Genomic DNA, 57,671 nt, shown 5'->3' on the forward strand with positions numbered 1-57,671 from the left:
AAACGTTTATACATCGATAAACTTCTTCGTTTATACATCGATAAACTTCTTTACCTACATTGTTTTTCAAAATCCTAAATCGATACTTTGGTGTCCACACTATGTGATATTGACATCTCCAAAATACGTGGGAAGCTTGATTATATCTGCTCATGTTATTTGTCCTCTTTGACTTCGCTAAAAATCAAGGGAGCATTTAACATGGGTAGAACTACAGGCAAAGCCAAACTGAATGATAACCACCTACTGAAGTAGGTGGTTTAGGGCTAAAAACAAAAAAAGCGCCCATCAAGGCGCTCTTTTTTATGCTCTTCAAACTACGATTACTACTGTTTTTCGGGTTTGTTGTTTCGCCCTAGCATCAACAAACAAGGAGTCAGCACCAAAGTCAGTACAGTGGCAAACGCCAAACCACCGGCTATAGCGGTCGCGAGCTGTGACCACCATTGGGTGCTCGGCGCACCGAATTCTATCTTTTGATTAATCAGATCGATGTTCATCTCTAACACCATAGGCATTAAACCTAAGATAGTCGTAACCGTCGTCAGCATTACAGGCCTTAAACGCTGAACACCCGTTCTTAGAATCGCATCTCGTTTATCTAAGCCTCTTTTGATGAGCTGGTTATAAGTATCAATCAGCACGATATTGTTGTTCACCACTATGCCGGCGAGTGCTATTACTCCAATACCCGACATCACAATGCCAAACGGGCGTTGGAAGATCAGTAAACCAACGAACACGCCAACCGTAGAGAACAAGACGGCACTTAGAATTAAGAAGGCTTGATAGAAGCTGTTGAACTGAGTGATAAGAATCAAAGCCATAACCGCTAGTGCTACTAAGAATGCAGTTTGCAAAAAGGCTGACGAGTTCTCTTGCTCTTCATTTTGACCGCGAATACGAAAGTCTACGCTATCCGGAAGCCCTAGCTCGCTTAACGCCAGCTCGATCTTTGGTAGCTCGAGAGCAAGGTTATACCCTTCTTCCATATCTGCCATGATGTTGACGACTCGCTTACCATCAAGGCGCTTAATGGTGTCTTGCTTGTGGTCTGGAACGATCTGAGCAAAATTAGTTATCGGAACCAAGCCTGCCGGCGTTTTGACTCTTAGCTGGTCGAAACGTCCGATATCCCTTTTATCATTCGGATAACGCACCAAGATATCGACTTCTTCTGCTGAGTCATCAGGAAGATAATCACCGATCTTTAATCCATTAGTGACGAATTGAACGGTATTACCCACCAAGGTAGCGTCAGCGGCAAAACGCGCGGCATCGTCGCGGCGAATATCCACTTTCCAGTCGATACCATCTTTACTTGCTGTATCGCTGATATTGGTCAGTGTTTGATTACCATCCGCCCAACTTCTTACGATTTTTGCTGCCTGATTGAGCTGCTCTGGTGTTTTAGCGGATAGCTCGATAACCAAGTCATTTTCAACTGGTGGACCTGCATCTGGGAACTTGTATTCGATCTCAACGCCAGCGTACTGGTCGGTTTGTTGCTTTAACTCTTCAATGATCGCTTTCACGCTACGGCGATATTGCCAGTCGACAGGCGTAATCGAGATCAAACCAATCTGGTCGTCACCTCCGGTACGCGTATAAACGCTATCGAATTCTTCATGATTCAACATCACTTGCTCAAGATCACGCATGATGTCATCTTTCTCTTGAATAGAGAGATCACCATGAGAGCGCACTTTAACGTTAAAGAATGGCGGATCGACCTCTGGGAAAAACTCGGCACCTAAGCCAGCTTTGGAGTAAGTAAATCCGACTGCAACCGCAAGCAATATCGCGCTAAAGAGAATTTTAAACGGATGTTTAATCGCTAAAGAAAGTGTGTGGTAATACGCCTTAGTTAAGCCTGTCGCTTGAGAAAAGTCGCCGTTATGCAGGGCGACCATTCGAGCTTGATTCTGAGGCGAAACGTACTGAGGCTTACCAATCAAGCCACCTAAAACGGGCACAAATAACAGCGCCATAATCAATGAAGCCGTCAAAGTCGCGATCAGGGTTAGTGGTAAGAACTTCATAAATTCGCCCGTCACGTCAGGCCAGAACAACAGCGGAGCAAACGCCGCTAAAGTCGTTGCGGTAGAGGCGGTAATCGGCCATGCCATCCGCTTGGCTGCATCTCGGTAGGCATCTTTACGCCCTTCTCCCTCTTGCATCCGCCTATCTGCAAATTCAGTCACCACAATAGCGCCGTCCACCAGCATTCCGACTGCCATAATCAGCGAAAACAGCACTACGATGTTAACGGTCAAACCGAATACCGAGAGGACGAGTAATCCTGTCAGGAATGAACCGGGAATAGAAATACCCACTAGCAAAGCAGTACGCACACCAAGAATAGCTATGATAACGATCACCACCAGAATAATGGCGGATAAGATATTGTTTTGCAGATCATTGAGCATGATCTTCACATCTTTAGATTCATCCTTGGTGTACTTAACGAGTAAATTATTTGGCCATTCAGCTTGCTGCTGAGCGCTAGCCATTACCGCTTTCACCAGCTCTACCGTTTCAATGATGTTCTCACCAGCACGCTTCTTGATATCCAAGACCACGGCAGACTTACCATCTAAGCGAGCGAAGCTCTCTGGATCTCTAAACGCTCGGCGTACTGTCGCCACATCACCAAAAGTAACGACCTGTTTACCATCCACTTTGATCGGTAACTCAAGCACATCTTTTAAAGAGTTAAACACCGAAGGCACTTTGACTGAGAAACGGCCATAACCCGTATCAACAAAACCGGCGGCAACCACCCGATTATTCAATGCAATCAGGTTATAGATATCCGCTTGGTCTAGGCTGTAACTTTCCATAAGCAGAGGATCAACGATGATTTCAACGATGTCTTCTCGATCACCTGCAATATCGACCTCTAGTATTTGGCGATAGCTCTCTAGTTTATCTCCTAGCTCTCGGGCAATTTGTACAATGGTGCGTTCAGGAACGGTGCCGAATAACACGACAGATAGCACTGGGTCCTCAGAAGCGAGGGTTACTTCATTAACGGTCGGCTCATCACTGTCTTCTGGAAGTTTTGGTTTGGCAAGATCAACGGCGTCACGTACATCTGCCATCGCTTTGGTAAGATCAACCCCAACATTAAATTCCAACACCACAGAAGCATGCCCTTCTGCGGCAGTTGAATTCATCTCTTTTACGCCTTCAATGGATCTAAGCTCTTGCTCGATAGGTCGCACCAACAAGCGTTCAGCATCGGTTGGCGATATCCCTTGGTGCCCAACGGAAACGTAGATAATCGGGATAGTGATATCTGGACTCGATTCTTTGGGGATCGTGATATAGGTAATAACACCAGAGACCAAAATGAGTGCCAACAGAGAAAGCATGGTGCGAGCACGAGACAAGGCTGCATCAATAATTGAATACATCGATTACCTCCTACTCAGCCGCTGAACTTGAGAGATCAGCACCTTGCCCAACTGCAATCACCGAATCACCATCACGAACAAAGCCTTGTCCAACTGTGATAATGTCAACCTGTTGCCCTAAGCCAGTGAGCCACACGCCATCTTGCTCTGCCTTAACGAGCTGTATACCGACAAATTTCACGCTTGGTGTATCACCGACTGACACCAATGTTTTAACCCCGAGATTTCCGGCTTCATCCAATGCCAGCATCGCTGGTGTCACCTTAATAGCATCTCGTGTTTCTAGATTGAGCTTCACTTCAGCGCTCACACCTGCGGGCAGTAGGCCTTTAGAGTTATCGATTTCAATTTCGATTGGGAAAGTATTGGTAGAAGCTGAAGAGATTCGAGACACATAACGCAATCGCCCTTCCACTTCATCTCTGCCAAGTAGACGAACTAATGCGTCTTGATTAACTAACAGATGCTGAATATGACGCTCACTGACGTCCGCTTCAATCACCAGAGGGTCGAGGTCAATCACACTAGCAACGGGGTCACCGACTCCAACGAAATCACCGAGCTCGACCATTAAATCTTGAACCACACCCGAGAAAGGCGAAGTAATCACAGTATTCTTTAAAGCCAACTCCGCATTGCGCATCATAGCTTTCGCTTCTGTTAACGAAGCCTCTGCAGTGGTGTAAGCAATTTCCCCTTGCAGCCCTCTTTTCTTAAGTGACTGCGCCGCTTTAAATTCTTTCTGCTTTAGGCGATATAGAGCCGATGCCCGTTCTAGCTGTATTTCCAAGTCGCCTTTATCGATCTGAGCAATGGCTTGGCCTGCTTTAACGGTATCACCCTTGGCAACGTTCAGCCTGACGACCTTTCCTGCAACTTCTGCGCCTAGGCGTGCGTGTCGATCTGGTGCTGTTCGACCGTATAAATCAATGGTTCTAAATGTGGGTAATGACGTAAATGTTTGGTAAGAAACCTTGGCTAATGGAATCTCTGTCGCTTTTCGCTCAGGCGACTCTTCGGCTTGTCCCACACCTAAACCCAGCCAGATAGAAAGCAGTATGACCAAAGTAAGAGAGACCAACCACGGCTGCTTAAGTTTCTGAAAAATTGGCGAATTAGAAAATAGAGTGGGCATAGCAAATCCTTTTCTGGCGCATTAGGCGCGTAAATTAGCTCAGTCGCATCGTGTGCAACTTCCTGATGCACATGAGTAACCTTAACAGACCAAGGACAAATGAAGTTGGACACTATCGACAGTTTGAAAAATATGCCGTGTACTAAATGGGAAGTGAAAATGTAGGGTGTAAAAAACAAAAACGCCGAACATAAGTCCGGCGTTTACGATGCTTCGAATATGGCTTTCAATTAAGCGACGTTAATCTCGGCCTATACGCTGAATGATGCACCACAACCACATGTAGTTGTTGCATTTGGGTTGTTCACAAAGAAACGTGCGCCTTCTAGGCCTTCTGTGTAATCAACCACACCACCCATTAGGTATTGTAGGCTCATTGGATCGACAACCAGTGTTACACCACTGTTTACAATAGTAGTGTCGCCATCATTTACTTTTTCATCGAATGTGAAGCCGTATTGGAAACCACTACAACCACCACCTGTAATGTATACACGCAGTTTTAGCTCTGGGTTTTCTTCTTCAGCAATCAGCGTTTGTACGCGGGTAGCTGCTGCATCAGAAAAAGACAATGGGATATTTGCTTCGCTCACGACAACCTCTCTTACCTGTGTCAAAAACAACATGATACAAATCTAATTCGAGACCATAGTTGTTGAGTATTTTCTTATATTCTGCTGATTATCCAATACCTGACTGAAACGTTCAAGTATTCACCACCTGATCGCCGTTTTTCCTGCTAAAAACTCATCAAATAAAAACAAAATGAATGTGCAACCACACAAAATAATCAGATTCGGGCGATTATATCAGCTAAACCATTCCTAGTTGGATTATGGATAGGTACAATGCCTGCCAATTGGTCCGACAGTCAAAAGAGGATATATCAATGACCAAATCAGCAGAGCTGTACGAAAAAGCACAGCAAACTATTCCTGGTGGCGTAAACTCTCCAGTTCGTGCATTCAATGGCGTAGGTGGTTCTCCAATCTTCGTTGAACGCGCTGATGGCCCACTTATTTTTGATGCTGATGGTAAAGCATATATCGACTACGTTGGCTCTTGGGGTCCAATGATCCTTGGTCACAACCACGCTGTTATCCGTGATGCTGTAATTGAAGCAGCTCAACGCGGTCTTAGCTTCGGTGCTCCAACTGAAACTGAAATCAAAATGGCTGAGCTTGTGTCTGAAATGGTTCCTTCAATGGAACAGCTACGTATGGTTAGCTCAGGTACTGAAGCAACGATGAGTGCTATTCGCCTTGCTCGTGGCTTTACTGGTCGTGACAAAATTCTTAAGTTTGAAGGCTGCTACCACGGCCACGCAGACAGCCTACTTGTAAAAGCAGGTTCTGGCGCTCTGACTCTTGGTCAGCCAAGCTCTCCAGGCGTACCAGCAGACTTCGCTAAGCACACACTAACGGCAACATTCAACAACCTAGACTCTGTACGTGAGCTGTTTGAAGCCAACAAAGGTGAGATCGCTTGTATCATCGTTGAGCCAGTAGCGGGTAACATGAACTGTATCCCACCAGTAGAAGGCTTCCACGAAGGTCTACGTGAGATCTGTGACCAAGAAGGCGCGCTACTGATCTTTGATGAAGTGATGACAGGTTTCCGTGTTGCTGAAGGCTGTGCGCAGGCTTACTACAACATCAAGCCAGACCTAACGTGTCTTGGTAAAGTTATCGGTGGCGGTATGCCAGTGGGTGCTTTTGGTGGTCGTAAAGACGTAATGCAGTACATCGCACCAACGGGCCCAGTTTACCAAGCTGGTACTCTTTCAGGTAACCCAGTAGCAATGGCTGCGGGCTATGCATGTCTGAACCTTCTTCGTGAAGAAGGCAACGAGAAGCGTCTAGCATCAAAAACTAAGCAGCTAGCGAATGGCTTCAAGCAACTTGCTGACAAGCACGGCATTCCAATGCTAGTTCACCAAGTTGGTGGCATGTTTGGTTTCTTCTTCACAGAACAAGAAGCTGTAACTTGCTACGAAGATGTAACTAAGTGTGATGTAGAACGCTTCAAGCGCTTCTTCCACCTAATGCTAGATCACGGCGTATACCTTGCACCTTCTGCATTCGAAGCAAGCTTCACATCTCTTGCTCATGGTTCAAAAGAGATTGAAGCGACACTAGAAGCCGCTGACCGTTCTCTTGCTATTATTGCTGCAGAAAGCAAATAATCAAAAGCGCGAATAAGTCGCTAACTGATTGAATTTAGGGCTGCATTAACGCAGCCCTTTTTAATGGATAGCACTAAGCTTGCAAGGGAAACTCCCTCTATCACATCCGTCGACCTATGTCGGCAAAGTGCTTAACGTTCCCAGAACAAGAAAACCAACAGCATCAGCGTACCAAGGAACATTCTGAACCAAGGGAGCTCTTTTTTCGTTTGCTGCTCTTCATCTTGGCATTTCTTATCTTTATTACAGCATCCCATTATCAAAACTCCTCATTGCTAACTCTCTGTTTTGCAGCCATTATAAACTCAGAACGCAAATATAGAGACCATTACCGTGTCAGAAAAAATTAAAATCAATTCCAGTCACTGGGTAATCATCATTGCGCTGCTCGCCGCGGCTTATGCTTGTTACCTACTTATAGAACCTTACGTTAATTCAATCGTGATGGCCTTCATCATTTCATTGTTAATGTTTCCGATCCATGAGTGGCTTGAAAAGAAGATCCCAAATAAAGCAAACCTCGTCTCATTGCTATCTTGTGTGATCTTAACCTTTATTATTGTTATCCCTTTACTGGCAGTATTTGCAGCGATCGTGCAGCAAGGCTCTCTATTTTCTCAGAACACCTATCAATGGGTCACCCATGGCGGGATTCAAACCCTATTTGAGCACCCTATCGTAGTTAAAGCGCTATCTTTCATTAATAACTACCTGCCTTTCGATAACATTGAACCGAAAGCTATTGCACAAAAAGTTGGCGAGTTCGCGACGAGCTTTGGCTCTAAGCTTGTCGGCATTAGTGCGAAGATCCTTGGTGATGCGACCAATTTCTTGATGGACTTCTTCTTGATGCTGTTCGTTCTGTTCTTCCTACTAAGAGATCATGACAAAATCATCAGTGTGGTTCGCCACATTCTTCCTCTGTCTCGCAGCCAAGAAGACAAGCTTCTCGCTGAGATTGAGCAAGTATCAAAATCAGCAGTGATGGGATCATTCCTAACTGCAATCGCACAAGGTATAGCTGGTGGTTTCGGTATGTGGATTGCTGGCTTCCCAGGACTGTTCTGGGGCACCATGATGGGCTTTGCCTCTTTCATCCCGGTGGTCGGTACTGCGCTAATCTGGATCCCAGCGGCGGCTTACTTGTTCTTAACCGGTGACTCGACTTGGGCTATCTTCCTAACGGTTTACTGCGTGGCAATTGTTGGTTCGATAGATAACCTACTACGACCGCTGTTAATGCAAGGCAGTGCGGGTATGAACACCCTGATGATTTTCTTCTCGCTACTGGGTGGTATCCAACTATTCGGACTGATTGGTCTTATCTACGGCCCGCTGATTTTTGCGATTACCATTGTTCTATTTAACATCTACGATGAAGAGTTTAAGGACTTTTTAAATCAGCAAGACAAGAGTTAAACCGCTCTTCAATCACTTACTTGCCGAACGAGTATTAAACACTTCAAGCTTTGGGCGGATTATGCGAAAATCCGCCCTCATTTTTTGCTAACAATTCAATAGAGTGTCCTATGTCAGCTTATATTGCCCCAAGCCAGATTGCTGAGCGCCAACTTGCCTACTTTGAAGGCAAACATGTTTTAGTTGCCGGTGAGGCTGAAGACTTATTTCCTGTTGAGTTAGCAAAACACTGTGAGTCTGTTTCTGTATTTACTTCAAACTACAGCTACTACCGTCAGCTTGAAGTCTACAGCGCTATTCAACGTTTTTACGGTGCTGAGTTTACCGAAGAGACCAAAGCTGACTTAGTGATGCTGTACTGGCCAAAAGCAAAAGCTGAAGCTGAGTTTTTGCTGGCGATGCTGTTTGCCAAACTAGGCAAAGATACTGAGATTGTTGTGGTTGGTGAGAACCGCTCTGGTGTGAAAAGCATCGAGAAAATGTTTGCCGCTTACGGTAAGGTCGCAAAATACGATTCAGCGCGTCGTTGCTCTTTCTACTGGGGTCAATGCTTTGAGCAACCAGCCGCATTTGACTTGCAAGACTGGTTTAAAACCTACACGGTGAACATTGGTGAGCAATCTCTTACAGTTAAAAGCCTACCAGGTGTCTTTAGCCATGGTGAATTCGATGTCGGTAGCCAGCTTCTGCTCGATACTTTGCCAACCTTGAAGGGTAAAGTGCTGGACTTCGGTTGTGGTGCCGGCGTACTCGGTGCAGTGATGGCCTCTCGTAATCCTAATATTGAGCTTGAGATGTGTGACATCAGTGCATTTGCAGTGGCGTCTAGCCAAGCAACACTGGAAGCGAACGGATTAACGGGCAAAGTTTTCGCTTCTGATGTCTACTCTGATACAGCGCAAGACTATCAATTCATTATCAGCAACCCACCATTCCACTCAGGCTTGGATACGAGCTACAGTGCAACAGAAACCCTTCTGGCACAGGCTCCACAGTATTTAAACCGTTCTGGTGAGCTGATCATTGTTGCCAACAGCTTTTTAAAATACATCCCGATTATTGAGCAAGCATTTGGAAAATGCGCGACTCTAAATAAGACCACTAAATTCGCGATCTACCACGCAAACAAGTAGCCTCTCTAGCACAGCGCAGGGTCATTATCTGCGCTTTCTGTTCATATTTTTATCAAAAGTCTATAAAAGTGAGCTTTTGCACACGCTTTAAATACCACTTACTTGTCAAAGTAAAAAAACTCGTTAATTTCGTTAAATTGGAAACCATTAATTCTATTCTCTGTACTTGTTTTCGCCCCTTTTAGCAGTACATCAAAGGAAAGTAGTACCCAATTTATGTTTAGATTTTATCGTAAGCAGAAGTTTAAGCGCCTTCAAAACACCCTAATGCTGGCATTTCTTGTCCTTAGTATTACTCCAGTGACACTTATCGCGATATTCTTCCTTCAATCGCACAGTCAGGATCTTCAGGAACAAAGCACTTCGCACCTTGTTTCTGTTCGTGATACTAAGCAACAACAGATTGTCGACTATCTACAGGCTCAAGAATCCCAGGTGATGGGCTTTGTGCGCTCAGAACTAGCCAATGCCAGTGGTGGACGCTTCTATGGCTTGATCAATGCTTTCCAGCGTTTGGGGTTGGATATTGACGAAGCTCGCAGCAATGCTCAGCAACGTTACATTCAAGGTTCTGGTGATCAGATCAAAACATCCATTCTTCCAGAGTCGAGCAGCTATATTGGCAGTGAACGCTATCGCTTGCTGCATAAGCGCTACCATAACGCGTATCTAGAGCTGCTTAAACGCTCTGATTTTGACGACATTTTATTGGTTGATATCAACGGTAACGTGGCTTACTCCGTCTTTAAGAATGACGATTACGGCACTAACTTGCTAACCGGTAAATACAAGGACTCAAACCTAGGTATTACCTTCAAGCGACTAGCCAAAGACGTCACTGACCGACGTAAATCCAACGAAGATTACACGCCAGTTATTGTCTCTGACTTTAAGGGTGAGAACGGTAAACAAACTGCATGGCTAGGTGCACCTATTGTGCAGCAAGGCTATTTACACAGTTACGCAATGTTCAGACTGCCAATCAACGGCATCACTAAGCTGATTGCAGATCTAAACAAGAGCTCTAACATTCAGACTCTGCTCGTTGGTAGTGACCACTTACCTCGTAGCCTTGCTCACACGCAAGAATCTATCAATCTAAGCCTAGATGTGGTGGACAAAGCACTGGCAGGCCAAACCGATGTTGGCACATTCGATAACACCCAGAATCAAGCTATCATCGCAGCTTATACACCTATTGAACTCAAGTATGCCACTTGGGCTTTGATCGTTGAGCTTCCAGAAAAAGAAGCCTTCGCACGTATTCACCAGCTAGAAAAGATCTTCGTTATCGTGATGCTCACGGCCATCATTCTGGTAGTGGTTGCATCGCACTATTTATCAAACTTCATCACCTCACCGCTGCTTAAACTGACCTGGGCAGCTGAGAAAGTCTCTGCTGGCGATCTTGATGAAACCATGATCAATACCGAGCGCAAAGACGAAATTGGTCGCTTGGCTGTCAGCTTTGAGCGAATGCAGCGCTCGATTCGTGACAAGATGCAGCTGATCAAGAGTCAAAATGATGAACTTGAGGACAACCTTAAGACCATCCAGAAACAAAATGATGAGTTACAGCTAGCCAACAAACTCAAAGATGAATTCTTAGCAACCACCTCACACGAGTTGAGAACACCTCTGCACGGTATGGTTGGTATTGCTGAAGCATTGATATCAGGCGCGAATGGCCCTATCCCGGCCAACCAGAAATACCAGTTGGATATCATTATCAATAGTGGTCAGCGACTAGCAACCTTGGTTGATGACCTGCTTGATTATCACAAGATGCGTTACGGCAGTTTGGACATTAAGAAATCTGCCGTTGATCTGTCTGCAGCCACTAGCTTGGTGCTCGAGCTATCTCACCATCTATTGGGCAATAAACCGATTCGTATCATTAACCAAGTACCAAGCGATTTAGGGCTAGTGTCATCCGATCCTCAGCGCCTTGAGCAGGTAATGTATAATTTGGTCGGCAACGCCATCAAATACACATCAGAAGGTAAAATCGTTATCTCTGCGAGTGTCATCGACGACAACATTCGTGTGCAAGTGGTCGATACAGGTCAAGGCATACCAGCAGAGTACCTTGAGCATATCTTCGAACCTCTGATTCAAGCAGGCCAAGACGCCAGTAACTATCGCCAAGGTGCAGGCCTTGGTTTATCGATCAGTCGTCAGTTAATTGAATTAATGGGTGGTTCATTGTACGTAAGTAGTCAGCCAATGCTTGGCACTACGTTCAGCTTCACTCTGCCTTTAGCGACAGAAGAAGAACTTAAAAACTACAACGAATCAGGTAGCTACTCACACTTCAAGGCGCCTGATTTGATTGATAACACGCAGCAGGAAAACAGCGTCATCAATGAAAACCCTGATGGTCCGCTACTGGTTATCGCGGATGATGAACCCGTTAACCTTCGTGTACTAGACAGCTTCTTGAAACTAGAAGGTTATCGAGTACGTACAGCCTGTGATGGCCCTGAAACCATCGAGTTGATTGAAAAAGAGAAGCCAGAGCTATTGCTGCTAGACATCATGATGCCGGGCATGAGCGGCTATCAAGTGTGTGAAACACTGCGTAAGCAATATGACCATGCGCAACTACCGATCATAATGCTGACCGCGCTCAACCAAGCAGAAGACCGAGTACGTGGCTTCGAAGCTGGCGCTAATGACTATTTATCTAAGCCGTTCAACAAGCAAGAACTAGCCGCTCGAATCACAGCGCATCTATCAGCAAGTAAAGCTGAGCAGAGACGCCTTGAGAACGACCAACTACAACTCGAACTCAAGCACAGAGCGATGGTTGAAGCTAACTTGCTAGAAACTCAAGGACGCTTACTCGAGCAGCTAGAATCAGCGCCAGAGGCCATCATCTGCATTCGTGATGACCAACGCATTCGCTTTGCCAACGAAGCCGCAGCCAAACTGTTTAGACGTGGCCAAGAGCAACTCAAGCGCTCAATGGCCGACGAAATCATCGCACCTAAATACCTTAAGGTGGAACAAGCACACTACTGTGGCGATATCGACATCTATATAGATGACACACGTCAGCGCATACCAAGTGACATCCTCAAGTTACCTGAAGGCTCTGGGCTAGACACCATGTACATCTTCAATGTTGGCGGTGGTGTTAACTCAAACCGTATTAATAACCTTGAGACGGCTGTTGAAGCGCTTTCTAGCTATGCTTTTGAAGGTGATAAGGACAAACTGCAACAATTGAAAGAACTCGGTGGTGAATTTACTCGTCTTGCTGATAAAGCCACTGGGGAAGGTAAAAACAAACAAGAGTTAATGCGTGAAGTCTTAGTCGACGCGATGACCAACGCCATCCTTTACTGGGAATCGGTTACCGGAGAAACCAAGTTTGCGTTCGCAGAGAAGAGTGGCTTATGGCGCGTTTATCTCGACAGAAGCACGCTACAAACGCGAACGTTAGACAAATATCTACGTGTAGAAACGCTGCCTAAAACACCTCGCTGGCGAACAGTTCTAAGCTCTATCGAGTTCATTCTCGAACACTGTAAAGAGCAGACACCAGAGAGAACGCACATTGAGATGCTCAGAGACAAACTACAGAAATTACTGACCAGTTAATCCTGAACTAACATCACTCTATTAGCCCACCTTACGTGGGCTTTTTTGTGCATATAAGAGTCGTAAAAAGCACAATTAGAGCCATTCACACCCACTTCTTTTACAGCTTTAAACAAGAGAAACATCACGCTATTTCGACGTTATGAGTATCCGCATCAGCTACCAATTTTCGCTCTATTCTCCACCGATTCTAACCGTAGCCTGACTATTTGTTGCAGTTTGAGAAGCGAGTCACAACAGAACGGCAGATTTAATTTTCTCGGAAAATTTAACGTGAAATTAGTAAGTGACCAAGATCTACAATTAGATTAAATTAGAAACAACCGCCATCTTTAAAAACACCTGATGTAAGTAACCACTCACATACAATATTCAACACTCAACTAGTTGCGAGTCACATCACCCTAACAATTACGAACAAAAAACCACCAAAGCGCCCTATTTTGACGTTAATGACGTGAGGTTATCTGTTTTTAACGTTTTTGACGGGAAACGAGTTTGATTAATTCATCGATAAGGTGTTTTCTTACTCCTGCCAAAGGCCTACAGGCCACTCTTACCACTTCTCAGAAACAGCGATGAATCTGGAGCAACGAAGAAGAGGTAGGCCTTTAACCAGAGTGTGTATCTACTAACCAATTAGCGATAGATAACATTCAATCCATTAGTGAAATGAAAGCAAATAGTAAGGAACAGCTATGCTTGCCAATATAAAAAAAACAGCACTAGCAACAGCAATTATTGCAACTGCTACGACAGGTTTTGCATCAGTAGCAACAGCTGCAGAACGCAGCGAACTGACTATTCACCCGAAAGAGTACACAACATTCGTACGTAACTTTAACCCGTACCTTGGTGCTACTAACCTTCATACTACAACTGACTTCCTATACGAGCCGCTAGTAGTATTTAACGAAATGCACGGTAACACTCCTGTGTTCCGTCTAGCTGAAAACTTCAAAATGTCAGATGATCTGATGAGCGTTGTTTTCGACATTCGTAAGGGTGTTAAATGGTCTGATGGAGAAACTTTCTCTGCTGATGACGTTGTTTTTTCTTTCAACCTTGTAAAAGAGAAGCCAGAGCTTGACCAATCTGGTATCAACTCTTGGGTAACTTCTGTAGAAAAACTAAACGACAACCAAGTTAAGTTCAACCTAACAGAAGCAAACTCAAACGTACCTTACGAGATTGCTAAAGTACCTGTAGTACCTAAGCACATCTGGAAAGACGTTAAAGATCCATCAACGTTTACCAATGAAAACCCGGTAGGTTCTGGTCCATTTACAGAAATCGATACGTTTACAGCGCAACTATACATCCAGTGTGCAAACCCGAACTACTGGGATGCAGACAACCTAGATGTTGACTGTCTACGTGTTCCACAAATTGCGAACAACGACCAATTCCTAGGTAAAGTTGTAAACAGTGAAATGGACTGGACGTCTTCTTTCGTTCCAGATATCGACCGTACGTACGCGGCAGCTAGCCCTAAACACCACTACTGGTACCCGCCAGCAGGTACACAAGCATTCGTTGTTAACTTCAAGCACCCAGATGCTGCGAAGCATGAAGCATTAAGCAACGTTGAATTCCGTCGTGCCTTCTCAATGGCTCTTGACCGTCAAACTATCATCGACATCGCATTCTACGGTGGCGGTACAGTGAACGACTTCGCATCTGGCCTTGGCTACGCATTCGAAGCTTGGTCTGATGAAAAGACTCACAACAAGTACAAAGGCTTTAATACTTACAACGCTGAAGGCGCGAAGAAGCTTCTTGCTGACGCTGGCTTCAAAGATGTAAACAACGATGGTTTTGTTGATACTCCATCTGGTAAGTCTTTCGAACTAATGATTCAATCGCCAAACGGCTGGACTGACTTCAACAACACAGTTCAACTAGCGGTAGAACAGCTAAACGAAGTTGGCATCAAAGCGAAAGCTCGTACGCCAGACTTCTCTGTATACAACCAAGCAATGCTTGAAGGTACATACGACGTAGCATACACAAACTACTTCCACGGTGCGGATCCATACACGTACTGGAACAGTGCTTACAACTCATCACTACAATCTGGTGACGGTATGCCTCGTTTCGCTATGCACTTCTACAAAAACGAGAAACTAGATGGTCTTCTAAACAGCTTCTACAAAACAGCTGATAAGAACGAACAGCTAGACATTGCACACGGTATCCAGCAAATCATCGCTGCAGACCAAGTGACAATCCCTGTGATGTCTGGTGCTTACATGTACCAATACAACACAACTCGCTTCACTGGTTGGTGGAACGAAGAAAATCCAAAAGGCCGTCCAAACATTTGGGCTGGTATTCCAGAGCGTCTACTTCATGTACTGGACCTAAAACCAGTTAAATAAGTAATCGTTCAATCCTTGCGGCGTAATCTCTTACGCCGCTTATAAAAATCCCCACACTCTCAATTGAAAGTATGGCGCTCGTCGTCAGGGGATTTTTCGTTCCAAATTTCGCTAGGAGCGACCTGAATCCAGAAACAGGGAAACAATCTGGGTGAGTAAGGTGTGAGTTATGGGTTATTTTTTAAGACGTTTGTCATTTTATTTTGTCGCGCTATTAGTTGCAGCGACGTTAAACTTTATTATTCCAAGAGCAATGCCTGGTGACCCAGTTACCATGATGTTTGCGAACGCTTCTGTACAAGTTACTCCAGAACGTATTGCGGCAATGAAAGAGCTATTAGGCTTCGTTGATGGCGGCTTACTAGTTCAATACGCAGCGTACATGAAGAACATTCTTAGCTGGGAACTTGGTACATCAATTCAATTCTACCCTCTTTCTGTAAACTCATTGTTGGGTGGAGCATTCGGCTGGTCGCTGTTCTTAGCAGGTACCGCTGTAATTCTTTCTTTCTCTATCGGTTCAATCCTAGGTATCTTCGCGGCATGGAAACGTGGCAGCAAATACGATGCCTTTGTAACGCCAGGAATGCTGATTCTACAAGCCGTTCCTCAAGTCGTTATCGCGATGATTGCACTGTTTACCTTTGCCATCGGCTTGAAGTGGTTCCCTACGGGTTACGCTTACACCGCTGGTACTGTGCCTGATTGGACAAGCTGGGCATTCATCAAAGATGTTGCTTACCACGCTTTCTTACCACTGTTCTGTGCTTCAGTTGTTCAAATTGGTGGCTTCCTAGTCAACATGCGTAACAACATGATCAACCTACTTGCTGAAGACTATATCACTATGGCGAAAGGCAAAGGCCTGAGCGAAAACCGAGTGGTATTCAACTACGCAGCACGTAACGCAATGCTACCAAGTGTGACCGCACTTTCTATGTCGCTAGGTATGGCAATCGGTGGTCAGCTAATTATCGAAATCATCTTCAACTACCCAGGTCTTGGCAGCGTACTTTTCAACGCAATTAACGCTCGTGACTACCAAGTACTGCAAGGTCAGCTACTTATCATGACGCTATTCATGCTGTTCTTTAACTTGGTTGCAGACATGCTTTACGTAGTTCTTGACCCTCGTCTTCGTAAGGGTGGTAAATAATCATGAAAGACTTTCTAAAACTCATTTGGCGTAACCCGATGGCCCTAACAGGCGTCATCATCCTAAGCATCTTTGTTCTTGGCGCTCTTGCAGCTCCATTGATCACCAAACATGCACCAGACAAGCGTACAGGTAACCCACACGAATACCCTGGCTTTGTTGTTAAGTCTGCACAAACTAGCCCTAACGGCTGGGTAGCACAAAACCTTGCTGACGACCGTCGCACACTGATTATGTCTAAAAAGGCTGACCACGTATTAGGTACGACTCGTATGGGCCGTGATGTTTGGTCACAAGTGGTATACGGCGCACGTGTATCGCTAGCTGTAGGCTTCGGTGCTGGTCTAACAGTATGTTTACTAGCAACCGTTATCGGTGTTTCTGCAGGTTACTTCGGTGGTCGTGTCGATGACGTACTAACCGCTGCAATGAACATCATGCTGGTTATCCCTCAATACCCATTACTGTTCGTGGTAGCAGCTTTCATCGGTGAGGCAGGGCCACTTACAATAACCTTGGTTATCGGCTTTATGTCCTGGGCTTGGGGCGCCCGTGTTGTTCGCTCTCAAACTCTTGCACTGCGTGAAAAAGAGTTTGTTAAAGCAGCAGAAGTACTTGGTGAGTCTCCAATTCGCATCATCTTCGTTGAGATTCTGCCAAACCTTATCTCTATCGTAGGTGCAAGCTTCATCGGCTCAGTAATGTACGCAATCATGATGGAAGCAACGATCTCGTTCCTAGGTCTTGGTGACCCGAACACAATCAGCTGGGGCATCATGCTTTACAACGTTCAAACCTCTTCATCAATGCTGATTGGCGCTTGGTGGGAATTGCTAGCTCCTTGTATCGCACTAACAATGCTAGTAACAGGCCTTGCCCTGCTTAACTTCGCTGTCGATGAGATTGCTAACCCGCAACTACGTTCTCACAAAGGTATGAAGCGTTGGAAGAAGCTTGCAGCTCAAGACAAACAAGAACGCGAACCAGAACTACCACCACAAAATGCACTTTGGAGCGGAGATAAATAATCATGTCTGAACCACTAATTTCTATCCGCAACTTATGCGTGGATTACATCACAGAGTCAGGCGATGTGCGTGCGTGTAACAACGTTAGCTTCGATATCGCACCTGGTGAAGTCTTTGGTCTAGCCGGTGAATCAGGTTGTGGTAAATCAACCGTTGCTTTCTCGCTAATGCGCCTTCATAAGCCGCCAGCTTACATCAGCGGTGGTGAGGTTATCTTCAATGGTGAAAACATCCTTGAATACAGTGATGACCGTATGCAAGCGTTCCGTTGGAGTGAGATGTCGATGGTATTCCAGAGTGCGATGAACGCACTCAACCCAGTATTACCAATGGAAGAGCAGTTCTGTGACGTAATCATGCGTCACACGAACATGACTCGTGAGCAAGCTAAAAAACGCGCTGAGGGCCTGCTGGAAATCGTAGATATTCACCCGAGCCGTTTGAGTGACTACCCTCACCAATTCTCTGGTGGTATGCGTCAACGCCTGGTTATTGCTATCGCGTTAGCACTGAATCCAAAACTGATCATCATGGATGAGCCAACAACAGCACTCGATGTGGTTGTACAACGCGAAATCCTACAGAAGATCTACGCGCTAAAAGAAGAGTTTGGTTTCTCGATTCTGTTCATCACCCACGATTTGTCGTTGATGGTCGAGTTCTCTGACCGCATCGGCATCATGTACTCAGGTGAACTTATCGAAGTCGCTAACTCACAAGATATTCTAGAAAACCCTTACCACCCTTACACCAAAGGGCTGGGTAGTTCTTTCCCTCCACTAACAGGGCCAAAGACAAAACTAACCGGTATTCCAGGCAACCCTCTGAACTTATTAGAGATCCCTGAAGGATGTCGCTTCCAAGCTCGTTGTGACCGTGTACATGAAACCTGTACTAAGGTGCCAACCAAGCTGCGCTCAATCGAGCCGGGACACTTGTCGAACTGCCACCTGTACGGTGACCCAATAGTACAAAGGAAGCTATAGCTTGCACGCTGATTCAGCGTGAATAACGAATAAGGCGGCTTCGTCCGCCAAAAAGCAAGCAAAGCGAATAAGGATTCTGGAGACAATTATGAGCAAAGATTTCGGTCAATTATTGGTAGAAGGTAAGAACGTCGTAAAAGACTTCCCAATAAGCAGTACCACCATTCAAACCCCAATGATGCGTGCGATTAACGACGTGTCATTCAAGATGTACAAAAGCCGCGGCCTAGCCGTCGTTGGTGAGTCAGGTTCAGGCAAATCAACCACAGCAAAAATGATCGCAAAAATGTACGCACCTTCGGGCGGTACCATTGAGTACAAAGGCCGTGATATTCAAGATATCTCAAGCCGTAAAGATCTGATGCAGTACCGTGAAGGTGTGCAAATGGTATGGCAAGACCCGTTTGGTTCTCTAAACCCAACACACAACATCTTCCACCATATCGCTCGACCACTGTTGATCCACAAGAAGGTAACTCCAGGCAACAAGAGAGAGCTAGAAGAGCGTGTATACGATCTTTTAGAACAAGTTGGCCTTATCCCACCAAAAGAGACAGCGAAAAAGTATCCACACCAACTGTCTGGTGGCCAACGTCAGCGTGTCAACCTTGCACGTAACATCGCGGTAGGTGCAGAAGTCGTTCTTGCCGATGAGCCAACATCAATGCTCGACGTTTCGATTCGTGCCGGCGTTCTGAACTTGATGGAAGAGATGAAGTTTGAGAAGCAAATGTCTCTGCTTTACATCACCCACGATATCGCAACCGCGCGTTACATCGCTGAAGACCTATCAGTAATGTACGTGGGTCACATGGTTGAATGGGGCGATACCGATGACGTTATCGCTAACCCTCAACACCCTTACACCCAACTATTGGTTTCAGCGGTTCCAGATCCAAAGAAATCAATCCATGACCAATTGGCCGGCAACAAAGGTGAAATCCCACTTTGGACGCCAGCATCTGTCGGCTGTCCATTCGCTGGCCGTTGCACTCACGCCATGGACAAGTGTAAAGAGCAACTTCCTGGTGTGACTCAATTAGCAGAGAACCACTTCGTTCGCTGTTACCTACACGAAAGCTAAACATTAAGACTGAGTTAGGGTCTGCGGGCCCTAACTACTTATATCCAAAACAATTCAGGTACCTAGCCACAAGAAACTAGGACCTTTGGAGAATATTGATGCTGTTATTGACCAACCATATTGGCTACGAATCTTCGGCTCCTAAGCAAGCTATTCTACAGACAAAAAAAGCGCGTTTATCAAGCTCCACTGTATTGCTAGTGTGTGCCGACAACCATATTACCGTGGGTAACTTCGACGTTGTAAAACAGGGTCGCGTAGCAAACTGGCATCAAGGGCAATTCTTCACGATCGACTTCAGCTCATTCACAGAGAGCGGCCGTTACTACCTACGCTTTGACAACCTTCGTTCAGAAGTGTTTGAGATTGGTCATAACCTACTAATGAACCACACATTTTCTGATGTGCTTCACTACTTTAAGTCACAACGTTGTGGTGGCATTTTTGATAAGAAAGATCGTCAAGCCCAAATTCTTGGCACCGATCGATACGTTGATGTACATGGTGGGTGGTACGACGCATCAGGCGATGTGAGTAAGTATTTTAGCCACTTGTCTTATGGCAATTACCTAAACCCACAACAGATTCCAATGGTAGTTTGGAACATGCTCAAAAGCGTGCGCTTAACTAGCAACAACCCAGACTTCCCTAAATTCTCAATGACACGACTAACGGAAGAAGCGCTATTCGGTGCCGATTTCTTAGTACGTATGCAAGATGCGGCCGGCTACTTCTACATGACAGTATTCGACAAGTGGAGCAAAGATATCAACCAACGCGACATCTGCGCGTACTCCACTCAAGAAGGCCATAAATCAACAGACTTGCAAGCCGGCTACCGACAAGGGGCTGGTGTGGCTATTGCAGCACTTGCCGCAGCGTCTGAACTAGACATATCGGGTAGCTACTCGAGCCAAACCTATCTTGATACCGCGACCAAAGGTTACTGGCACCTAAAAGAATACAACTTGCAGTACCTAAACGATGGTGAAGAGAACATCATCGATGAGTATTGCGCCCTACTCGCAGCCAATGAGCTTTACCGAGTAACACAAGACGAACAGTACCTTTCAGAAGCCAGAATTTGGGCTACGAGATTGAGCGCTCGCCAGCAATCTGATGACGCATTTGAGCACTTCTGGTCAGCCAATGCTGATGGCTCTCGTCCATACTTCCACGCTGCGGAAGCTGGGTTGCCAGTGATAGCCCTGTGCGAATACATCAACAATGAAACTGACGCAGAGCTGAAAGAACAAGCTCGCGCGGTTGTTGAACAAGCATGTCAGTTCGAAATCAACATCACCGACAAAGTCACCAACCCATTTGGCTACCCAAGACAGTACGTTAAGAATGTGGATGGTGATAAGCGCGATGCTTTCTTCGTCGCTCAGAAGAACGAAACCGGCTACTGGTGGCAAGGCGAAAACGCTCGTCTTGGTTCAATTGCAACTATGGCTTACCTCGTTCAACCACATATTAAAGATCGTGACTTACAAGAACGTTTGATCCAGCTTTCACAGAACAGCCTCGACTGGATCTTAGGCCTCAACCCTTACCACATGTGCATGCTTGATGGTCACGGTCATAACAACCCTGACTACTTACCTCAGCTTGGTTTTTTCAATGCCAAAGGCGGTATCTGTAACGGCATTACCGCTGGCTTTGAAGATGATCAAGACATTGCGTTCAATCCACCAGCACAAAAAGATGACATGCTTCAAAACTGGCGCTGGGGCGAACAATGGATCCCTCACGGTGCATGGTTCCTATTGGCAACCGCTGCGCAATTCAATTACCTAGCACAACGTAAGGAGCAATAATCATGACGCTTTATTACGTAGGTATTGATGGTGGCGGCACCTCTTGTCGTGCTCGTATTCGCGATGACCAAGGCACACTCATTGGTGAAGCGAAAAGCGGCAGCGCTAACATCCTTTTGGGTGTTGATGTGGCGATGAGCTCAATTGTCGATGCTATTACTCAAGCGGCGCAGCAAAGGCAACTCGATTCAAGTCATTTTTCAAATATGCATGTCGGTCTGGCGCTGGCTGGTGCTGAGCAAAGGTCAGCATGGTTCGACTTCATGGCACAACCGCACCCTTTCGCCAGCATGACTTTAAACACAGACGCTTACGGCGCTTGCATTGGTGCTCACAATGGCCAAAACGGTGCCATCATGATAGGTGGAACAGGCTCATGCGGTATCTACCTACAAGATGGTGAGCAACATGTCGTTGGTGGTCGTGAGTTTCCAATTTCCGACCAAGGTGGTGGCGCGGTGATGGGTCTTCGTTTGATTCAACAAGTCCTGCTTGCAGAAGATGGTATTCGCAAAAAAACGCCACTGACTCAACACGTAATGAACCACTTTGGCAATGATGTGGATGCCATCGTCGAATGGTCAAAAGGCGCTATTCCAAAAGACTACGGTCAATTCTCGCCAGTGATTTTTCAACTGGCTAACGAAGGCGATGAGCTAGCTATCGAGATGCTAAAGCAAACCGCCGCTGATATCGAAATGTTTGTACTAGCACTGCATCGCAAAGGTGCAGACAAGGTGTGCCTAATGGGAAGTATCGCAGAGCGTATTCTCAACTGGCTATCACCACCGGTACAACAGTGGATCGTTGAACCTCAATTTGACGCTATCGAAGGCGCATTGATGTTTGCCGGAAAACCACAACACAACTTGTATCAACAGGCTTAGCAGGGAAGTTATATGAATTATCGCATCGACTTAGCTGTTCTTTCTGAACAAAAAAATAACTGCCGATTTGGCCTTACGGTACATAACTTAAGTGATCTTGACGTTACAGATTGGTCACTCCACTTTGCATTTGACCGATTCATCCTTCCAGAGAGTCTGTCGCAAGGCGAATTAACTCAGGTAGGAAGCTTTTGTTCTTACCAACCAAGTGCCACCGTGTTAAAGGCGAACAACCATTACTACCTAGAATTCAGTATTCAAAGCGCCCCATTCCGTTTCTATTCTGATGGTCTCAATGACGCCTTTATACAAACGCATAACCAAGGTGAAACCTCGGTACTGCCAATAGCAATATCACCAATAGTGCTGGCTTCACCATATCGTGAGCGCAGCCAAATCCCAGAAGTAGATGCGGCAGCGGTAGCACTGATCCCCCAACCGAATCAATTCGAGCTGAAACAAGGCAGCTTCGCACTGAACAAAGCGTGCAAAGTTGAAGTTCAGTCTCACCTGGCCGAGAAAGCCAGTGCTTGGCTACAACAAGAATTACTGACTACGTTTGAGCTAGCGGTTTCAACAGAACTATCAGCAGAAGCTAGTGGAGATATTCTATTTCGCAGTAACCCGACTTTAGATGAAGCCGAGTACAAGCTAAAGATCACAGCAGAGCAAGTGGTCGTAGAGTCCGGCAGTCAATCTGGCTTCACGCATGCCGTCGCCAGCTTAATCCAATTGGTTCAACAACAAGATGCTGAACGCTTCTCTGTGCCATGCTGCAAAATCGCCGATCAACCTCGTTTCAAATACCGCGGCATGATGTTGGATTGCGCACGTCACTTCCACTCTGTGGAGCAAGTGAAGCGTTTAATCAACCAACTCGCCCACTACAAATTCAACGTTTTTCATTGGCACCTAACCGATGATGAAGGTTGGAGAATTGAGATTAAGCGACTACCTCAGCTAACAGAAATTGGGGCTTGGCGTGGTCCTGATCATGCATTAGAACCGCAATATACCCACATTGCAGAGAATTATGGCGGCTTCTACACACAGCAGCAGATTCGCGAAGTTATTGAATACGCAGAGCAACGCAGCATCACGGTGATCCCAGAGATCGATATCCCGGGACACTGCCGCGCCGCGATCAAATCACTGCCTGACATGTTGGTAGAGCAAGCGGACACCACTCAATACAAGAGCATTCAGCACTACAACGACAATGTACTAAACCCAGGCTTATCGGGTACTTATCAGTTCTTAGATATCGTTATTGAAGAAGTCGCAGAACTCTTCCCGAGTGAATTGATTCACATGGGCGCAGACGAAGTGCCACCTGGAGTGTGGACCAACAGCCCTGCTGCTCAAGCACTGATGAAAGAACATCAATACCAAGACAGCAAAGATCTACAAGGCCACCTGTTCCGCTATGCCGAGAACAAACTTAAGCAGCTAGGCAAGCGCATGGTGGGCTGGGAAGAAGCACAGCACGGCGACAAAGTGAGTAAAGAGACCATCATCTACTCTTGGCTCAGCGAAGAAGCCGCTGTGAACTGTGCTCGCCAAGGCTTTGATGTGGTTCTGCAACCGGCACAATTTACTTATCTCGACATGACCCAAGATTATGCACCGGAAGAACCGGGCGTAGATTGGGCTGCCGTTATCCCATTAGAACAAGCTTATACCTACGAAGCGCTTGCTGAGATATCCGACACCGACCCAATTCGTAAGCGGATCCGCGGAATTCAGTGTGCTCTATGGTGTGAGATCGTCACCAACCAAAAGCGTATGGATTACATGGTATTCCCAAGAATTAGCGCTTTAGCTGAAGGATGTTGGACACATAAAAACAACCGAAACTGGCTAGATTACCTGTCTCGCCTGAAGGGTCACTTGCCGCTACTCGACAGACTCAATGTTGATTACCGCAACCCTTGGAAAGCTGAATAAAACAAACCACAGCACACTCCCACCGAGTGACTGCTGATTCAAATTAAGGTGCTCAGTCTAATAAAACTCAGCATCACTATTTAAAAATTAGCTGCATAGATGCAGTTTGTTAAAAAGGAAATGACAATGAAATACGGCTATTTCGATAACGACAATCGCGAATACGTCATCACTCGCCCTGATGTACCTGCACCTTGGACTAACTACCTAGGTACTGAAAAGTTTTGTACTGTAATTTCGCACAATGCGGGCGGTTACTCGTTCTACAATTCTCCGGAATACAACCGTGTTACTAAGTTCCGTCCGAACGGCACCTTTGACCGTCCAGGACACTATGTTTACCTGCGTGATGATGAGACGGGTGACTACTGGTCTATCTCTTGGCAGCCCGTGGCAAAGAGCCTAGATGAAGCAAACTACGAAGTTCGTCATGGCCTTTCGTACTCAAAATTCAAATGTGAATACAGCGGCATTACCGCAACCAAAACGCTATTCGTTCCTAAGGGCGAAGATGCAGAAGTTTGGGACGTTGTACTAAAGAACAACACGGATAAGCCACGTACTATCAGCACATTCTCATTTGTAGAGTTCTCGTTCAGTCATATTCAATCAGACAACCAAAACCACCAGATGTCTCTGTACTCTGCGGGCACGTCTTACCAAGAAGGTGTGTTGGAATACGATCTGTACTACAACACTAACGACTTTGAAGGCTTCTACTACTTAGCATCCACCTTCTCACCAGACAGCTACGACGGTCAGCGTGACAACTTCCTTGGTATGTACCGCGATGAAGCAAACCCAATTGCGGTCGAAAACGGTAAATGTTCGAACAGCGCTCAAACCTGTTACAACCACTGTGGTTCTCTGCATAAGCAATTCACCATTCAACCGGGTGAAGAAGTTCGTTTTGCTTACGTACTAGGTATCGGCAAAGGTAACGGTGAACGCCTACGTGAAAAATACCAAGACACAGCAAACGTAGATGCTGCGTTCCAAGGCATCAAAGATCACTGGGACGAGCGTTGCAACAAGTTCCAAGTTAAGTCTCCAAATGAAGGCTTAGACACCATGATCAACACCTGGACACTATACCAAGCAGAAACTTGTGTGGTTTGGTCGCGCTTTGCATCATTCATTGAAGTTGGCGGCCGTACAGGTCTTGGCTACCGTGACACAGCTCAGGACGCTATATCAGTACCTCACGCTAACCCAGCGATGACTCGTAAACGTATCGTCGACCTACTACGCGGCCAAGTTAAAGCCGGCTACGGTCTACACCTATTCGATCCAGATTGGTTCGATCCAGAGAAAGCGGATGTTAAACCTTCGAAGTCACCAACGGTAGTTCCGACTCCATCAGATGACGACAAGATCCACGGCATTGAAGATACTTGTTCTGATGATCATCTATGGATCGTTCCGACCATCATCAAATACGTGATGGAAACCGGTGAACATGAGTTCTTTGATGAAGTGATTCCTTACGCAGACGGCGGTGAAGCGACAGTCTACGAACACATGAAAGCAGCACTAAACTTCTCTGCTGAGTACGTAGGTCAAACAGGTATCTGTAAAGGTCTACGTGCTGACTGGAACGACTGCTTGAACCTAGGTGGTGGTGAGTCGTCAATGGTTTCATTCCTTCACTTCTGGGCACTACAAGAATTCTTAGACCTTGCTAAGTTCCGTAATAACGATGCTGACGTTGCGAAATACACAGAAATGGCAGCGAACGTACGTGAAGCGTGTGAAACACACCTTTGGGATGACGAAGGCGGTTGGTACATTCGTGGTCTAACCAAAAATGGCGACAAGATCGGTACTGCTCAACAAGCAGAAGGTCGTGTACACCTTGAGTCAAACACACTAGCCGTTCTGTCTGGTGCAGTTTCTCAAGAGCGTGGTGAGAAAGCGATGAATGCAGTCGATGAGAACCTATTCTCGGAATACGGCCTGCACCTAAACTCTCCATCATTCGCGACACCAAACGATGATATCGGCTTCGTCACTCGCGTTTACCAAGGCGTAAAAGAGAATGGCGCTATCTTCTCTCACCCGAATCCATGGGCTTGGGTAGCAGAAGCGAAACTTGGTCGTGGTGACCGTGCAATGAAATTCTACGATGCACTTAACCCATACAACCAAAACGACATGATTGAAACACGTTACGCAGAACCATACTCGTACGTGCAGTTCATCATGGGTAAAGACCACCAAGACCATGGCCGTGCAAACCACCCATGGTTAACCGGTACCTCTGGTTGGGCTTACTTTGCGGTAACCAACTTCATTCTTGGTGTTCGTACAGGCTTTGAAGGCTTAACCGTAGATCCTTGTATCCCAACAGATTGGCCAGAGTTTGAAGTGACTCGTCAATGGCGCGGTGCGACATACAACATCACGGTACAAAACCCGAATGCAGTAAGCAAAGGGGTTGCCTCTATCACTATCAACGGTGAGTCAGTAGAAGGCGCAATCCCAGTTCAAGCAGAAGGCAGCGTGAACGATGTTGTCGTTGTTCTAGGCTAGTCACGCAACTTAACCAACCACTCTTGCCTCAAGCCTATTGGGTTTGAGGCAAAGAGACTAAAAGGATTTTCTAATGATTAAATTTGGTACAGGTGGCTGGCGTGCTTTCATTGGTGAAGAGTTCACCAGAGAGAACGTTCGCCTTGTGGCACAGGCGTTGGCAAACATCATAAACAATGAAGATGCAGCTAAAAACGGATTTGTGATCGGTTATGACCGTCGCTTCCTTTCCGATAAAGCTGCATGTTGGTTTGCTGAAGTATTAGCCGCTAACAACATCAAAGTCAGCTTCATCGATAAGTTTGTTCCAACCCCTATCGTAATGTTCCAAGCAAAAGAGATGGGCTGCACCTACTCGGCATGTATTACCGCTTCTCACAACCCAGCGGATTACAACGGCATCAAGGTGTTTATTGAAGGTGGTCGTGATGCTGATGAAATCATCACAGAGAAGATCGAACAGCAAATCGCAACTCTAACCAACGAAGACGTTATCCGTGTCGACTTCGAACAAGCGTTGAACGACAAAGAGATCGAAATCATCAACCCAATGAACGACTTTGTTGATTCGATCATTAACTTCATCGATATCGAGTCAATCAAGAAAGCGAACCTACGCGTACTGATTGACCCTATGTTTGGTGTAGCGAAGAACGCCCTGCAAACCGTTCTTATCAATGGTCGTTGTGATGTGGATGTGATCAACGATGGTAAAAACCCAGATTTTGGTGGATTGATGCCATCACCAAGCGCAGCTACACTCTATCGCTTGAAGCACTTGGTTGCCGCTGAAGGGTATGACATCGGTATTGGTACCGATGGCGATGCTGACCGCCTAGGTATTATCGATGAGAAAGGTAGCTTCATTCACCCTAACGAAGTGCTACTACTGCTTTACTACTACTTGTTGGAATACAAGGGCTGGAAAGGATCGGTAGTTCGTAATATCGCAACCACTCATCTACTCGATAAAGTGGCAGCCGATCATGGTGAAAAGAGCTTTGAGGTTCCAGTAGGCTTTAAGCATATCAGCTCGCAAATGGAAGCCGACGACTCTCTGATTGGCGGTGAAAGTTCTGGTGGTTTAACCATTCGCGGCCACATCAAAGGTAAAGATGGTGTCTTCGCATCAAGCCTACTGGTTGAGATGATCAGTGTAACGGGCAAGAAATTGTCTGAATTACTTGATGAGATCTACTCGAAATATGGCTATGCCTACACCGCGGAAGGTGACTGCAAATTCAAACCTTCAGAAAAAGAAGCGCTCTACACCAAGATCTACGTAGAGAAGCAACTGCCTGAATTTGAGTATGAGATTGAAAAAGTCAGCTATGAAGATGGTGCTAAGGTGTACTTTAAGAATGGCGGCTGGGTTATTGCTCGTTTCTCTGGAACAGAGCCTTTACTACGAATCTTCGCTGAAATGGAAGATAAAGAGACTGCGGAACGTGTTCTTCAAAAAGTGAAAGACTTCCTCTCTCTATAGGCTTATAGAGTGCAGCAGTTTTGTATGGGACTTAACAAACCACTGCCTTGTTAAAGCCTATAGGTGAAGAACTCTTGCCCAGTACTTTGGTGAAAGTACTGGGCTTTTTTATGCCGAGTTGACAGCTCAGCAACTAAGTCGACTTAAAATGCCAACACCCCTTTGGTGTCTACCTTCACGGTTACAGGCATGCCAACCTCTAGCGCTTCCGACGAAGTCGCCAGTAGCTTTTGACCATTGGCTTCAATCACATAACGACAATGGTCGCCCATAAATTGCTGCTCCAATACCGACAAGTTACTCTCTGTATCGTGGCTCGCGACAATATGCTGAGGTCGTAATAACAGTGCACACTCAGAGCCAACATCAATTTCCGTTTGCGCTTTTGCTTCCACTAAGCCCAAGCTGGTTTCGAATTCATTATCTGAAATACGCTGAGCATTTAAATAACTACCACCACCTAAGAAATCCGCCACAAACTTGCTTGATGGGTGGAAGTACAGCTCAGATGCTGAACCATACTGTTCAATCACACCATGATTCATTACGGCCATTTTATCCGCAAAGGCAAACGCTTCTTCACGACTGTGAGTAACAAAAATAGCGGTTACACCCTGCTTCTTGAAGATCTTGCGGATCTGAGAAATCAACTCGTGACGAACTTGGGTATCAATGTTTGAGAACGGTTCATCAAGTAACAGTAGATCAGGCTTGTAAGCCAAAGAGCGAGCAATAGCGACACGTTGCTGCTGTCCACCAGACAACTGATGAGGATAACGCTCACCATATTGATCAAGGTGAACCAACTCAAGCATCTCTTTCACTTTTGCTTTCTTGTCTTGCTCAGACATATCACGCAAGCCAAATGCTACGTTCTGATTGACGGTAAGGTGCGGAAACAGCGCATAATCTTGGAAGATCATGCCGATGTTACGTTGCTCTGGTGGTAGCCAATTCTTACCATCATCAATAGTCTGACAGTTAAGATTCATTACCCCATGACTCAACGGAAGTAATCCAGCAATCGCCTTTAGTAAGGTTGTTTTACCACAGCCACTAGCGCCAAGTAGACATACGATCTCGCCATGTTCAACTTCAAGAGAAAGCGACTCGAGAACCGTTTGAGACTCATACTTACAAGTCAGATCTTTAATAGATAATGCACAGCTCATTAGTTTTTTTGCTCCAAAGAACGGTTGACGATGATCAATGGGATTAGACCCACAAGTACAAGTAACACAGCAGGCATCGCAGCCAGCTCTAGATGCTCATCAGAGGCATAGTTGTAAACATAGGTAGCTAGGGTTTCAAAGTTAAACGGACGCAGCAATAGCGCTGCATTCAACTCTTTCATCGATTCGATAAACACCAATAGTCCTGCAATCAAAGCACCACGCTTAATCAAAGGCAAATGCACTCGGCGTAACATTTGGTTGGTGTTACAACCCATGGTCTTTGAAGCCATATCCAAAGACGGCGACACTTTACTTAGGCTACTTTCCACACTGCCGATAGCAACCGCAGAAAAACGCACTACCATCGCAAAAATAAGCGCGAACATAGAGCCAGAGAAGATCAGCCCCGGACGTCCCCACTCCATCACTTTCGCAATATCATTAATTAAGTGGTCCATGAACAAAACCGGCACCATCACACCAATTGCCAACACGGTGCCAGGTACGGCATAACCCATAGAAGCAAGACGCATGTATGCCTGACTTCTCTTACCTGGGCTTACTCGCTGATTAAAGTTCACAATGAGAGCAATGATCACACCGATGATCGCAGCCACAATAGAAACATATAAGCTGTTAACCGCGTATTCTCTAAATTCTGGAGTCCAGCTTTGACCGAAGTATTTATAAGCATAAATAATTAACTGACCAAGCGGGAACAAGAATGCGACACAGACTAACCCCCAACACCAAAACATTGCTAGCCATTTTTTCCAACCAGACAGGTCATAGCGAAAATCTTCACTACTACTGAATTGATTTTGAAATAGCTTCTGTTTACGGCGACTGTATCGCTCCGAGCTTAGCAATAGAATCACGATAACCAACATGATTGCCGATATTTTCGCTGCCGCGGTCAAGCTTGAGTAACCTAACCAGGTATCATAAACCGCCGTTGTTAAGGTGTTCACCGCAAAGTAGCTGACCGTACCGAAGTCACCGATGGTTTCCATGGCAACAAGTGATAAACCGACAGCCATTGATGGGCGCACAAGCGGCAAAGAGATGCGGCGGAAGCTTTCCCAAGGTGAGCATTTCAATAATCTAGAGGATTGGAGTAGAGAGACGTTCTGCTCCATGAATGCAGCACGGCATAGCAGGTACACATAAGGATATAGAACCAGAGAAAGTACAATAATCGCACCGCTTAGGGTTCGGATATCTGGGAACCAATACTCACCCGGCCCCCACCCTGTTATGTCACGCAGCAGAATCTGCACTGGTCCAGCGAAATCAAACCAATCGGTAAAGATATAACCTACGATGTAACCTGGCATCGCTAGAGGAAGTACTAGCGCCCATTGTAGGACCCGCTCGCCAGGGATACGGCACATTGCCATGATCCACGCTGAGGGAATCCCAAAAATCAACGACAAACACATGGTGCCGAACACTAAAACCACTGTGTTGTAGGCGTAGGTAGGCATCACTGTAGACATAAGATGAGAGAAGAGCTCATCCGTTTCACCAACAGCGGTTGTGAATATCGCTAAGATCGGAAAAACCAGCAGCAAAGCAATCACTCCACTACTGGTGTTCCATATATAATTCTTTTGTTTCATCGCTTAATTACAACGGAGAGGGATAACTCGAAAATGCGTTTGAAAATACATCTCATATCCTTTTAAAAACTAAGGGTAGTTATACCGATATCGCACTGTGACTGCAAGGCGCGAAGCTCAGAACTCACCAGTTCTAGGCGTTGCTTTGTATCAAAAAGTGACTTGCTTAAAAACAAAACAACCCCAAGTCCATAAAGTAGGAACTTGAGGTTGTTAATCAATCTAGGCTGCAGCCTACATCAATGGAATTAAAGGTCGAATTTAACTTCATCTAGAAGTTTGATTGCCGCTTCGTGGTGGTTAGCAATCTCGTCTAGAGAAATTGTATCTGCTTTGAACTCACCCCAAGATGCTACAAGCTCAGATGGTTTAACATCAGCTTTTACTGGGTATTCGTAGTTCACTTCAGCGTACATACCTTGTGCAGTGTTACCTGCTAGGAATTCCATTAGCTTAACAGCGTTCTCTTTGTTTGGAGAGTATTTCGCCATTGCCATACCAGAGATGTTTACGTGAGTACCAGTCGTCTCTTGGTTAGGGAAGTTAATGTAAACAGCATCAGCCCAAGCTTTTTGCTCTTTATCGTTAACCATCTTACCTAGGTAGTAGCTGTTACCAAGAGAAACGTCACATAGACCTTCTTTGATAGCTTTAACTTGTGCACGGTCGTTACCTTGAGGCTTACGAGCTAGGTTTGCTTTAACGCCTTCTAGCCACTCTTTAGTTTCAGCTTCGCCTTTATGAGCAATCATAGAAGAAACTAGAGATACGTTGTAAGGGTGCTTACCGCTACGAGTACAGATTTTGCCTTTGAATTCTGGCTTAGCTAAGTCTGCGTAAGTGAAATCTTCACCTAGACGGCCAACACGGTCACGTGAAGAGTAAACGCTACGCGTACGAGTTGTTAGAGCAAACCATTCGTTATCAGTATCTTGGTACTGAGCTGGGATGTTCTTCTCTAGTACGTCGCTCTCAACAGATTGAACTAGACCTTGCTTAGTTAGCTCAGATAGACGGCTAATATCCACAGTTAGGATAACGTCAGCTGGGCTGTACTCGCCTTCTTGAGCTAGCTTCTCTGCTAGACCTTTCTTCGCGAACTTAACGTTTACTTTAATACCAGTTTCTTTCGTGAACTCGTTGAACATAGGCTCAACAAGGAAAGGTTGACGGTAAGAGTATACGTTCACTTCTTCTGCCGCGATTGCAGCTGTAGGTGCGATAGTTGCACAAGCTAGAGCAGAAAGAGTTAGCAGTTTTTTCATTGGTTCAGTCCTTTAACTTCGTAATGATAACGTTTATCAGTTGCGTTATTATATTCATCATAATTTAGAAAACAATGATGAAGAACAAAAAAACCTGCTCATCCGAGCAGGTTTCAAGTAGGTTAAATGTAAATATTTGTAAATGTTACTTCACAGATACGAACTCTGGGTAAGCACCAACACCACAGTCGTGCATATCCATACCTTCTAGCTCTTCGTCTTCGCTTACACGGATACCGATTGTGGCTTTTAGGATTGCCCACACCGCTAGACTTGCACCGAATACCCAAGCAAAGATTACTGCAGCACCGAATAGTTGAGCACCAAATGTTGCATCAGCGTTGCTTAGTGGCACAGCCATCAGACCGAAGAAGCCACACACACCGTGTACTGAGATAGCACCTACTGGGTCATCAATCTTAGCTTTATCTAGAGCGATGATGCTGAACACCACCAGTGCACCAGAAACTGAACCGATAGCGACTGCAAATAGAGGTGATGGAGATAGTGGATCCGCTGTGATAGCCACTAGGCCTGCCAACGCACCGTTTAGTACCATTGTTAGGTCTGCTTTGCCCCAAGTGGTCTTACACACTAGTAGTGCTGCGATTGCACCTGCTGCTGCTGCTGCGTTTGTGTTTAGGAAGATTTGACCTACTGCTGTCGCGTTTTCAAAGTCCGATACCATTAGCTGAGAACCGCCGTTGAAGCCGAACCAACCGAACCATAGGATGAATGTACCTAATGTTGCTAGTGGCATGTTTGAACCAGGAATTGGGTAGATTTCACCGTTTTTACCGTATTTACCTTTACGAGCACCCAGTAGAAGTACGCCAGCTAGAGCTGCTGCTGCACCTGCCATGTGTACGATACCTGAACCTGCAAAGTCACTGAAGCCTGCTTCTGATAGGAAACCGCCGCCCCATGTCCAGTAACCTTCCATTGGGTAGATGAACGCTGTCAGAACCACAGAGAAGATCAGGAATGACCATAGTTTCATACGCTCAGCAACCGCACCAGATACGACTGACATTGCTGTTGCAACGAATACTACTTGGAAGAAGAAGTCAGATTCTAGAGAGTGATCCGCACCTTCACCTTGCGTACCAATTAGTGCACCAAAAGATGGCAACCAACCGCCTTCGCCGTTATCGACATACATGATGTTGTAACCAACAACTAGGTAAGTCGTACATGCAATCGCATACAAACAAACGTTTTTAGTTAGGATTTCAGTGGTGTTCTTTGAACGTACAAGACCAGCCTCAAGCATTGCAAAGCCTGCCGCCATCCACATTACCAACGCACCTGAAATGAGGAAGAAAAAAGTGTCTAGTGCGTAACGTAATTCCGTTACTGTTGTTAAAAGTTCCATATTAAATTCTCCAGTCCTTGAATTCTTAAAGTGCTTCTGCGTCCATTTCGCCTGTACGGATACGTACTGCTTGGCTCAGGTCGTACACAAAAATCTTACCGTCACCGATTTTTCCGGTGTGAGCCGCTTGGCTAATCGCTTCAACAACACGGTCCACGTTTTCTGCTTGAGTCGCGATTTCTAGTTTTACTTTTGGAAGGAAATCAACTTGATATTCCGCACCGCGGTACAGTTCCGTGTGGCCTTTTTGACGACCAAAACCTTTTACTTCTGATACAGTCATACCTTCGATACCGACATCAGATAGCGCTTCTCTCACATCGTCTAATTTGAATGGTTTCACTATGGCATTGATGAGTTTCATAATCGTTCCTTAGATTTATCACTTAGTCCGTTAATACTCTTTCTATAATCCAAGTAGCGTGCCAAAAAGTTAAGTTATTGATATTAAATAAATTTGGCTTTATACACCTCCAACAACGAAAAAGGTCGCACCATAATGGTGCGACCTTTTCACTATCTTAATGCGCTGGTATCAAATTGCTCTATATTTGGGCAATGCGCTCAATTGGGTATTCTACAATCCTAAAAAATCTACCCAGCGCTCCATCAGCAACTCAAAATCATCAATTCCACAAACCGATGAGCTTTCACTGTTGTAAAAGTCGAATTCGCTGCCCTCTTCCATTTCATACTCATGGCCGAGGACATTCTCTTGAACCGTTACTTCATCTTCATTGATCGATAACGTGATCTCTTTACCTACCATTGAAAGCTCATTGCTAAAGTTAGTACGTGACTCTTCAACAAGTGCTAACACCTGATCGATTTTACTTTTGTCTTTGCCAATCTCTTCTTGAAGCCAACGTCCAACGATTTCGTGCCCCATGCTGCATTTCACGTAGTACTCACCCATCAAAGTGTTTCTTGTAAATTCGAATTCCATAGTGGCTCCACGCAGTAACTGCAGACAGGGTTAAAAATGAGGCGAGAGTATATAGTGAAGTAATCAATAGATCGAGGGGCTCGTCACCCAGCATTCAGACATAAAAAAACGCCTTCTACGAATAGAAGGCGTTTAATTAGTTACTTCGTCAATCAGCGATTATGCTGGTTCTTGGAAAATAACCGTATCGGCTTTTTCCGTGTACTGACCCATTTTGTGGAAGTTCAGGTAACGGTACGTGTCAGCTGCCGTTGCATTAATCTTCTCTGCGTACTCTAGATACTCTTCTTTCGTTGGGATACGACCTAGAATCGCACCTACAGCAGAAAGCTCAGCAGATGCTAGGTAAACGTTCGCACCTGTACCCAAACGGTTCGGGAAGTTACGAGTAGACGTAGACATTACTGTCGACTTGTCTGCAACACGTGCTTGGTTACCCATACATAGAGAACAACCTGGAGTTTCGATACGAACCCCTGCACGACCGAAGATACCGTAGTAGCCTTCTTCTGTTAGCTGGTCTTTATCCATCTTAGTTGGCGGAGCCACCCATAGACGAGTACTTAGAGAGCCGTTGAACTCTTCAAGCATCTTACCTGCAGCACGGAAGTGACCGATGTTGGTCATACAAGAGCCGATGAACACTTCTTGGATCTCTGTACCTTGAACGTCAGAAAGAAGACGAGCATCATCTGGATCGTTCGGTGCACACAGGATTGGCTGATCGATGTCAGCAAGGTCGATCTCGATAACGTGAGCGTATTCAGCATCTGAATCAGCAGACAGCAACTCAGGGTTCGCTAGCCACTCTTCCATTGCTGTAATACGACGCTCGATAGTACGAACATCACCGTAGCCTTCAGCGATCATCCACTTAAGCATAACGATGTTTGAGTTCAGGTACTCTTCGATAGACTCTTGAGACAGCTTAACAGTACAACCTGCCGCTGAACGCTCAGCAGATGCATCAGAAAGTTCAAACGCTTGCTCAACAGATAGGTGTTCAACACCTTCGATTTCTAGTACGCGACCAGAGAATTCGTTGATCTTACCTGCTTTCTCTACGGTTAGTAGGCCTTGCTTGATGCCGTATAGAGGAATTGCATGTACTAGGTCACGTAGCGTGATACCTGGCTGCATTTCACCTTTAAAGCGAACCAAGATAGATTCTGGCATATCAAGAGGCATTACACCTGTTGCTGCCGCGAATGCAACTAGACCTGAACCCGCAGGGAATGAGATACCTAGAGGGAAACGAGTATGCGAGTCACCACCTGTACCTACAGTATCAGGAAGAAGCATACGGTTTAGCCATGAGTGGATAACACCATCACCTGGGCGTAGTGAAACACCAGCACGGTTCATGATGAAATCAGGTAGTGTGTGGTGCGTGTTTACGTCAACTGGTTTCGGGTATGCCGATGTGTGACAGAAAGACTGCATCACTAGGTCAGCTGAGAAGCCAAGACAAGCAAGGTCTTTAAGCTCATCACGCGTCATAGGGCCAGTAGTATCTTGAGAACCTACTGTCGTCATCTTAGGCTCACAGTATTGACCTGCGCGAACACCTTCAACACCACATGCTTTACCAACCATCTTCTGAGCTAGTGTGTAGCCTTTATCAGAGGCAGATGGGTCAACAGGCTTAGCGAATAGGTCTGTTTCTTCTAGACCAAGAGAAGCACGAGCACGACCTGTTAGGCCACGACCGATGATAAGTGGAATACGACCACCAGCACGAACTTCATCAAGCAGTACTTTGCTTAGCTCAAAGCTAGAGATCTCTTCACCGTTTTTACGTACAACGCCTTCGTATGGGAAGATATCGATAACATCGCCCATGTTCATGTTTTGTACGTCTAGTTCGATAGGTAGTGCGCCAGAGTCTTCCATTGTGTTGTAGAAGATTGGAGCAATTTTACCACCTAAACAAACACCGCCAGTACGCTTGTTTGGTACGTAAGGGATATCTTCACCCATGAACCAAAGTACTGAGTTAGTCGCCGACTTACGAGAAGAACCTGTACCAACAACATCACCTACGTAAGCAAGCTGAATGCCGTCTTTTTGAAGTTCTTCGATTTGAGCGATTGGGCCAACCGTACCTGGTTGATCTGGGTTGATGCCATCACGTTCCATCTTCAGCATCGCTTTTGCGTGTACTGGGATATCTGGACGTGACCATGCATCAGGTGCAGGAGATAGGTCATCGGTGTTCGTTTCACCAGTGACTTTGAATACTTTTACTGTGATTTTTTCAGCGACTTTGTCTTTCGCTGTGAACCATTCAGCATCAGCCCAAGATTGAAGGACTTTTTGCGCTGATTCGTTACCAGCTTTTGCTTTCTCTTCTACGTCGTAGAACGCATCAAACATCAGTAGAGTATGAGATAGTGCTTTCACAGCGATTGGAGCAAGCTCAGCATCATCAAGTAGAGATACTAGAGATTCGATGTTGTAGCCACCTTGCATAGTACCAAGCAATTCTGCAGCTTTTGCTTTGCTTACTAGTGGAGATGCTACTTCACCTTTAGTGATAGCCGTTAGGAAGCCCGCTTTTACATAGGCAGCTTCATCTACGCCTGGTGGAATGCGGTTTTCTAGTAGGTCAAGAATAAACTCTTCTTCACCTTGAGGTGGGTTCTTCAGAAGTTCAACTAGGCCAGCTACCTGCTCAGCATCTAGTGGTTTTGGAACAACTCCTTCGGCAGCACGTTCTTCGACGTGTTTACGGTAGGCTTCAAGCACGACTTTTTCCTCTCATTGCGGTTCACTTCTCACCTTCATAATTGTTAGTAAAATAAAGAAGTGAACATCCTTGGAAACTTGGCTCTCCATTGCCATTTTTGTCATTCAATTTGTATTGATGAGCGGCGTCATAGAGGCCAAACTGTGGGCGGTAGAATAGCAAATTTAACGTTAAATTAAAATCTTATCATTTTGACCAACATAGCAAGTTAAGACGAAAGTCCCACTATTTTTGCCTATTTACGCACTAAAATGACGACTCTACGCATGATTATTTGTAAGACGTACCAACAATCAAGTAAACCGAATCGAAGTTATCTTCCGTGCGTCCATAAGCCAAGATGATTGGCCCAATTGGGGAATCGACACCCGCGAAAACCGAACCTGCGGTGTACATTGGAGCTTCATTAAGCTTCAAATCATTGTTCGACCAAACGCCACCATGTTCGATGGATGCGCCTATATAGAACGGCGATTCAAAGAGACCGAAGTCATTCTCAAACCACTTATAGCGATAGATCAGACTGGTGTACGCTAAATTCTGACCGATCAAGCTGTTTCTCGGGATACCTGATAGATTCAGGAAGCCGCCTAGCTCTTTCGGATCGATAGGAAAAACTGAGTTCTTGCTCTCTACAATGCCGTAATCGACTTTTCCGACTAAAGTATGCTTTTCATAGCTTTTTGCAGCCATTAGATTGGCTGAGAACTCATAGACGGTATCACTTCCAGAGGCTAACTCATCATCTCCTATCGAGCTGTTATTCTCAAAGTCATCATGAGAGACAAGGTACTCTAAATCAACGAAGTAACCTTCGGTTGGCAAACTGAAGTTGTCTAAGGTATCCAATCGATAACTGATGAAACCGCCAACGCGATTGTAACTACCACCACCCAGTGAAGGTAACGAGGCTACTTCTACATCACCATCGGTATAGCGAACACCAAACTTAAGTTCTTGCCACAGAGTCGGTTGATAACCTAACGCTAATTCACCTATGTATTCGCTGTATGACATCGGAACATAATCTTGAGTTACGTCTAACGTAGGCTCCTCAATCTCATCAATCCCTGCAGGTAGGTTTCGATTCTCTTTGCGGTAAACAATCGAAGCAGAGGTAAATAACTTCTGGCTTGAGAAGAACGGTGAGTAAAGTTCGGCTTCAATTCGCTTATCCGTACCCATTTCAATATTGGTTCTCAACTCAGCACCATGCGAGTTGATGTCGGTGAAGTTAGCTGAAACACCGAGCGAATATTGACTCTCAGTAGAGAAATCGTCTTCGAGGAAGAATCGGAAGTTGAGGTAATTTGGCCCCCAAGACTTTTCATCCACATTCACCGTAAGTTGATCTTCACCGTCAACGTTTTCGAATTCATAAGTAACCAACTCAAAGCGATCCAATGCATAAAGGTCTTGGACTTTCGCTTCAATTTCACTGGTTTTGAGAACCTTGCCTGAATTAAGATTTAAGCGATTTTCAAGCAGCTTATCTGAGTAGTGGGTGTTGTTGTTGATCACCACCTTATCAACCACGGTTTTATCACCGTGTTTCAGCTGTCTGCGCGCCTTTTGTTTGTCTTCGATATAGTGCTGGTAGTCAGCATTCGAGAGTGACAACTTAGAAAGTTCAGCGGAATGCTGCTTAGCAGACTCGTAACCGGCTTCGTAAGCTGATGGCATTTTATCGAATTCAGTGGTTTCCATTTCTCCAACATCAGGTTGGAGGAATACATCATTGTCTGTAAGTGTTTCAGCTTGTTCCTGAGTACTACGCTGAACAAGATAATTGGAGAGCTGGTCGGCTGCGGCTAAAAAGGTCGTAAAATCCTCTTTGCCTTTGTAGTTGGTACTGATATCAACCGCAATGATGATATCTGCGCCCATCGCTCTTGCGACATCAACAGGCATATTGTTGGTTACGCCACCGTCAACTAGCATTCGCCCATCAACTTCATAAGGCGGAAGAGCACCAGGTACCGACATACTTGCCATCATGGCATCGACAAGGTGGCCATGGTCAATCACGACTTCTTCAAGTTCAATAATGTCGGTTGCGACTGAGCGATAAGGGATAGCAAGATGATCGAAAGAGTCGAGTGGTGACAAGTTACCTGTGGTTTCACGCAGAATACGCAGCATATTCTGACCTTGTACCACGCCTTTTCTGGCTTTGATTTCTCCCCAACCTAAACCAAGATCGGTATTCAGTTGATAGCGGTCTTCATACTCTTTATCTCGTACACGACGATCGCTACGATTTACACGGTCACGGTAACCGCGATTCCAATCCACCGTATAGATAAAGCTTTCAATCTCGTCAGCGCTCATCCCTGTCGCATAAAGACCACCAACGTATGAACCCATACTGGTACCGGTAATGTAATCAACCGGGATTTGCATCTCTTCAAGCGCTTTAAGTACACCAATATGAGCAGCACCTTTTGCGCCGCCACCTGCGAGTACAAGAGCGACAGTTGGCCTCTTATGAGCTTGTTCAAGTTCAACATGCTCTGATGAATCAACCTTTGCCGCAGTCGCTGCGAACAGTTGAAAACTGATCACAGTACCGACCATACCTAAGCCGCTCACTAACCAACGAGAAATCATTATTTAAACTATCCTTGTCATTATTTCTGTTATGACTTTACCATTGAAAAAGCTTCTTTAGCCACTGTTTTGGTTGACTTTCACAGCCCTTTTTAATGTTTCCATTTTCATCCCAAACCGGCAATTTAACTGCACCATCACAGTCAAATTCCAACGCACCGTCAGACGTACGAGTGAAGCTCGCGGTTGCAATTCCGGTTGGCCATGGCAGTAGTAGCTGTTCAGGCGTTCTCTGCTTCAAGTAATCAGCGTAGACACGCAATGCACCACTAGAACCAGTAAGCTTAGTCGGTTTATTGTCATCACGTCCAAGCCAGATGGTCGTTACTTCGCGCCCATCAACCCCCACAAACCAACTGTCGCGGCTGTCATTACTGGTACCTGTTTTACCGGCTAATCCTGCCCATGCAAACTGGTTCTGTAGGAATCGACCTGTACCTTCCGATACACCGCGTTTCATTGCGTAAGTGGTTAGCCAAGCGGCTTGCTGATCAACGCGCTGCGATACTCGAGGGATAGATTGGTATAAAACCTCACCGTCACTATCAACCACAGAACGAAGCGCAGACAAAGGTGCAATACGACCTGAGTTGGTGATCGTTTGGAACATCTGAGACACTTGGAACGGTGTTAGAGAGAACGCCCCCAAAAACATCGATGGCACAGGGCGAATCTCATTTTTATCGACACCCAATTTACCTATAGTATCGGAAACCTTATCAATCCCTAACTGCATCCCTAGACGTACCGTTGGTACGTTATAGGACTTAGACAATGCCACGTATAAAGGCACTTCGCCGCGGAACTTACGGTCGAAGTTTCTCGGGCTCCATACACTGCCCTTACTGCCTTTTAAGCTAAGTGGCGTATCCATCAAGGTCGTTGCCAAGGTGTACTTTTCTGGCTGCTCAAGTGCAGTCAAATAAACCGCTGGTTTCACCAATGAACCGATAGGTCGGCTTGCATTCAAGGCACGGTTAAAGCCGTCATAGCCAGTACGCTTACCACCGACCATTGCTCGGATTTCACCGGTGTTTCTATCTACCGCGATCGCGGCAGCCTCTAATTTATCACCTGCTGTTTTCGAAAGTTCTGGTACCTTGCGAGCAATCGACTTCTCTAGCTTGTCTTGTGAAACCGGGTCCAAAGAGGTGAATACACGTATCCCTTTCTTCGCTTGGAACCTATCACCAACGTACTTTTTCAGCTCGATGTTGACCTGTTGGAAATACGCAGGCTGACGGCTGGCAATGCGCGGATTGTCTTGAATATCCAAATCACGACTTGCTGCTTCTTCATATTGTCTTGGGGTCAAAATATCTTGTTGCATCAACAAGCGAAGAACCAAATCGCGTCGAGTTTTAGCACGCTCAGGGTAGCGAACCGGGTTGTAATACGATGGTCCTTTCACCATACCCACCAGCAAGGCTAACTGGTCAATACGCAATTCTTGAATCGGTTGGCCGAAGTACAAACGTGAAGCCAAACCAAAACCGTGAATCGCTTCACCGCCATTTTGGCCAAGGTAAACCTCGTTTAAGTAAGCCTCTAGGATACGGTCTTTGCTGTAACGATGATCCAAGATAAGCGCGATATAGGCCTCTCGAATCTTACGCCAAAGCGTACGCTCACTAGATAGGAACAGGTTTTTCGCGAGCTGCTGTGTCAGTGTACTACCACCTTGTACAGTGCGCCCTGCCTTGACGTTCACCACCATTGCACGAGCAATCGCCAAAGGTGAGACCCCATCGTGCTGGTAGAAGTTTCTATCTTCCGTTGCGAGCAAGGCATCAACCATCACTTCAGGGAATTGGTTACGTTTTAGGAACAGACGTTGCTCATCGTTGCTTTTCTCAAGCATGCCCAACATCTTAGGTTCAACACGCAAATACCCCATGTCGCCTTTCTTCTCTAGCGACTGAATGCGAGTTAACTCATTACCATTGAAGTGCAACATCACGTGACGATCGGCTTCCGGCCCATCGACAAACTCGAACGGACGGCGAATCATCTCAATTTTAGTTGATGAAGAGGAATACTCACCAGGATGACGAGGAGAGCTCACCTTACGGTAATTCAGCACATCCAGTTCATTCTTAACCTGAACGAGACTAATCTGAGTACCTGGAGATAAATCCAACACACGCGCATAAACAACCGTTGGTAAATCAAATAGCTGGCCCTCAAAGCGCTGCTTCGCCACAGAGTCTAGGTAGATACCGACAAACAGCAGTAATGCAGCCAGTGCTAAGCCAGCCTTCCACGCGATGCCCCATAGGATCTTTAACCAACCTCTGTTGCCCGCCTTTTTCGCTTTCGACTTGCCTTTCTTAGCGGCAGCTCTCGGCTTTCTTGGTTTAGCTTTGGTCGTTGGTGACTTCTTTGCTGGCGCTTTTTTAGGTGGTGCCTTTTTTGGCGTTAACATTTTGGTCATCATCGGTTCAACTGTCGTTTGGTTTTAGTGGTTGCAACATGGTTAGCAGGGTCATCGGGCCAAGGATGTTTTGGGTAACGGCCTTTCATCTCTTTTTGCACTTCTTTGTACGCGCCAGCCCAGAAGCCAGCTAAATCCTGAGTAATTTGTAATGGGCGCTGTGCAGGAGAAAGTAATTCAAGCACAACCTTTTTACGCCCTTGGGCTATCAATGGTGAGTCTTGCTCACCAAAGACCTCTTGCATTCGAACCGAGATCACGGGTTCAGATTGATACTGGTATCGGATCGCCTTTTTACTGCCTGTAGGCATCACGTAATGGCTTGGCAGCCACTGGTCAATCTCTTGATTTAGAGGCCAACCGAGATACGCCGACAGTGCCTGCTCAATCGAAACGTTTGCCAGCCCTTTCGCAGATTTAATGCCATTCAAATACGGCGATAGCCAAGTATCAAGATGTTCAACTAAGCTCGCGTCGTCCATTTCTGGCCAATCATGCTCCGGCATCCAAAGTTGAGCGCAGCGCACGCGTTCAACAAGTTGCTTCGCCGATGGCGTCCAATTTAAACGGTCCAGTCCACATCGAGCGATGTAATTCAACAGCGCTTGGCTAATCTGACTTGCATCAGGATCAGGTAAAGCCTTGGTGCTGATAACCAGTTTACCCAAAGTAACTCTTTGCTCTGCGACTAAACGGCCTCGTTTTTCGTCCCAGTCAGCATAATCTGAACAAACAAAAAGCTTAGGAAATGCTTCTTCTAACTGTGCAATATCAACAGGTGTCGCTAAAAAGATCTGACTAGCACGCCCGGTGCTACGCATCAAATCAATCACCACGATATATTCATTGTTTGCCAGCGGATCATCATCGCGCACCTCTGCACCGTGGCCATTTGCTAGCAGAAAAGCATTGCTGTTGGCACTTCTCGCTTGAGCTATTCGATCTGGGAATGCAAAACAAAGCACCAATGGTAGCAATGATTCATCAAGTTGTGACAAATCTAAGTGATGATTCAGTTTGCTAGCGAGGTTTTTCGCTCTCTGAACCACAATGCTATTTTTCGAGTGCTTTCTTTGTTTTAGCCTATGGAGCGAGTGCTGAATATCCGTGACATTGCGCTCTGGTTCTTCCAATAAAGCGGCTGCAATAATAGCAACATTCAACAAGGCTTGGCTGCCCTGCTGCGCTTTAATCAGCATGCTTGCAATTCGTGGCTCAAGACCTAATCGCTGAGCTTGCTTACCTAGCGGAGTAAATTGACCATGAGTGTCTAATAACTCAAGACTTTGCAGCAATTGCTTAGCTTGCTCAATAGAGGCTCGTGGTGGAACATCGAGCCATTGCAGTTCATCCGCATTTGCTGCGCCCCATTGAGTCAATTCTGCCACCAGCGAGGAGAGGTCTGAATGGAGAATTTCAGGTTCTGGTACAGCAGGTTGCTGCATTAACTGCGTTTCGCTGTACAAACGAACACACAGCCCTTCCTCAATTCGTCCAGCACGACCCGCACGCTGCTCAGCGGAAGACTGTGAGATCTTGACTTGCTCAAGCTTAGTGATACCGGTTTTCAAATCAAACTTCGCGACTCTTTCAAGCCCTGAATCGACAACTAGTCGAATGCCTTCGATAGTCAAAGAGGTTTCTGCGATATTGGTGGCCAATACCACTTTGCGGCGCCCTTTCTCTGATGGTGCTATCGCTTTCTGTTGCTGAGAAAAGTTAAGCTGCCCGTACAAAGGACACACGTCAATATCAGTCGCTAAGTTCTCTAATTGAGCTTCCACCTGCTTTATTGCGGATACTCCAGGTAGGAACGCCAATAGTGACCCCGACTCCTTCTCCATCAGAGAACAGATCACATTAGCCATTTTAGGCGCCAAGTAATCATTAGTACCCAAAGGCTGGTAACGGAATTCAACCGGAAAGGTGCGACCTTGCGACTCAACATACTTAGCCTCCGGCAACAAGGATTGCAGAGCTTGTTGATCTAAGGTGGCCGACATCACGATCACTTTCAGATCATCACGTAGCGCTTCTTGGATCTCCAAGCTAAACGCCAGCGCCGTATCCGCATGAATACTGCGCTCATGGAATTCATCGAAGATCACCATATCGACTCCGGTCAGTTCTGGGTCGGTTTGGATCATTCTGGTCATGATCCCTTCGGTAACGATCTCTAAGCGAGTTGCACTGCTGGTTTTAGATTCACCACGAACTCTATAACCAATGCTCTCCCCTACATTTTCACCTAACTGGCTAGCTAAATATGTCGCGATGTTTCTTGCCGCCAATCGCCTAGGTTCAAGCATGATGATTTTGCCTTGAACGGCATTGGTCTTAACCAGCTGTAAAGGGAAGAACGTTGACTTACCCGCACCGGGAGCCGCTTTAAGAATAAGTTCAGTATGTGTTTCTACGCCAGCGAGCAGATCTGGCATCACAGCTTCTATGGGCAGTTGTGGCAATGGGAGAACCTTGTGGTGTAATGTTGGCAACATTGTACATAAAAACCTACCCGTCTAAATAAGTAATATGCAGTTCAATCCGCCATTAGAGTCAGCGACTCTTATCAAACGCTACAAACGTTTCCTCACTGACATCAAACTTCCCGACGGCAGCGAGCGTACTATTCACTGTGCAAATACTGGTGCGATGACAGGATGCGCGACTCCGGGTAATACGGTGTGGTATTCAACCTCCGATAATGCAAAAAGAAAGTACCCAAACAGCTGGGAGATCTCAGAAACGGACAAAGGTCACCGGATTTGTGTAAATACTGTGCGAGCAAACCAGCTAGCAGTGGAAGCAATTGAAAATAAGACTATAGTTGAACTCTTAGGTTATAACACGTTACGAACCGAAGTGAAGTATGGTAGCGAGAATAGTCGGATTGACATTCTGCTTGAAGATAACGAAAAGCCGCCTTGCTATATCGAAGTAAAAAGCGTCACCTTACTCGATGAACAAGAGACCTCAACTGAGGGGCAAGGTTTTTTCCCTGATGCGGTGACAACCAGAGGCCAAAAACATCTGCGTGAACTCACAGAAATGGTCGAATCTGGAAATAGAGCCGTACTTTTATTCACTGTTTTACATTCAGGTATTGAAAAAGTGTCTGCGGCACACCATATAGACGCCAAATATTCGTTATTACTAAAACAAGCACAAGACGCTGGAGTTGAAGTGCTTTGCTACAAAGCAGAGCTCAGCAGTACTCAAATACAACTAAAACAATCTGTTGAATTTATCAATAACTGAACAAAGATGTTGAACAAATCACATTGATTGCAAGTTTGAATAAGAGTATTTGCCACCATTCGTTCTTTCTGCTATAGATACCCGCCTTAAAATTAGCTGCTTTGCAGTTGACTAGGTGTAAATAGGAGATGCTGTATGCCAGAATCTAAGAAAAAAGCGCTAGGCATCCTAGCCATCGCAGGTGTTGAACCGTACCAAGAAAAGCCAGGTGAAGAATACATGTCACCTGAGCAAACGGAACATTTTACAAAAATTTTAGCAGCTTGGCGCAACCAGCTCAGGGAAGAAGTTGATCGTACTGTGCACCACATGCAGGACGAAGCAGCGAATTTCCCAGACCCAGTTGACCGTGCTTCTCAAGAAGAAGAATTCAGCCTAGAGCTACGTAACCGTGACCGTGAGCGTCGTCTAATCAAGAAAATTGAGAAGACACTAGACAAGATCGAAGAAGATGATTTCGGCTTCTGTGATTCTTGCGGTATCGAGATTGGCATTCGTCGCCTTGAAGCTCGTCCAACTGCTGACCTTTGTATTGACTGTAAAACACTTGCAGAGATCAAAGAGAAACAAATGCAAGGTTAATACTTGCGGATGTAAAGAAAGGGAGCTTTGGCTCCCTTTTTTGTTTGCTGCCTAAGCGAGATGCCTTAGATAGCAATGAACAGTGTTAAAACAAGAGCTAAGCAGCAACAGTACTCACTGCATGCAATAAACACATTAAACGTCTTAAGAATCGGCTACTGCGGTACCCTCTGGATTAGGTTGTTCACATATGAATTATATCGGGCGCTTTGCACCATCACCGTCAGGTCCTCTTCATTTTGGCTCACTGGTTGCCGCTCTTGGCAGCTACTTCCAAGCAAAGTCTCATCAGGGACAATGGTTAGTCCGCATGGAAGACCTGGATCCGCCAAGAGAGATGGCTGGCGCTGCAGATCTGATTCTTAAGACGCTTGAGGCTTACCACCTATTTTGGGATGGCAACGTTGTTTATCAGAGCCAACGTCACGACCTGTACCAAGCGCAAATTGATCAATGGGTTGCTGACAACCAAGCCTACTACTGCCAATGCACGCGCAAACAGATAAAAGCCTTGGGTGGCTTCTATAATGGCCATTGTCGACAGACAGGGCTAATTGATACTGGTGAGCAAGCCGTGCGTTTATGTATGGATTTCCCAGTCGAGTCATTCGACGATGTTCGCCATGGCACAATTCAAATCCCTAAAGCGTTAGCCGAAGAGGATTTCATCATCAAACGCCGCGATGGTTTGTTTGCTTATAACTTGGCCGTAGTACTTGATGATATCGAGCAAGGCGTAACTGAAGTGGTGAGAGGCGCTGATCTCATCGAACCTACAGGCCGCCAAATCAGTCTTTATAAGACACTGAAACAAAACACAGTGAGCTACTTGCACTTGCCGTTAGCGACCGATGCTTCTGGCAATAAACTATCAAAGCAGAACCACGCCACGGCTATTGACCTCGATAACCCTAAACCAACACTGCTCAATGCCATGCAGTTCTTAGGCTTTGAGGTTCCTAAGGCCGTTTGTGAAGCTTCAATCGATGAGATTTTGGCATGGGGCTGCCAGCAATGGAACGTTGCTCAATTACCTGATAGTTTACAAAAACAACACTGCAATTAGCTCAAAACTAACGGCAAATAGTACAAACGACACACAAAAATGCCATAACCAACCACTGTGGTTAAGCAGACGATGTTCTCAAATGGCTCGCGCTAAGCTATTATTAGCCGCAATTAAACTCTGCACTACCACTTTGGACTAAGAGAAAAACAAAGTTGGCGATACCTACTTTGTTCTAAACTAATGAATACAAACGACAATACCCCAAGCGAACAACGCGGATTCCACGAACTAGCACTGAATATTTATACTCGCCAAGAGCACAATATTTCACGTAAGCAGATCAGCGATAACGCACTAAAAGTACTATATCGCCTGAATGGTGCGGGTTTTGACGCATTTTTAGTCGGTGGTGGTGTCCGTGATATCTTACTTGGCTCTCAGCCAAAAGATTTCGATATTGCGACCAACGCTACGCCAGAGCAGATCAAGAACCTTTTCCGAAACTGCCGCCTAATCGGTCGTCGTTTCCGCTTGGCACACATCATGTTTGGTCGTGACATCATTGAGGTGGCAACTTTCCGAGGTCACCATCAAGAGCCATCTAAAAACGTATCTGCACAATCGAAAGAAGGCATGCTATTACGCGACAACGTGTACGGCAGTGTTGATGAAGATGCTGAGCGTCGCGATTTCACGATCAATGCGATGTACTACAACATTGCAGACTACAGCATCCACGATTACGCAGGTGGTGTAGAAGATTTAGAAGATAAGCTTATCCGTCTAATTGGTGACCCAGAGACACGCTACCGTGAAGACCCTGTGCGCATGCTTCGTGCAATGCGTTTCTCTGCGAAACTGGATTTCGATATTGAAGAAGACACCGCCGACCCAATTGAAGGCCTGGCGCACCTTCTAAAAGACATCCCAGCAGCACGTCTTTACGAAGAATCTCTAAAACTGCTTCAATCAGGTTACGGTTTAGAAACCTACCACCTGATGCGTGAATACAACCTATTCCAGCAGATGTTCCCTGCGGTAGCTGAATACTTCACTGAAGATTACGACTCACCAACTGAGCAAATGCTTGATTTGGTACTCGACTCTACGGACCTTCGTATCGAAGATGGTAAACGAGTAAACCCGGCATTCATGTTCGCCGCGATTCTTTGGTATCCAATGAACAAGCTGGCAGACAAGCTTGTTGCCGAGCAAGGCATGGCGCACTATGACGCGATCATGGAAGCAAGTAACATCATTCTTGATCAGCAAGTAAAATCTATTGCTATCCCTCGTCGCCACACAGCAACCATTCGCGAAGTTTGGCAACTGCAACTGCGACTACCTCGCCGCAACGGTAAACGTGCCGTTCGCCTAATGGAGCTCAACAAGTTCCGCGCTGGCTACGACTTCTTAGAGATGCGTGGCGATATTGAAGGTGGCGAGACAAAAGAATTAGCAAAATGGTGGGAGCGTTATCAGACAGCTGGTCGCAACATGCGTCAAGCAATGGCTAACGACGTAGCAGCACCATCAAAGTCAGGTCATCGTCGCCGTAAGACTTACCGAAACAAAAAGAGTAAGCAAGCCGAATGATAACTGCTTATATCGCGGTCGGCAGCAACCTTGCCGACCCAGTTAGCCAAGCAAATTTGGCTATCGAAACGCTAAAAAGCCTACCGCGATCAACGTTTATTGCGACCTCTCAGCTATATAGTAGCACTCCAATGGGGCCGCAAAATCAACCGGACTACATCAATGCGGTAGTCGCTATCAAAACCGAATTAACGCCTATTGAACTGCTTGATTGCACTCAAAAAATCGAGTTAGAGCAAGGGCGTGTCCGTAAAGACGAGCGCTGGGGACCAAGAACTTTGGATCTCGACATCGTGTTGTACGGCAATGAGGTGATCGATTCAGAGCGCTTAACCGTTCCTCATTACGGAATGAAAGAACGAGAGTTTGTACTCTACCCGCTTGCTGAAATCGCACCAAGTTTACAACTCCCTGATGGGACTGAGCTGACAGAACTACTGAAAATTGTAGATAAAAACGGGCTCAATGTTTGGCAGCAATAGCCAGGCGCATTAAGGAAAACCAATGAAAAAAGTAACCATTAACGACCTGATCAAGTGTAAACGTGAAGGCCGTAAATTCGCGACGTCAACAGCTTACGATGCGAGCTTTGCTCAGCTATTCGAAAGCCAAGAGATGCCTGTTCTGCTTGTCGGTGATTCACTAGGTATGGTTCTACAAGGCCATAACGACACATTACCAGTAAGTGTTGAAGACATTGCTTACCACACTCGCTCTGTGCGTGCAGGTAGCCCTAACTGTCTTCTTATGGCTGATATGCCTTTCATGAGCTACGCAACTCCAGAGCAAGCTTGTGAGAGCGCAGCTACCTTGATGCGTGCTGGCGCGAACATGGTAAAAATCGAAGGCGGAAGCTGGTTGGTTGATACTGTGAAGATGCTAACAGAACGCGCAGTACCAGTATGTGCACACTTAGGCTTAACGCCACAATCTGTGAACATCTTTGGTGGTTACAAGGTTCAAGGCCGCGATGACGACCAAGCTGATAAAATGGTTGCTGACGCACTAGCGCTACAAAACGCAGGTGCTCAAATCGTTCTACTTGAATGTGTACCAGCTTCATTGGCAAAACGAATTACAGAAGCTTGTCACGTGCCAGTTATTGGTATTGGAGCAGGTAATGTTACCGATGGTCAGATCTTGGTTATGCATGACATGTTCGGTATTTCTGCGAACTACATGCCGAAATTCTCTAAGAATTTCCTAGCAGAAACAGGTGACATGCGCAAAGCAGTAGCTCTATACAAAGAAGAAGTAGAGAGCGCACGCTTCCCTGATGATGCTCATACAATCGCTTAGGAGTAAGTATGCAAACTTTTGCTGAAATAGCGGCTCTTCGTGAGCAGATTAAACAGTTTAAGCGTGATGGACGTACGGTTGCTTTTGTACCGACTATGGGAAACCTGCATGAAGGCCACCTTACTCTGGTAAAGAAGGCTCGTGAACTAGCAGACATCGTCGTGGTAAGCATCTTTGTTAACCCGATGCAGTTTGATCGTGCTGATGACCTGAACAACTACCCTCGCACATTAGAGGCTGATTTAAGCAAACTAACTGGCGAAGGCGTTGAACTGGTATTTACACCAACACCAGAAGTGATGTACCCAGATGGTCTAGACAAACAGACGTTTGTTGAAGTTCCGGGGTTATCTCACATGTTGGAAGGTGCGTCTCGTCCAGGTCACTTCCGTGGCGTTGCGACGATTGTCACTAAGCTGTTTAACATCGTTCAGCCAGATTTTGCATGCTTCGGCGAGAAAGACTTCCAGCAACTTGCTGTAATTCGCCAAATGACAACTGACTTAGCGTTAGACATTGAAATTGTAGGCGTTGCGACGGTTCGTGAAATGGACGGTTTAGCGATGAGCTCTCGCAATAGCAATCTCACTATTGATGAGCGCCAACGTGCACCTGTTCTAGCACGCACTATGCGTTGGATCAGCAGCGCAATTCGCGGTGGACGTGATGACTACGCCTCAGTGATTGAGGATGCGACAGACCAGCTTCGTGCAGCAGATCTCCAGCCAGATGAAATCTTCATCTGTGATGCTAAGACTCTGCAAGCCATCACTTCAGAATCCACTCAAGCTGTGATTCTTATGTCGGCTTTCCTAGGTAAGACGCGTCTTATCGACAACCAAGTTCTCGACTTGGTAACGGAAACCAAAGAAGAAGTGAAAGAAGAAACCGCTGAGTAATTGCGTTCTTCTCTAGACACAAAGCAAAAGCACAAATAAAAAAGATAAAAAAGGTCGATATAATATCGACCTTTTTCTTTGCCTGCGATTCAGTAGGTGTCGGAGTTAGCTGCGTAAGCCAATCCCCTTAGTCACTAGGTAATGTGCAATGCCATACAGCACAACGATAAACACGCCTAGAACGCCAAACGACGTCACAATACCCACGTCAGACACACCCAAGAAGCCATATCTAAACGCATTCACCATGTAGACAATCGGGTTCAACTTCGACACACCTTGCCAAAACTCAGGCAACAGGCTAATCGAGTAGAACACACCACCAAGATAAGTAAGCGGCGTCAGAATGAAGGTAGGGATAATTGAGATATCATCAAACGTGCGTGCAAATACCGCGTTGATAAGACCACCTAACGCAAATACCACCGACGTTAGGAAAACGGTCGCAATGATCACGCCCCAGTGATCAACCTGAAGGTCAACGAAGAACAGAGAAACAAAGGTCACGATCGTACCGACTAATAGGCCGCGCACCACACCACCCATCACGAAACCAGCGATAATCACATAGTTCGGCACCGGTGCAACCAGCAGTTCTTCAATGTTCTTTTGGAATTTGGCACTAAAAAATGATGAAGCCACATTCGAGTACGAGTTAGTGATTACCGACATCATGATCAGACCCGGCACTATGTATTCCATGTAGCTAAAGCCGTTCATTTCACCGATTCGTGCACCAATCAGGTTACCGAAGATGATGAAGTAGAGCGTCATAGTAATTGCAGGTGGAACCAGCGTTTGCACCCAAATACGAGTAAAACGGTTGATCTCTTTGGTCAGCAAGCTGCGAAAAGCAGTCCAATATAGGCTGTACATATTATTTACTCCCCTCACGCACGATGCTTACAAATAGTTCTTCTAGACGGTTGGCTTTGTTACGCATCGAGAGGACTTTCACATTCTGCTCACTCAACTGAGCAAAGATGGTGTTCAAACCTAGGTTCTTATCAATTTCAATCTCTAAAGAACCATTAACCAAGACTTGGTTATTTACGCCCTCTAACTTAGGTTGTGCAGCTCCCTCTTCCAGATCAAGGATAAAGGTTTCAGCACTCAGCTTACCTAGTAGCGCCTTCATAGTGGTGTTCTCGATCAACTCACCACGATTAATGATGCCGATGTTACGACACAACATTTCCGCTTCTTCTAAGTAGTGCGTGGTCAAGATAATGGTAATGCCCTGTTTCTCGTTGATCTCTTTGAGGAATTCCCACATCGAGCGGCGCAGTTCAATATCGACACCTGCAGTTGGCTCATCAAGGATTAACAGCTGAGGCTCATGCATCAGCGCACGCGCGATCATCAAGCGGCGTTTCATGCCACCAGACAAGTTACGTGCACGTTCGCCCCGCTTTTCCCACAGATCGAGTTGAGATAGGTATTTTTTCGCTCGCTCTTTTGCCAGAGATTTAGGCACACCGTAGTAACCCGCTTGCTGCAAAACGATCTGCTCAACCGTTTCAAATGGGTTGAAGTTAAACTCTTGAGGAACTAAGCCAAGGTTCTGCTTTGCTAGCTCAAGATCGGTATCAATGTCGTAGCCGAATACCTTAACCTTGCCAGAGGTTTTATTTACTAACGAAGAGATAACGCCAATGGTGGTGGACTTGCCCGCACCATTTGGACCAAGTAGCGCGTAAAAGTCACCTTTTGCTACCTGTAAACTGATGCCTTTAAGTGCCTCGAAGCCACCCGCATAAGTTTTTCTTAATTGCTCAATTTCTAATGCATACATAGAGATGATTGCCATTTGCTATAAATAGTGTGGTTAGCCGGACAGGATGAAGAGAACGAAACCTGAAATGAACCAGTTGAACTAGCTCAAGATAATGTACGCGGCCATTTTGCAAACAAGTTTATCGTTGAATGACGATGAATACAAATATCGATTAGCGGTTTCGTTATAAAACTTAAAAGAGCTAAGGCTGCATAAAGCTCTATTTCGTGTATCACAAATAAAAAAATACCGCTAAGACATAAACTTAGCGGTACTTTCCGATATTAGAAATTCATGACTAACATTGATAACTATTGTTCAGTCACAGTGAATCAATAAGAGTATTAAACCGATTCAAATTGGTGCTCGTCTCTTTCAACGTAGCTGGTCGCAGCTGTCAGAGCTTCATAACGGAATCGATATGTGTTTGATTCCGGTACTAAATCAATTACGTGGAACTTCTCCAGCTGTTGACGCGTATTCTCGTTAGGACACAGCAAGTACACCTCACACTGTGCGTCTAGCGCATCCTTGATCGCATTCTCTAGCGCGAGGCCAACCGTAACATCAATCATAGGTACATCGGTTAAGTCTAAAATCATCGCTTCGCAATCAGAAATGCTCGAGTGCTGGCGTGAAATCGCCTTTGAGACACTGAAGATCATCGGCCCTGATAGATAGAAGAACAACACTTTGCCATTGGCATTATCAAGTAGCTGGCGTTCACTATCAGTCAATGGAATATCATCTTCATCGTCCCCATCACTAATAGCTTTAACTTGCCTTGCTTGCTCGCGACTTAGCCTTTCAATGATCAGAATATTCGAGATAAATACACCGAGTCCAACCGCGATGATCAAGTCAACGAATACGGTCAATAGCATTACACCGTACATCACGCCCATACCAGCATAACTTACTTTGTGTGCACGCTGGATGAAGCTCCAATCAAGAATGTTGAAACCAACGTACATAGCAATACCAGCCAGCACAGCCATTGGGATAGGTTCAGTCAACCCACCAGCAACCAATACTACAAGCGCTAATACTAGAGCTCGAATCACACCAGAAAGCGGAGAGCGCGCGCCTACCTGAATGTTGGTCACGGTACCCATGGTCGCACCCGCACCAGGCAACGCACCAAACAAGCCTGAAAGCATATTTGCGATACCTTGACCACGCAGCTCTTTATCAGAGTCATGCTCTTTACGAGTCAATGAATCGCCAATAACAGCTGTCAAAAGCGTATCAATACAACCTAATGTACCAAGTACCAAGGCATCGATAACCATAGTCGTGAATTGTTCAGCACTGATAGTAGGGACAACAAGTGAAGGCAGACCTGCTGGGATTTCACCAATGCGGCGAATAGAATCGGTATCGAAGAAGATAACTGACAACAGAGTGACGGCTACAAGCGCGACCAGTTGCGCCGGTACATACTTACGATACTTAGCCGGGAAGCCAAACAGAATACCAAGTGTCAGTGCACCTAGAAATAGCTCACTCACTTTTAAGTTTGCTAGCGTATCAGGCAAAGCAGAGAGCGTGCCCATTACACCACCGGATGGAGCTGCATGTCCTAACAATGGGGACAACTGCAAGATAATCAGAATAACGCCAATACCCGACATGAATCCGGAGATCACGCTATATGGCATCAAAGTAACGTACTTTCCTAGCTTTAACGTGCCAAGTAGTATCTGAAATGCACCAGCCATCATCACGACAGTAAAGGTCATGGCCATGCCCGTTTCAGGATATTTTGCCACCATACTCGTCATTACGGCTGTCATGATCACCGTCATCGGGCCGGTAGGTTCTGAAATTAAACTGCTCGAACCGCCAAACAATGCTGCAAATAGGCCAACCATAATGGCGCCCCACAAACCAGCTTCAGCACCCGCGCCAGAAGCAACACCAAATGCCAACGCTAAAGGTAGCGAGATGATGGCTGTAGTCACACCGCCAAACATATCCCCTTTTAGATTGATATCCGTAAAACGACTTCCAAACAAAACACACCTTCCTGATGATGAAATGACAAACCTTATCACTTTAACAAATGTATCAAGTGTTCAGAAAGTGTTAATTCAATCACATTATTCATGTCTTATAACCGGATCATTGATAGTGAGCTAAGTTTATGATTTTCCGTACTAGAACACGTCAGATGAGTACATTTTGACGCAGTTTTTACGAGATTGAATTTGTAACATTGTGTATAGTGAAGCATCTTAATTGAGGGATGTAAGAAGCAAGATGCCAGAAATAAAACAGCTTTTTGAGAACAATTCCAAATGGTCTGAAGAAATTCGCTCTGAAAGACCTGAGTATTTTACAACGCTTGAAGAGGGTCAAAGCCCAGGTTTTCTATGGATAGGTTGTTCAGATAGCCGAGTTCCAGCCGAACGCCTGACTGGCTTATATTCTGGAGAACTGTTTGTTCACCGAAACGTGGCCAACCAAGTGGTTCATACCGACCTAAACTGCCTATCTGTCGTTCAGTACGCAGTGGATGTACTTAAAGTGAAACACATTATTGTTTGTGGTCACTACGGTTGTGGTGGTGTTAATGCGGCAATTGATAATCCGAAACTTGGCCTAATCAACAACTGGCTACTTCACATTCGTGATAACTACCTAAAATACCGCAAAGAGATCGAAGCACTTCCACGCGCGCAGTGGGGTGATAAGCTTTGTGAGATTAACGTCGCAGAGCAGGTTTACAACTTAGGTAACTCAACCATTATGCAAAGTGCATGGGAACGAGGCCAAGAGGTTGAGATCCACGGTGTGGTATATGGTATTGGTGATGGCAAGTTACAAGACCTTGGCGTACGTTGCTCAAGTATCGACACATTAGAGAGCAGCCACATTGAGGCATTAAATAAAATCTTAACGACGCCTCTTCTTAGTCAACAAGGCTAATTACCTCTATCAAATACAAAAAGCCCGCATCAAGCGGGCTTTTTAATGTCTTGTGTCGGCAAGTATAGTGATTACTCTTGCGGTACCACTTTACCAATGTATGGCAGGTGACGGTATTTTTGAGCGTAGTCGATACCAACACCAACAACGAACTCGTCTGGGATTTCGAAACCAATCCACTTAGTATCAACTTCAACTTCACGACGTGAAGGCTTGTCTAGTAGTGTACAGATCTCGATAGATTTAGGGCCACGTAGGCTCAAGATCTCTTTTACCTTAGTCAGCGTGTTACCAGTATCGATGATGTCTTCTACAAGCAGAACGTCTTTACCTTGGATATCGTCATCTAGGTCTTTCAAGATACGAACATCACGAGAGCTTTCCATGCTGTTGCCGTAGCTAGATGCCGTCATGAAATCAACTTGGTGAGTTAAATCGATAGCACGAGCAAGATCCGCCATAAAGACAAACGATCCACGTAATAAGCCAACCAAAACTAGATCTTCACTACCTTTGTAGTGTTCCGTGATCTGTTTGCCTAGTTCGTTCACTCGATCCTGAACTTCCTGCTCAGAGATCATGACTTCAACTGTATGCTTCATACTGCTCTCATTTTGTTTGGTGATTGCGACAAGTGTAGACAGTTTTGCCATTCGCGCCGCTCAATTTTGTGCGTAAGTCTAGCACTGCTCAAATACCCACACCACCTTATGGTTCGAATTTACTGTCAGATTATCAACGAAATGTGCACTTGTGCCTTGTCTGATAGTCGCCTTCTTTCATATCAATGTGGATCACGCTTTATGGATCAAGTTTGATGTAACTGTCTATTAAATAAGCTCAAAGGATTGACCATTGGCATATGCACCATTACACTCATCTTGGCTTAAATAATAATAAAATCATTAATATAAAAAAATCGTTGGCAAGGAAAATAAAATGGACTCAATATCTAAGAGACCTAGAACTAGGCTTTCACCTTTAAAAAGAAAACTTCAGCTGATGGAAATCGCGCTTGAAGTATTCTCTCGTCGCGGCATTGGCCGTGGTGGTCACGCTGACATTGCAGATATCGCTCAGGTATCAGTAGCAACAGTATTTAACTACTTCCCTACTCGTGAAGATCTGGTTGATGAAGTGCTAAATCATGTTGTCCGTCAATTCTCGAACTTCCTTTCAGACAATATCGATCTAGATATTCACGCAAAACAAAACCTACATAATATTGCGACTGAAATGGTGACGCTTGTAGCTCAAGACAGCCACTGGTTGAACGTATGGTTCGAATGGAGCGCATCGACACGTGATGAAGTATGGCCACTGTTCGTAACGACAAACCGCACTAACCAAATGTTGGTACAAAACATGTTTAGTAAAGCGATTGAGCGCGGCGAAGTTTGTGACGATCACGATCCTAAGCACCTTGCGAATCTATTCCACGGCATCTGCTACTCGCTGTTCATTCAAGCGAAACGTGTTGATACCAATGAAGAACTATCTAAACTCACTGACAGCTACTTAAACATGTTGTGTATCTATAAGTAGATTCGAGATTCGAGATTCGAGATTCGAGATTCGAGATTCGAGTGAAACTATTGAAAGGGTTGGCGTTTGCGTCAATCCTTTTTTGTTATGAGCAGATAGCTATTGGTTGAAAGAGATTCCCTACTCCTTCCTTCGTCAGTCTAGGGAATGACGGATATAAAGAGCTCCTGAACTTCACCGTCGAAGAAACAAATCACCTATTCAAGCCAGAGATTACCGCTTCTCTCCCTCATCAGTTTGGGGAATGACGGGAATACTAAACTTAAGCTCTCTCACACTCAAGAATCACCAAAACACAAACTCCAACATCTCACTCCGTCATCCTCATGAGCGAGGGACGAGCGAGTTGGGGATCTCTTGCAGCAAAAGAACTCACTTATAATGACGCATAAAAA

The 57,671-nt window shown here is 45.6% G+C and carries 42 protein-coding genes; 23 read left to right on the forward strand and 19 right to left on the reverse strand.

The genetic code is table 11. The features are described from left to right. From L1D55_RS17135 to erpA, 4 genes are all read right to left on the reverse strand, one after another. Positions 1-154, reverse strand: a 154-nt coding sequence (locus L1D55_RS17135) for a transposase (protein WP_239918246.1), incomplete at its 3' end; no start/stop codon positions are given. 172 nt (positions 155-326) lie between these two features. Then, positions 327-3,419, reverse strand: coding sequence for an efflux RND transporter permease subunit (locus L1D55_RS17140; RefSeq protein WP_239918227.1), 3,093 nt, complete (start codon positions 3,417-3,419; stop codon positions 327-329). A gap of 10 nt (positions 3,420-3,429) precedes the next feature. Continuing rightward, positions 3,430-4,554: an efflux RND transporter periplasmic adaptor subunit gene (locus L1D55_RS17145; protein ID WP_239918228.1), complete on the reverse strand. Its 1,125-nt coding sequence runs from the start codon at positions 4,552-4,554 to the stop codon at positions 3,430-3,432. A gap of 251 nt (positions 4,555-4,805) precedes the next feature. Continuing rightward, on the reverse strand, positions 4,806-5,147 hold the full coding sequence (erpA, locus tag L1D55_RS17150; protein WP_004738231.1) for an iron-sulfur cluster insertion protein ErpA: 342 nt from the start codon (positions 5,145-5,147) through the stop codon (positions 4,806-4,808). A gap of 296 nt (positions 5,148-5,443) precedes the next feature. Here erpA and hemL point away from each other — a divergent pair, with 296 nt between their 5' ends. Beyond that, on the forward strand, positions 5,444-6,739 hold the full coding sequence (hemL, locus tag L1D55_RS17155) for a glutamate-1-semialdehyde 2,1-aminomutase (RefSeq protein WP_004738229.1): 1,296 nt from the start codon (positions 5,444-5,446) through the stop codon (positions 6,737-6,739). 131 nt (positions 6,740-6,870) lie between these two features. Here hemL and L1D55_RS27590 read toward each other — a convergent pair whose 3' ends face one another. Then, complete coding sequence (locus L1D55_RS27590) at positions 6,871-6,996, reverse strand: hypothetical protein (RefSeq protein WP_019824360.1); 126 nt, start codon at positions 6,994-6,996, stop codon at positions 6,871-6,873. Between the two features lie 76 nt (positions 6,997-7,072). Between L1D55_RS27590 and L1D55_RS17160 the strand changes: the two genes are divergently transcribed. From L1D55_RS17160 to L1D55_RS17220, 13 genes are all read left to right on the forward strand, one after another. Then, the gene (locus L1D55_RS17160; RefSeq protein WP_239918229.1) at positions 7,073-8,158 is read left to right on the forward strand and encodes an AI-2E family transporter; all 1,086 of its coding nucleotides are present in this window, start codon (positions 7,073-7,075) and stop codon (positions 8,156-8,158) included. A 110-nt stretch (positions 8,159-8,268) separates the two neighbouring features. Next, positions 8,269-9,291 (forward strand): 16S rRNA (guanine(1207)-N(2))-methyltransferase RsmC, encoded by a 1,023-nt coding sequence (gene rsmC, locus L1D55_RS17165; RefSeq protein WP_239918230.1) that lies wholly within the window; start codon positions 8,269-8,271, stop codon positions 9,289-9,291. Positions 9,292-9,507: 216 nt separating this feature from the next. Next, positions 9,508-12,897, forward strand: coding sequence for a response regulator (locus L1D55_RS17170; protein ID WP_239918231.1), 3,390 nt, complete (start codon positions 9,508-9,510; stop codon positions 12,895-12,897). Between the two features lie 698 nt (positions 12,898-13,595). Then, positions 13,596-15,278, forward strand: a complete 1,683-nt coding sequence (locus L1D55_RS17175; protein WP_171367365.1) for an ABC transporter substrate-binding protein — start codon at positions 13,596-13,598, stop codon at positions 15,276-15,278. A 169-nt stretch (positions 15,279-15,447) separates the two neighbouring features. Beyond that, positions 15,448-16,434 (forward strand): ABC transporter permease, encoded by a 987-nt coding sequence (locus L1D55_RS17180; protein WP_004738220.1) that lies wholly within the window; start codon positions 15,448-15,450, stop codon positions 16,432-16,434. Positions 16,435-16,436: 2 nt separating this feature from the next. Then, entirely contained in the window at positions 16,437-17,462 is a 1,026-nt protein-coding gene (locus tag L1D55_RS17185; RefSeq protein WP_008222181.1) for an ABC transporter permease, read from the forward strand. A gap of 2 nt (positions 17,463-17,464) precedes the next feature. Next, a complete protein-coding gene (locus tag L1D55_RS17190) occupies positions 17,465-18,448 on the forward strand; it encodes an ABC transporter ATP-binding protein (RefSeq protein ID WP_008222182.1) in 984 nt (327 codons plus the stop codon). A gap of 88 nt (positions 18,449-18,536) precedes the next feature. Further along, on the forward strand, positions 18,537-19,532 hold the full coding sequence (locus L1D55_RS17195; protein ID WP_105025506.1) for an ABC transporter ATP-binding protein: 996 nt from the start codon (positions 18,537-18,539) through the stop codon (positions 19,530-19,532). A 98-nt stretch (positions 19,533-19,630) separates the two neighbouring features. Then, positions 19,631-21,352 carry a glycoside hydrolase family 9 protein gene (locus L1D55_RS17200; protein ID WP_239918232.1) on the forward strand — a complete coding sequence of 574 codons (1,722 nt, stop codon included), beginning with the start codon at positions 19,631-19,633 and terminating at the stop codon, positions 21,350-21,352. Positions 21,353-21,354: 2 nt separating this feature from the next. After that, positions 21,355-22,239, forward strand: coding sequence for an N-acetylglucosamine kinase (locus tag L1D55_RS17205; RefSeq protein WP_239918233.1), 885 nt, complete (start codon positions 21,355-21,357; stop codon positions 22,237-22,239). Between the two features lie 12 nt (positions 22,240-22,251). After that, positions 22,252-24,186 carry a family 20 glycosylhydrolase gene (locus L1D55_RS17210; protein WP_239918234.1) on the forward strand — a complete coding sequence of 645 codons (1,935 nt, stop codon included), beginning with the start codon at positions 22,252-22,254 and terminating at the stop codon, positions 24,184-24,186. A gap of 126 nt (positions 24,187-24,312) precedes the next feature. Then, positions 24,313-26,718: a N,N'-diacetylchitobiose phosphorylase gene (locus L1D55_RS17215; protein ID WP_239918235.1), complete on the forward strand. Its 2,406-nt coding sequence runs from the start codon at positions 24,313-24,315 to the stop codon at positions 26,716-26,718. Positions 26,719-26,791: 73 nt separating this feature from the next. Then, positions 26,792-28,204, forward strand: a complete 1,413-nt coding sequence (locus L1D55_RS17220) for a phosphoglucomutase/phosphomannomutase family protein (RefSeq protein WP_061032491.1) — start codon at positions 26,792-26,794, stop codon at positions 28,202-28,204. A gap of 143 nt (positions 28,205-28,347) precedes the next feature. On the opposite strand, the gene L1D55_RS17225 is transcribed toward L1D55_RS17220, so the two are convergent. The 10 genes from L1D55_RS17225 to hrpB all read right to left on the reverse strand — a co-directional run bounded on the left by L1D55_RS17225 (position 28,348) and on the right by hrpB (position 44,818). Next, entirely contained in the window at positions 28,348-29,376 is a 1,029-nt protein-coding gene (locus L1D55_RS17225; protein WP_171367360.1) for an ABC transporter ATP-binding protein, read from the reverse strand. Further along, positions 29,376-31,001: an iron ABC transporter permease gene (locus tag L1D55_RS17230; RefSeq protein WP_239918236.1), complete on the reverse strand. Its 1,626-nt coding sequence runs from the start codon at positions 30,999-31,001 to the stop codon at positions 29,376-29,378. Before L1D55_RS17230 ends, L1D55_RS17225 begins: the two co-directional genes overlap by 1 nt. 248 nt (positions 31,002-31,249) lie before the next feature. After that, the gene (locus L1D55_RS17235) at positions 31,250-32,266 is read right to left on the reverse strand and encodes a Fe(3+) ABC transporter substrate-binding protein (protein ID WP_032551510.1); all 1,017 of its coding nucleotides are present in this window, start codon (positions 32,264-32,266) and stop codon (positions 31,250-31,252) included. A 145-nt stretch (positions 32,267-32,411) separates the two neighbouring features. After that, the gene (locus tag L1D55_RS17240) at positions 32,412-33,641 is read right to left on the reverse strand and encodes an ammonium transporter (protein WP_032551509.1); all 1,230 of its coding nucleotides are present in this window, start codon (positions 33,639-33,641) and stop codon (positions 32,412-32,414) included. A gap of 25 nt (positions 33,642-33,666) precedes the next feature. Next, the gene (glnK, locus tag L1D55_RS17245) at positions 33,667-34,005 is read right to left on the reverse strand and encodes a P-II family nitrogen regulator (protein ID WP_004738200.1); all 339 of its coding nucleotides are present in this window, start codon (positions 34,003-34,005) and stop codon (positions 33,667-33,669) included. 213 nt (positions 34,006-34,218) lie between these two features. After that, positions 34,219-34,587: a YacL family protein gene (locus L1D55_RS17250; protein ID WP_239918237.1), complete on the reverse strand. Its 369-nt coding sequence runs from the start codon at positions 34,585-34,587 to the stop codon at positions 34,219-34,221. A 159-nt stretch (positions 34,588-34,746) separates the two neighbouring features. Then, positions 34,747-37,335, reverse strand: coding sequence for a bifunctional aconitate hydratase 2/2-methylisocitrate dehydratase (gene acnB / locus L1D55_RS17255; protein ID WP_239918238.1), 2,589 nt, complete (start codon positions 37,333-37,335; stop codon positions 34,747-34,749). A 271-nt stretch (positions 37,336-37,606) separates the two neighbouring features. Beyond that, positions 37,607-39,946, reverse strand: coding sequence for a patatin-like phospholipase family protein (locus L1D55_RS17260; protein WP_239918239.1), 2,340 nt, complete (start codon positions 39,944-39,946; stop codon positions 37,607-37,609). 37 nt (positions 39,947-39,983) lie between these two features. Continuing rightward, positions 39,984-42,383, reverse strand: a complete 2,400-nt coding sequence (mrcB, locus tag L1D55_RS17265) for a penicillin-binding protein 1B (protein WP_239918240.1) — start codon at positions 42,381-42,383, stop codon at positions 39,984-39,986. After that, complete coding sequence (gene hrpB, locus L1D55_RS17270; protein WP_239918247.1) at positions 42,380-44,818, reverse strand: ATP-dependent helicase HrpB; 2,439 nt, start codon at positions 44,816-44,818, stop codon at positions 42,380-42,382. The genes mrcB and hrpB overlap by 4 nt, the downstream gene beginning before the upstream one ends. A gap of 94 nt (positions 44,819-44,912) precedes the next feature. Here hrpB and sfsA point away from each other — a divergent pair, with 94 nt between their 5' ends. From sfsA to panC, 7 genes are all read left to right on the forward strand, one after another. Beyond that, on the forward strand, positions 44,913-45,638 hold the full coding sequence (gene sfsA, locus L1D55_RS17275) for a DNA/RNA nuclease SfsA (protein ID WP_239918241.1): 726 nt from the start codon (positions 44,913-44,915) through the stop codon (positions 45,636-45,638). A gap of 135 nt (positions 45,639-45,773) precedes the next feature. Further along, positions 45,774-46,220 carry an RNA polymerase-binding protein DksA gene (gene dksA / locus L1D55_RS17280; RefSeq protein WP_004738189.1) on the forward strand — a complete coding sequence of 149 codons (447 nt, stop codon included), beginning with the start codon at positions 45,774-45,776 and terminating at the stop codon, positions 46,218-46,220. Between the two features lie 190 nt (positions 46,221-46,410). Next, positions 46,411-47,286 carry a tRNA glutamyl-Q(34) synthetase GluQRS gene (gene gluQRS, locus L1D55_RS17285; protein ID WP_239918242.1) on the forward strand — a complete coding sequence of 292 codons (876 nt, stop codon included), beginning with the start codon at positions 46,411-46,413 and terminating at the stop codon, positions 47,284-47,286. A gap of 183 nt (positions 47,287-47,469) precedes the next feature. Beyond that, complete coding sequence (gene pcnB, locus L1D55_RS17290; protein ID WP_239918243.1) at positions 47,470-48,825, forward strand: polynucleotide adenylyltransferase PcnB; 1,356 nt, start codon at positions 47,470-47,472, stop codon at positions 48,823-48,825. Then, positions 48,822-49,307: a 2-amino-4-hydroxy-6-hydroxymethyldihydropteridine diphosphokinase gene (gene folK / locus L1D55_RS17295; RefSeq protein WP_008222704.1), complete on the forward strand. Its 486-nt coding sequence runs from the start codon at positions 48,822-48,824 to the stop codon at positions 49,305-49,307. The genes pcnB and folK overlap by 4 nt, the downstream gene beginning before the upstream one ends. A gap of 22 nt (positions 49,308-49,329) precedes the next feature. Continuing rightward, positions 49,330-50,124 (forward strand): 3-methyl-2-oxobutanoate hydroxymethyltransferase, encoded by a 795-nt coding sequence (gene panB / locus L1D55_RS17300; protein ID WP_004738184.1) that lies wholly within the window; start codon positions 49,330-49,332, stop codon positions 50,122-50,124. Positions 50,125-50,132: 8 nt separating this feature from the next. Next, entirely contained in the window at positions 50,133-51,023 is an 891-nt protein-coding gene (panC, locus tag L1D55_RS17305) for a pantoate--beta-alanine ligase (protein ID WP_004738183.1), read from the forward strand. A gap of 105 nt (positions 51,024-51,128) precedes the next feature. Here the strand turns inward: panC and L1D55_RS17310 are convergent, their stop codons facing one another. The 3 genes from L1D55_RS17310 to L1D55_RS17320 all read right to left on the reverse strand — a co-directional run bounded on the left by L1D55_RS17310 (position 51,129) and on the right by L1D55_RS17320 (position 54,776). After that, positions 51,129-51,899 (reverse strand): ABC transporter permease, encoded by a 771-nt coding sequence (locus tag L1D55_RS17310; RefSeq protein WP_004738182.1) that lies wholly within the window; start codon positions 51,897-51,899, stop codon positions 51,129-51,131. A gap of 1 nt (position 51,900) precedes the next feature. Further along, positions 51,901-52,818, reverse strand: coding sequence for an ABC transporter ATP-binding protein (locus L1D55_RS17315; protein ID WP_239918244.1), 918 nt, complete (start codon positions 52,816-52,818; stop codon positions 51,901-51,903). A 326-nt stretch (positions 52,819-53,144) separates the two neighbouring features. Continuing rightward, the gene (locus tag L1D55_RS17320; protein ID WP_239918248.1) at positions 53,145-54,776 is read right to left on the reverse strand and encodes a SulP family inorganic anion transporter; all 1,632 of its coding nucleotides are present in this window, start codon (positions 54,774-54,776) and stop codon (positions 53,145-53,147) included. A gap of 286 nt (positions 54,777-55,062) precedes the next feature. On the opposite strand from L1D55_RS17320, the gene can reads away from it, so the two are divergent. Beyond that, entirely contained in the window at positions 55,063-55,731 is a 669-nt protein-coding gene (gene can / locus L1D55_RS17325; RefSeq protein ID WP_239918245.1) for a carbonate dehydratase, read from the forward strand. 71 nt (positions 55,732-55,802) lie between these two features. On the opposite strand, the gene hpt is transcribed toward can, so the two are convergent. Then, positions 55,803-56,333 carry a hypoxanthine phosphoribosyltransferase gene (hpt, locus tag L1D55_RS17330; RefSeq protein WP_008222716.1) on the reverse strand — a complete coding sequence of 177 codons (531 nt, stop codon included), beginning with the start codon at positions 56,331-56,333 and terminating at the stop codon, positions 55,803-55,805. Between the two features lie 337 nt (positions 56,334-56,670). Between hpt and L1D55_RS17335 the strand changes: the two genes are divergently transcribed. Beyond that, complete coding sequence (locus L1D55_RS17335) at positions 56,671-57,276, forward strand: LuxR/HapR/OpaR family quorum-sensing transcriptional regulator (protein WP_086711963.1); 606 nt, start codon at positions 56,671-56,673, stop codon at positions 57,274-57,276. Positions 57,277-57,671: the final 395 nt, after the last annotated feature.

Origin of the sequence: Vibrio sp. Isolate22, from assembly GCF_022398115.1 — a bacterium.
Classification (GTDB): Bacteria; Pseudomonadota; Gammaproteobacteria; order Enterobacterales; family Vibrionaceae; genus Vibrio.

Excerpts from the sequence above, each read along its gene's own strand:
- L1D55_RS17140 (WP_239918227.1), bottom strand. The coding sequence starts at position 3,419 with ATGTATTCAATTATTGATGCAGCCTTGTCTCGTGCTCGCACCATGCTT.
- L1D55_RS17145 (WP_239918228.1), bottom strand. The coding sequence starts at position 4,554 with ATGCCCACTCTATTTTCTAATTCGCCAATTTTTCAGAAACTTAAGCAG.
- hemL (WP_004738229.1), top strand. The coding sequence starts at position 5,444 with ATGACCAAATCAGCAGAGCTGTACGAAAAAGCACAGCAAACTATTCCT.
- L1D55_RS27590 (WP_019824360.1), bottom strand. The coding sequence starts at position 6,996 with ATGGGATGCTGTAATAAAGATAAGAAATGCCAAGATGAAGAGCAGCAA.
- rsmC (WP_239918230.1), top strand. The coding sequence starts at position 8,269 with ATGTCAGCTTATATTGCCCCAAGCCAGATTGCTGAGCGCCAACTTGCC.
- L1D55_RS17170 (WP_239918231.1), top strand. The coding sequence starts at position 9,508 with ATGTTTAGATTTTATCGTAAGCAGAAGTTTAAGCGCCTTCAAAACACC.
- L1D55_RS17175 (WP_171367365.1), top strand. The coding sequence starts at position 13,596 with ATGCTTGCCAATATAAAAAAAACAGCACTAGCAACAGCAATTATTGCA.
- L1D55_RS17180 (WP_004738220.1), top strand. The coding sequence starts at position 15,448 with ATGGGTTATTTTTTAAGACGTTTGTCATTTTATTTTGTCGCGCTATTA.
- L1D55_RS17185 (WP_008222181.1), top strand. The coding sequence starts at position 16,437 with ATGAAAGACTTTCTAAAACTCATTTGGCGTAACCCGATGGCCCTAACA.
- L1D55_RS17190 (WP_008222182.1), top strand. The coding sequence starts at position 17,465 with ATGTCTGAACCACTAATTTCTATCCGCAACTTATGCGTGGATTACATC.
- L1D55_RS17195 (WP_105025506.1), top strand. The coding sequence starts at position 18,537 with ATGAGCAAAGATTTCGGTCAATTATTGGTAGAAGGTAAGAACGTCGTA.
- L1D55_RS17200 (WP_239918232.1), top strand. The coding sequence starts at position 19,631 with ATGCTGTTATTGACCAACCATATTGGCTACGAATCTTCGGCTCCTAAG.
- L1D55_RS17205 (WP_239918233.1), top strand. The coding sequence starts at position 21,355 with ATGACGCTTTATTACGTAGGTATTGATGGTGGCGGCACCTCTTGTCGT.
- L1D55_RS17210 (WP_239918234.1), top strand. The coding sequence starts at position 22,252 with ATGAATTATCGCATCGACTTAGCTGTTCTTTCTGAACAAAAAAATAAC.
- L1D55_RS17215 (WP_239918235.1), top strand. The coding sequence starts at position 24,313 with ATGAAATACGGCTATTTCGATAACGACAATCGCGAATACGTCATCACT.
- L1D55_RS17220 (WP_061032491.1), top strand. The coding sequence starts at position 26,792 with ATGATTAAATTTGGTACAGGTGGCTGGCGTGCTTTCATTGGTGAAGAG.
- L1D55_RS17225 (WP_171367360.1), bottom strand. The coding sequence starts at position 29,376 with ATGAGCTGTGCATTATCTATTAAAGATCTGACTTGTAAGTATGAGTCT.
- L1D55_RS17230 (WP_239918236.1), bottom strand. The coding sequence starts at position 31,001 with ATGAAACAAAAGAATTATATATGGAACACCAGTAGTGGAGTGATTGCT.
- L1D55_RS17235 (WP_032551510.1), bottom strand. The coding sequence starts at position 32,266 with ATGAAAAAACTGCTAACTCTTTCTGCTCTAGCTTGTGCAACTATCGCA.
- L1D55_RS17240 (WP_032551509.1), bottom strand. The coding sequence starts at position 33,641 with ATGGAACTTTTAACAACAGTAACGGAATTACGTTACGCACTAGACACT.
- glnK (WP_004738200.1), bottom strand. The coding sequence starts at position 34,005 with ATGAAACTCATCAATGCCATAGTGAAACCATTCAAATTAGACGATGTG.
- L1D55_RS17250 (WP_239918237.1), bottom strand. The coding sequence starts at position 34,587 with ATGGAATTCGAATTTACAAGAAACACTTTGATGGGTGAGTACTACGTG.
- L1D55_RS17260 (WP_239918239.1), bottom strand. The coding sequence starts at position 39,946 with ATGATTTCTCGTTGGTTAGTGAGCGGCTTAGGTATGGTCGGTACTGTG.
- mrcB (WP_239918240.1), bottom strand. The coding sequence starts at position 42,383 with ATGATGACCAAAATGTTAACGCCAAAAAAGGCACCACCTAAAAAAGCG.
- hrpB (WP_239918247.1), bottom strand. The coding sequence starts at position 44,818 with ATGCCAGATCTGCTCGCTGGCGTAGAAACACATACTGAACTTATTCTT.
- sfsA (WP_239918241.1), top strand. The coding sequence starts at position 44,913 with ATGCAGTTCAATCCGCCATTAGAGTCAGCGACTCTTATCAAACGCTAC.
- dksA (WP_004738189.1), top strand. The coding sequence starts at position 45,774 with ATGCCAGAATCTAAGAAAAAAGCGCTAGGCATCCTAGCCATCGCAGGT.
- gluQRS (WP_239918242.1), top strand. The coding sequence starts at position 46,411 with ATGAATTATATCGGGCGCTTTGCACCATCACCGTCAGGTCCTCTTCAT.
- pcnB (WP_239918243.1), top strand. The coding sequence starts at position 47,470 with ATGAATACAAACGACAATACCCCAAGCGAACAACGCGGATTCCACGAA.
- folK (WP_008222704.1), top strand. The coding sequence starts at position 48,822 with ATGATAACTGCTTATATCGCGGTCGGCAGCAACCTTGCCGACCCAGTT.
- panB (WP_004738184.1), top strand. The coding sequence starts at position 49,330 with ATGAAAAAAGTAACCATTAACGACCTGATCAAGTGTAAACGTGAAGGC.
- panC (WP_004738183.1), top strand. The coding sequence starts at position 50,133 with ATGCAAACTTTTGCTGAAATAGCGGCTCTTCGTGAGCAGATTAAACAG.
- L1D55_RS17310 (WP_004738182.1), bottom strand. The coding sequence starts at position 51,899 with ATGTACAGCCTATATTGGACTGCTTTTCGCAGCTTGCTGACCAAAGAG.
- L1D55_RS17315 (WP_239918244.1), bottom strand. The coding sequence starts at position 52,818 with ATGTATGCATTAGAAATTGAGCAATTAAGAAAAACTTATGCGGGTGGC.
- L1D55_RS17320 (WP_239918248.1), bottom strand. The coding sequence starts at position 54,776 with ATGTTTGGCGGTGTGACTACAGCCATCATCTCGCTACCTTTAGCGTTG.
- can (WP_239918245.1), top strand. The coding sequence starts at position 55,063 with ATGCCAGAAATAAAACAGCTTTTTGAGAACAATTCCAAATGGTCTGAA.
- hpt (WP_008222716.1), bottom strand. The coding sequence starts at position 56,333 with ATGAAGCATACAGTTGAAGTCATGATCTCTGAGCAGGAAGTTCAGGAT.
- L1D55_RS17335 (WP_086711963.1), top strand. The coding sequence starts at position 56,671 with ATGGACTCAATATCTAAGAGACCTAGAACTAGGCTTTCACCTTTAAAA.